Raw genomic sequence first — 50362 nt, forward strand, 5'->3', positions numbered from 1 at the left:
GTTCGTCATCAGCGAAGGCGTCGTCTACATCATCGAAGTGAACCCGCGCGCGAGCCGGACGATTCCGTTCCTGAGCAAAGTGACCGGCATTCCGATGGCGAACTTGGCGATGCAGGGCATTCTTGACATCAAACTGAAGGATCAAGGCTACAAGACCGGCCTGGTTGCACCGAAATCCGGGGTCTACGTGAAGATGCCGGTCTTCAGTTTCAACAAACTGAAGAAAGTCGATACCGTATTGGGGCCTGAGATGAAATCTACAGGCGAGATCATCGGGAAGGATAAGGTCCTTTCCAAAGCCCTTTATAAAGCTTTTCGGGCCGCCAATATCGAGATTCCCGAGTATGGCACGGCGTTGCTGACGATTGCGGACAAGGACAAGCAGGAAATCCTGCCGCTGGCGAAACGCTTGGTTGCGGTCGGCTACCGTCTGCTTGCGACCAAGGGGACTGGGGAAGCTTTACTGGAGGCCAACGTGCCGGTTACGATCCTCCAAAATGGCGAAGCCAAACGGGAGAATATCCTGAAAAACATCCATGATGGGAACATCCAGTTCGTCATCAATACGATGACCGAAGGCAAGACCGACGAGACGGACGGCTACTTCATCCGCCGCGAAGCAGCAGACAACAACTTGCCGTGCCTGACTTCGCTGGATACGGCCGATGCGCTGTTGCAGGCGATGGAAATGATGCATTTCCAACTGCAGGCGGTCGGGACCGAACCAGCCTTTTAAACAAAATAATTTCAGCAAAGAAAAGGCCGTTGCATTATCCTGAGCAGGATTAATGCGGCGGCCTTTTAGATGGATTCTATCGGAAAGTGTTCACCAATGTCCCGATGCCTTCAATCGTGGATTCGATGACATCGCCGGGTTTCAGCCAGACTTGTTCGTCTTCCGGGTAGCCGAGGATGACCCCATCCGGCGTGCCGGTGAAGATGATGTCGCCGGGTTCCAGCGCAAAGTGTTGGGAAATATAGGAGACGATTGTTGGTATGTTGAAGATAAGCAGGCTGGTGTTGCTGTTCTGGCGAACTTCCCCGTTCAGTTTGAGGGAGATAGCCAGATTGGTCGGATCGAGCTCATCGGCAGTCACATAGACAGGACCGAGTGGTGCAAATTTGTCGGGGGACTTTCCCAAGAGCCATTGCGGAGAGCCTTTTTGCCAATCGCGCGCGGATACATCATTACCGATTGTATAGCCCGCCACATGGTCGAGGGCTTCTTCCGGAGAGACACCAGAAGCCCTTTTTCCGATGACTACCACCAGCTCTACTTCGTAATCGACCTTCTCGGTGCCCGCCGGAATCGGAATGGCTTCCTTATGGGCAGCCAAAGCGCTCGTGAATTTGCTGAAGACAAGCGGTTTTTTTGGGGCTTCGCTTTTCGTTTCCGCGACATGGGCCGCATAGTTCTTGCCGATGCAGAGGATTTTGCCGGGACGGGAGAGGACGGGCAGGAACGTGGCCTCATCCAAGGATACGTAGTAGGCTGGATCCGTCAGCGAATCCGCGTGGGCCAGAATGGCGTCCAGTTGGGCAGCCTGCTCCGGATCCTGCAACACATCGTCTATATAGGAAGGAAAAGGAAGCGATAAAGCTGCAGCCGCTTTTGCCGCATTCAGGAAACCGCGCTCTGTTTTGATGCCGATGCGGCTTTGGCCAGCTTCTGAAAAATGAATCAATTGCATTGGGAAAACCTCCTTGATATTTGTTTGGAACTTGCTTATATCCAGTGTAGCAATTATTCCTAAAAAACGATAGATTTTATGCAGTATCCGCAACAATTTTCGTGTTTCGGGAAAGAACACAAAAAAATCCGATCAGAGAGCGGTTACTGTTTTCCGTTTCCCCAAAAAACAGTGGTCATTCCCGTTAGATGTGATAGAATAGGAAACATAAATTTCTAATAGGATTTTCATATTGGCGTAAAATGGTATAATGGAATCGACAAAAAAATACAGAAGCAGGGGCGAAAAAAGATGAGAGCAATCATGACCGTAACAGGTAAAGACCATACCGGAATCGTAGCGAGCGTATCGGTGGAATTGGCGCGTCTGGGCGTAAATATTTTGGATATCTCACAGACCATCATGGATGAGTATTTCACCATGATTTTGATGGTAGAATTGAATGAAGCGAAAAATTCAGTCAGAGAAGTCAAAGATGCGATGAAAAAAGTAGAAGAAGAACAAGGCTTGGTCATCCGTTTACAGGCAGAAGACACATTCCATGCAATGCATCGGATCTAGGGGGACATTTGAATGTTAAGAACAGACAACATCTTGGACACCATTCGCATGTTCGAAGAGGACAATCTGGATATCCGCACCATCACCATGGGGATCTCTTTATTGGACTGCATCGACAGCGATGGCGAAAAAGCTCGTGAAAGAATATACAAAAAAATCACCACCAAAGCGAAGAACCTGGTCAGCGTAGCGCAGGAAATCGAAGATACATACGGCATTCCGATCACGAACAAACGCATTTCGGTCACGCCGATCGCCTTGATTGCCGGTGCAAGTGATGATACGGACTATGTGGCCTACGCAAAAACGTTGGATGCTGCGGCTAAAGAAGTCGGCGTCGACTTCATCGGCGGTTTCTCGGCATTGGTCGAAAAAGGCTACAACAAAGGCGACAAAATTCTGATCGACTCGATCCCTGAAGCTTTGGCCGTTACGGATAAGGTCTGCAGCAGTGTGAACATCGGCTCGACTAAAGCGGGCATCAACATGGATGCCGTCAAATTGATGGGCGAAATCGTCCTTGCTACAGCGGAAAAAACAGCCGACAGAAACGGCTTCGGCTGTGCGAAATTGGTTGTGTTTGCAAACTCCGTAAGCGATAATCCATTCATGGCCGGCGCCTACCATGGTGTCGAAGAAGCGGATTGCGAAATCCACGTCGGTATTTCCGGTCCGGGCGTTGTGAAACGCGCCTTGGAAAAAGTCAAAGGCGAACCGATGGATATCGTTGCCGATACGATCAAAAAAGCGGCTTTCCAGATCACCCGGATGGGGCAACTGGTAGGGAATATCGCCTCCAAAAAATTGGATGTGCCATTCGGTATCGTCGATTTGGCATTGGCTCCGACTCCTGCAGTCGGAGACTCGGTAGGGGAAATCCTGGAAGAGTTCGGCTTGGGCGTGGTCGGTACGCACGGTACCGTCGCTGCCTTGGCTGTTTTGAATGACGCGGTCAAAAAAGGCGGCGTGATGGCCTGCAGTCACGTCGGTGGCTTATCCGGTTCATTCATTCCGGTATCTGAAGACCACCGCATGATCGAAGCGGCTGCCGCCAACCAAATCTCATTGGATATGCTGTTGGCGATGACGGCCATCTGCTCGGTCGGTTTGGATATGATCGCGATTCCTGGAAATACACCTGCGACTACAATCGCGGCTATGATTGCGGATGAAGCGGCCATCGGGGTCCAAAACAACAAAACGACAGCTGTCCGCGTGATTCCGGCAATCGGCTGCGGTGTGGGCGATTTCGTCGAATTCGGCGGCTTGCTTGGACGCGCACCGGTGCAACCGGTACATGAAGAAAGCTCGGCTGATTTCATCAACCGCGGCGGACGCAGCCCGGCACCGATCCATTCATTCAAAAACTAAATGCAAACCAAAAAGTGGAGCTGTCCCGTTGCGGGGCAGCTCCACTTTTTGGTTTATCCGGGCGGACGGGCAGGGATCTCCGGTGAGGGTAGGTTTTACCGGAGTTCGGCCTATTATTGATTTTGCGTTCTCCGGTGAGCACGCCTTCACCGGAGTTCACACCGATAGTTTGCGTTTTTATCCGATGAGCATGATCCTGGCCGGAGCTGGATGCTCGATTCCGCGGCATCCTTCGATTGCGGTCATCCAAATACTGAAGCAATACTGAAGGGCTGTCCCAAGGACACAGCCCTTCAGTATTGTTATGCCGTAATTTTTTTCTCGTAGTATTTGTAACCGATGAAGCAAACCATGAAGCAGAACAGGATGAAAACCGGCACATAAGTCGGATTGGACACGATGCCGCCGATCAGGATGATGGCAGAGCCCATGATCGCGAATACCGGCGTGATCGAGCCGAAGAAAGAGCTGGTGATGACGCCTTCTTTTTTCATGCTGATGACTTTCAGATAAAGAATAACATAAGTCAGGTAACTGAAGACGATCGCGATTTCGCTGACGTCCCCGCCACCCAGAATGCCGGATTTTTGGGTCAGATAGTGCAATACCATCCACACAAAGGAGATTGCAAAGGCAATTTGGGCAGCGACCGGAGAGAGTTGGCTCTTTGGATCGATCCGTTTTACCTTAGCGCTGTTCGGCAGCATATTTTTTTCTGCCAATGCTTGCGGCAAACGCAGGATACCCATGATAACGCCGTTCGTTACGCCCAGGATAGCGATCAATACAAAGGAAAGGATGATGCTGCCGCCGCGCTCGCCCAGCAAGGAAATGCCCACTGTAGTAGTGGCTTCATCCCCAGTTGCCAAGATGTATTCGGAGCCGGCGATGGAGACCAAGCCGCTGAAATAGGCCAAGTAAATGCCCAGAACCACCAATGGTCCGATGGTCAACGCTAATGGCATCGTCCGTTTGGGATTCTTCACTTCATGCGTGATGTTTGTCGCGATGGTCCAGCCATCGTAGGAGAAGGCCATCGGTGCCAGCGCAGCCAGCCAGCCCCAGCCGACGTTCGTGATCGGAACCGCCAATTCAGGAGGAACGATCGGAGCCGGTTGGTTCCAGAAAACCCCAACAATAGCGATGGCGATCAGCGGAATCAGCTTCATGATGGTGGCGAGATTCTGGAAATAGCCGCCCAATTTGAGCGAAAAATAATTCAACAGGAAGAAGAACGCCATATAACCTGTCCCAATCAGTGTTTGTGTTTCCAATGTGTTCGGCAAGCCGAGCAGCATACAGGTGTAAATGCCGGATACCCAACTCACGACGACAGTGATTGTCGGCAAGTAGACGAACAATTGGAACCAGCCGAACGCACTTGCTGCTTTATCGGAGATGAACTCTTCGAAATACGCGACGACGCCGCCGGTCTTTTCAGTCCGGTTTGCCAATTGTGTTAAGGTGATGCTCCCGAAAATGATGCTGAAAGCGCCGATACAGAAAACCAAAATCCCTAGGGCTACGTTTCCTCCCGTCGCTCCCAAAATGTCATCGGCTTTGAAAAAAATCCCTGATCCGACGCAAATGCCGACAATCATGGACACGGCGGTGAATAAGCCGTAATGTTTCTCTTCTTTCATAAATCCTCCCAATAGATGTATTTTTTTTCCAAAAAAAAAGACGGACAGATCTTGATGACAGCTGTGTCCGCCAAAATAATCTGTATAAATCCGTCTGCTATTATACCATCAAAATGGCGTCCGGCCTATCAAACTTGTAACATCAATGCGTTAGAGGTTCTACGTGGACGTCGATTTCGAAAACATTGAATGCCGTACGCAAGCGCTCCTCAACCTGTTCCGTGATTTCATGGCTGCGCAACACTGTCAGGTCGGGATCAAGCAGAATGGTCACATCAACATAGACATTTGCTCCATAGCTGCGCGCAGCCAAAGTCGTTACCTCTTGGACATCCGGGATTTCCAGGATGGCTTCACGATACTCGGCCAAATGATTCGTTTCGAAACCGTCGGAAAGGGAGAATGCACTTTCGCGGAAGATGTCGATTGCGGTCTTGATGATGATGATCCCAACAACCACAGCCATGACCCCATCCAGCCAATATAAGCCAAAGATTGAACCGAAAATGGCGATCGCCGTCGCAAAGCTGGTCAGGGCATCGCTCAGATTATCTTTGGCGGAAGCGGCCAACCCCAGGCTGTTGATGCGGTTTGCGAGTCGGTGGTTGTATACGTAGACACCTGTCATGATGAATCCTGCAATCAGGGCGGTGACACCGGATAGGACATCGGGGGTAGTGAATTCTCCGCCTGTCAGTTTCGAAAAACTTGAGAACAGTACCTGCAGCCCTACCAAAAGCATGATGAAGGAGGTGGAGAGGCTCGCAATCGTCTCCGCTTTCCAATGGCCATAAGGATGATCTTCGTCAGCCGGTCGACGGGCAATCCGCAACCCGATCATGACGGCGACCGTGGAAATCACATCGGTGAAATTGTTCAAGCCATCAGCACTCAAAGCGGCCGAACCGAAGGCATTCCCGATGAAGAGTTTTGCGAAAGAGAGAGTGACATAGGCAACCATGCTGAGCCGTGCGCCTTGTTCCGCCAATCTTAAATCTTTATATCTTTCATTCATGCTTTCCTGCTCCATTTCCTATGAATTCAACCGACCGTCCTGACACACTTTCTGAAATTAAGACAATAGAAGGATTCTACTATATTTCAGTTTGGTTGTCATCCAAAATGAATGAAAAATGCTGTCATCAGCCCGCTGAACAGTGATGGAATCAAGAACGGGAAGGTAAGGCAAAAGGCAAATCGTTGCCTTTTTGGGATGGGCACCCTACAATTGAAGGAAATGTGAAATCGTGAAAATGAGAAGGAGGCTTTTTATGGATCGCCAGAAAGATGCCCTGTATTACACCGGGCTTTTAAAAACGAAAAAAGTATCCCCGGAAGAATTGATAGCGGATGCCTTCAAAAAGATAGAAAAGGAGAATCCCGGCTGCAATGCCGTCGTGCATACGCGCAAGGAAAAAGCGCTGCATGAAGCCAGGACAAGGGATTTTGGGAACACTTTATTCGGTGGTGTGCCGATTCTGATCAAGGACTTGGGCCAGGATCTTGCCGGTGAGCCATCGACATCCGGTTCACGGTTGCTGAGGGATTATATCGCTCCCCGCACCAGCCACTTTGTCGAAGCGATTGAGAAGGCTGGCTTCATCGTCATCGGCCAGACGAGCACACCCGAATTCGGATTCAAGAATATCACGGATGCTGTCATCCATGGTCCGGCCCGAAATCCTTTCAATCGGAACCATTCTCCGGGAGGGTCCAGCGGCGGTGCGGCAGCGGCTGTCGCGTCGGAGATGGTTGCCATCGCCACCGCCAGCGACGGCGGCGGATCGATCCGGATTCCGGCCTCGTTCACAGGCTTGGTCGGGTTGAAACCGACAAGGGGGCGGACACCGGTGGGGCCGGGATCTTATCGCGGCTGGCAGGGAGCGTCGATCAGCTTCGCTTTGACGAAGACGGTAAGGGATACAGCGATGATGCTGGATGCTTTGCAAACGATCCAGGCGGCAGCGCCATTCCAGACGCCTTTGTTTCCGGGGAGCCATTTCGAGGAACTTCAGTCCGGAAAGCAGCGCAAATTCCGGATCGCCTATTCGTTGGATTCGCCGGTGAAATCCGTCGTAAGCGCGGAGGCGAAACGGGCTGTACTGCAAACAGTGGCAGCCTTGGAACAACTGGGTTATGAGGTGGAAGAAAAGAAACCCGATATTGACGGCATCCGTTTGATGGAGGCCTACTATGCAATGAACGGAGCCGAGACGGACGCCATGCTGAGCGGCTTTTCCGCGAAATTGGGACGCCCGTTGACTGCCGATGACATGGAGTTGGTTTCATGGTCGCTCTATCAATACGGCCGGACGATTTCCGGAGGCGACTACTCCTTGGCATTAGGACTCTGGGACCAAGCGGCGGCCACGATGGACCAGTTCCATGAAAACTATGATCTGCTGCTGCAACCTACCACGGCAGACAGTGCTCCCCGCATCGATCATTCTTTCCAAAGCGAAGAACTGAAGGAGCGCATGCGCAGGTCAGATCTGCTGCCCGCTGCGGACCGCAAAGAAATTGTCTGGACCATGTTTGAAGAGAGTCTGGGCGTGACCCCGTTTACGCAGCAAGCGAATTTGACGGGGCAGCCTGCAATCAGTCTGCCGGTACACCGAACGGCATCCGGCTTGCCTTTAGGTGTGCAGTTCACTGCTCCGAAAGGGAAAGAGGAGTGGCTGTTGGACATCACTGCGGTATTGGAGAGGGCGGGTCTGTTCATCTGAGCCCACAAACCAGTCCCGTTGTTCACATTTTTTTTTAATATTTTTTTCATTAACGGCAGCTTTTTTTGTTTTCATGCGAGGAAATCGGCCTGTCAAGGGGAGATGAAATGCCTTTCAAATGTTATTCTGACAAGGGTTTGGTACAATGATAGAAATTCTCACATCCCATGTCAAGGTAGCGTTGACTTGTATGAGAATTCGGAGTATTCTTGTTGTATTAAATCACTCAATTAATTGTCAGAAAAAACGATTAATTGCTGAAAAGAATTACCTTTTTCTCAACAGGCGCTAACTCCTGAAGAAAAAGTACACATCTGTGGTTCACTCAACTCAGAAGCTTCGATGGAGGGGTTGGTTATGAAAGAGAAAGAGCTACGACGTTCGATGGCTGTTTTCACCATCGGAACGGTCATGCAGCTGACGGATCTGACAGCAAGACAGATCCGCTATTACGAAGAACAAGAACTCGTTCATCCTAAGCGGACAGACACCAATCGCCGGATGTTTTCATTGAACGACGTCGATCGTCTGCTGGAAGTCAAAGACTATTTGGCGGAAGGGTTGAACATCACTGCCATCAAGCGGATGTACAGTACGGAAAGATTGAAAAGGCAGCAGGAAGAGGAGCTTGAAAACAAGCACAAAAACCTGACAGACGAAGATGTCCGTCGCATCCTCTACAAAGAAATACTCAACGCAAGTGGATTTAACCCTGGGGATTCAAGCAAACCTTGGGGAAGATTATAAAAAAACAAAAAACAAACAAAGCATAGTCAAGGAGAGGGAATACAAATGCCAAAATTTACTAGAGAAGAAATCATCGCATCAGCAAAGAATGATAACGTCCGTTACCTGCGTTTAATGTTCACTGACATTTTAGGAACAATCAAAAACGTGGAAGTTCCTATCAGCCAGTTGGAAAAAGTATTAGACAACAAAATGATGTTCGACGGTTCTTCCATCGAAGGTTTTGTACGTATTGAAGAAAGTGATATGTACTTGTACCCAGATTTGGATACTTGGTTAGTATTCCCATGGGGCACTGAACAAGGCAAAGTTGCACGTCTGATCTGTGACATCTACCAACCGAACGGCGAACCGTTTGCTGGTGACCCACGCAGCAACTTGAAACGTGCTCTTAAAGATATGAAAGACTTGGGCTTCACTGATTTCAACTTAGGACCTGAACCTGAATTCTTCCTGTTCAAATTGGACGAAAAAGGCCAACCTACAATGAAATTGAACGACCAAGGCGGATACTTCGACTTGGCTCCTACTGACTTGGGCGAAAACTGCCGTCGTGACATTGTTTTGGAATTAGAAGCATTAGGTTTCGAAATCGAAGCAAGCCACCACGAAGTTGCACCAGGACAACACGAAATCGACTGGAAATACGCAAATGCTGTTGAAGCTTGCGACAACATCCAAACGTTCAAACTGATCGTTAAGACTGTAGCCCGCAAACACGGCTTGCATGCAACATTCATGCCTAAACCAGTATTCGGAATCAACGGTTCCGGTATGCACTTCAACATGTCTTTGTTCAACGAAAACGGCAATGCCTTCTTCGACAAAAACGATGACCGTCAATTAAGCGAAACAGCTTACCAATTCATCGCTGGTCTGATCAAACACGCGCGCGGCTTTACTGCTGTCTGCAACCCAATCGTTAACTCTTACAAACGTTTGGTTCCTGGCTATGAAGCACCTGTATACATCGCATGGAGCGGAAGAAACCGTTCACCGCTGATCCGTATCCCAGAATCACGCGGCATGTCCACTCGTGTTGAATTGCGTAGCGTTGACCCAGCTGCTAACCCATACTTGGCATTGGCTACATTATTGGCTGCAGGTCTTGACGGCGTGAAGAACAAATTGGAAGCTCCAGCTCCAATCGACCGCAACATCTACCAAATGTCTGCTGAAGACCGTTACGAAAACGGGATTCTGGACTTGCCTACAACATTACAAGAGGCTCTTGAAGAGTTCTCCAAAGATCAATTGTTGGTTGATGCATTAGGCGATCACATCAGCAACAACTTTGTTGAATCAAAAGAAATCGAAGTAATGTCCTACATCCAACAAGTAACAGAGTGGGAAAGAGAACAATACCTGAATATGTACTAAGAGCGAGATGAATCCCGCTTAGGAATCGAGCACTAAGAGGATAGCCACAACGCGACCCGGTTTTGGTCGCGATGTGGCTATCAGCTTAGGCGGAGATTTCTGGGATTCAGAACGCGTTTGAATAGAGTGTGAGAAAAATCGTTTAGCTCCCCGTACGTTGGAGCACCCCACGAAGTGAACTGCTTTTGTTCACTACGCGGGGTGTGAAACGTTAGTGGGAGCTGATTTTTCGAACACGTTTGAAGCGAGTGCGATGAATCCCGTTTAGGAATCGAGCACGTTTGCAAAAGGAGGCTGCCTCATCACGAGGGAGCCTCCTTTTCCGCATATGTTGAATCAATATGGTTGAAACGCATCGCGGATCCGGCAGGGTCTATGCTTAGCTCGGATCTTTTGCTTGGCTGAAAGGCCATATTGTCGGATAGGCGTCATCCATTCGACAATCTCAATGCGTTTCGGAAGCAAATAGTCGAATGCTCTCAAACATTCGACTATTTTGCCATACTCTGAATTCGGATTGCCGAATGTTTCTTATGTATTAGGCGATTTACACCTTACGTGTCGATCAAAAAAGAAAATCCTGCTGTTGCTGTAAACTTCAGCCGAGAAAACGTATAATGGATGTATGTAAAGTTGTTCAGAGGAGGGGTTACCGTGGAAGCAATCGAAATGGAAGGTTTGACCAAACGCTACCGCAAGAAGGCGGCTTTGGACAATGTCCACCTCACAGTGGAGCAGGGCGAACGGTTCGGATTCATCGGGCCGAACGGAGCCGGGAAGTCGACAACCATCAAGCTATTGTTAGATTTCATCAAGCCGAGCAAGGGAAGCGCCAGAATTTTCGGGTTTGACGTCCAGAAAGACTCCGAGAGCCTGAAGCGCATTGTCGGATATGTCCCGAGCGATGTGCATTACTACAGCAATCTGACGGTCGAGGAAATTCTCTTGATGACGGGGAAATTCCACCAAATCCATAACATAAAAGAGATGATGGCGTACTATGTGGAGCGTTTTGCCTTGGAGCCGAAAAAGAAAATGAAGGACCTTTCCCTGGGGAACCGGAAAAAAGTAGCGATCGTGAACAGCCTGATTTTCAATCCGGAACTTTTGATACTGGATGAGCCGACGAACGGACTGGATCCTTTGATGCAGCACCGCTTGTTTGAAGAATTAAGGTATCACAATAATGAAGGGGCGACCATCTTCATTTCGACGCATAACCTGCCGGAAGTGGAAGCCTTCTGTACGCGCACCGCCTTCATCCGCGAAGGCAAGATCATTTCCGTGGAGGATATGGCAGCCGGTTACCAACCGGGGAAAGTGGTGACGCTGACCGGCCCCGTTCTTGAAACGGAGGATTTCGAGTCGAAAGGTTACCGCGTGCTCTCGCGGACAGACCGGGTTGTTTCGCTGCTTTACAAGGGCAACGTGAAACAGATCCTGGCCGATATGGCGCCGCTGGATTTGGAGGATATTGAAATCCGCAACCAGAATCTGGAGGAAAAATTCATGACGTTATATGGTGGAGGTGGATCCCATGAATAGCATCCGTTTGGAGTGGAAACAGGAACGTAATGGTTTATTCGTATGGCTTTTCTTTATGGTCCTGATCATGGGGCTGATGATGGCCATGTTCCCGGTCATGTCGAATCAGGGGATGGAGGATATCCTGACGACCAAGCTCGATGCGATGCCTCCTGAGATGCTGGAGGCCTTCTCGCTTACGAATGGAGCAAGTTTGCTGCAGGCTGTAGGCTTTTTCGCTTATATTTTTCAGTACCTCTTCTTGGCGGCCTGTATTTTTGCAACGATGAAAGGGGCACAGGCGCTGATCAAGGAAGAAACAAACGGGACGATCGAGTATCTGTATGCCCAGCCGATCAGCCGGAAAGCCATCGTCACGAGTAAATATGTAGCCAATTTGGTGCTGCTGCTGATCTTTTGGATCGTCCTGTACGGTGCCGCTTTGCTCTTCATCTACCTGTTCAAGGAGGATGGAGCCGATTTTGTGGAAATCATAAAGGATGTCACGCTGATGTTCGGAGCGGAGTCGCTGGTGCTGTTGTTTTTTTATTCAATCGGCTTTCTTTTCTCGACGATCATCGCGAGTAGCCGTTCAACAAGTGGGGTTGCCTTGTTGCTGGTGTTCGGGACGTACATGATCGGTCTCGTCTCTAAGATGGTCGAGGATTATGAATTCCTGCGGGTTTTTTCGCCGATCGAATACGCACATCCGGCGGCATTGTTGGAAGAGGGCGTTTCTTGGGAGTACATGGTCATCTGTGTCGTTGGAAGCCTACTGGTATTGGGATTGAGCTATCTGATATACGGCCGGAAAGACTTGCGGATCCAAGTGTAGTATAGAATATTGTTAAAAGCGCGCAGTAAGCTGCACAGGAAAGAAGAGGCTATCTCACAATGAGTCAGCCTCTTCTTTCTTGTGCGTGCGCTAACCGGAGAAGAACTGTGCTCATGCCCTGCCCGGGATCCATCACACTCTTCATAAACGTGTTCTGAATCCCAGAAATCTGTGCCTAAGTTGCTATTACGTCAAGGACAAAAAGCGTCCGTTCTCGTAATAGCCTCTTAGTGCTCAATTTCTAGAGCGGGATCCATCACACTCTCTAACCGAATGTCATGAACAGGACTGCGGCGACGATCAGCGCATAGGATAATTTCTCCAGATTTTTCTTTGTGATCGGGTTCAGGCCTTTATCGTAGCGTGTCTGATACATGATCCAGACGTTGATTGCGATGCTGATGATGCCCAGTATGCTGGCTGCAAGGTATTTATTCACGTTTTTCCTCCTAACGGTCTTTTTATTCTGTTTGGCTGTTCTGCGGATCACAGATCATATCGATGTGCGGGATATCATCTTCCAGATAGATGTCCGATACAGGCCGGAATCCGAAAGAGGCATAAAAAGCCTGCAGATAGGCTTGCGCCTGTGCGTGCACTGGAAGTTCAGGGAAATGCCTCTTTGCATACTCCAACACGATCTGCATCAATTCTTGGCCGTAGCCATTGGTGCGTTCGCCTTGCGGGACCAAAACACGACCGATGCGCACATGATCCGGCTCCGGGATCAGTCGGGCATAGGCCAGCAGCTGATCACCCGACTGCTGCTTCAAAAAGTGTATGCTGACGAGGTCGGTGTCGTCCACCTCTTGATAGGGGCAATTTTGCTCCACAACGAAAACAGCTGTCCGTTCTTTGTAAATCAGGTGCAATTCACTCAGTGACAGTTCTTCAAAAGGTTTGATGATCCACATTTGGTTTCCTCCTCAGCGTTTGGTGGCGTGCCACCCTCACAGTCCATTATAGCAAAGCGCAGGCAAACAAAAAACCGACAAATCGCTCCTTACCAAAAGAAGCCAAGCAGTGCGTCCCATGATGAGACGGCTGCTTGGCTTCTTTAGCTGTTCGGTATTCGGTTTAATAATATTTCAGAGCGGCAGGGCCGGAATCGCTGTTGCTGATGCGGAAGGCATCGGCAATCGGGGAAACGAAGACTTTACCGTCCCCGACATGACCCGTGTACAATGCGCGGCGGGCAGCGCGGATGACTTCTTCGACAGGCACTTCGCTGATGATTGTCTCGATGCGGACTTTCGGCAAGAGATTGCCCTCAGCTTTTGCACCGCGATAGAAGGTTTGTTGCCCTTTTTGCAGACCGTAACCATGCACGGATGTGACCGTCATGCCGGTTACACCGATAGCGTTCAATTCAGCTTTCAAGCGTTCCAGCTTGTCGGGATTTGCGATGATTTCCACTTTATTCATCGTGAATCCTGAATCGGCCAGTTTGAAGGATCCGACTTTCGACAGGTCCACTTCTTGGATGGCAGGGGCTGCTGCCGGCTTGCTGCTGTCTGTTACGTAATCTTCGAATGCCGTCGTTGCGACAAAGTCATGGTAGCTTGAAGTCAAGCCGTGTTCAGCGATGTCCATACCGACAATTTCTTCTTCAGCAGTGGCACGGATACCCATCGTTTTTTGGATGACTTTGAAAACCACGAACATGGAGCCGGCTGTGTAGGCAGCTACGGAAGCAACACCCAAAGTTTGGATACCCAGCAGGTTCAACCCGCCGCCGTACAATAAACCGCCGTCCGTTGCGAAAATACCGACTAAGATTGTTCCTAAGGCACCATTCACACCGTGGACACTGAATGCGCCGACTGGATCGTCAATCTTTATTTTTTGATCGACGAATTCAACCGCAAGTACGATGGCAAAACCGGCGATGAATCCGATGGCAATAGCGCCGAAAGGAGAAACGACAGCGCAACCGGCCGTGATGGCGACAAGGCCTGCCAATGAGCCGTTCAGTGTCATGGAAACGTCAGGTTTACCGTATTTTTTCCAAGTGAACAAGAGTGTGACTAAAGTTGCTGTGACAGCGGAAAGATTGGTATTCAGGAAGATCGTTCCGATCAATGCAAGTGTTTCGTCGCCAGTTGCGGCCACTGTGGAAGCGCCGTTGAATCCGAACCAAGCAAACCAAAGGATGAATACCCCAAGCGCGCCGAGTGTTAAGTTGTGGCCAGGAATGACTTGCGCTTTGCCGTCTTTGTATTTTCCGATACGGGGACCGACGATAGCCGCACCGACTAAGGCAGCGACGCCTCCGACCATGTGCACAGCAGTGGATCCAGCGAAATCAATGAAGCCCATTTGAGCTAACCAACCGCCGCCCCAAATCCAGTGTCCGGAGATAGGATAGATCAGCAGGGAAATGATGAAGGAGTACACGAGATAAGAGCTGAATTTTGTCCGTTCCGCAACAGCTCCGGATACGATAGTAGCTGCAGTTGCCGCGAATACGTTTTGGAACATGAAATGCACGGTTCCGGGAATGGTGGAATCAAGTCCTTCCATAAATAAGGCAGGCGTTCCGATGATGCCGGCGATATCATCACCGAACATGATGCTGTAACCGATAAGGAAGAATCCCAATGATCCAAGCACAAAGTCCATGAGGTTTTTCATGATGATGTTCGCCGCGTTCTTGGCGCGGGTGAATCCCGTCTCGACCATCGCGAAGCCGGCTTGCATAAAGAATACCAATACCGTTCCCAGCAAGGTCCATAATGTATCTACTGATGAAAACATAAATTATTCCTCCTTTTGTTTTAGCATAGTCCTAGTGTATAGAAATAATTTTGTTGGTGCTATATCCTGCTTACGTTCTATGTTATAAAATCTAACAACTCATCTAAATCAACGTTTGCAAGCGTTTAAATGTCAAATTGGTGAGAGTTTTAATGCAAAATCTCATCAAATTGCAGGAATGTTGGATGCTTTTGTATTCTTTTGGTCAATATGATTAAAATAAATCTGACATGAGCGAGTAGCGAATAGGAGGCATGTCAGAATCGCTGACAAGAAATAGGTCACATCAGCCGGAAAGTCTCTTGTAAAATGGATATCTGCAGCAAAAAGCCGTGAGGAAAACATGCAGAACATGTTTTTCTCACGGCTCTATGTATTTTGTTGCTTAATTGCTAAAAGTTGATGATCCAGTCCATTTCTGATAATTCAATCAGCGGCAGCTCGATCGCTTCCTCTTTCAATGCCTTCTCGAACCCTTCTTTGGAAAAAGGGCCTTTTACAGATTCAATTCTTCTATCGATAATAAAATATTCGAATGCTTCATTATGTTCTTTTTCAAGAATGATAAATTCATCGGTCCAATTCAATCTTGTAATGTAGCCCTGGATGCTTCCGGTCGGGTAGCGATAAGATGAAGGCAGATGGAAAAGGTTTTGCCAAGAAGCGCACTGTCTCAAAAATAGGTCTTCTCCGACCGGTATTCTGAATTTAGCAATTCTGGATATTTCAGGCAACATTCTGTTCTTCCACACTATCATTTCACCCCTTTGTTAAGTTCTTATTCTTTTGACATCACTTCGGCATAAAGCCGGATAACAGATCTGAAAATAAAAATGAATCGCTTACATTTCTGATAAGTCATAGTATAACTGCTTTTTTTTACAAAGTACAGCAGATTCTATTGATTTTATGTACTTTATATGTTTTTTAACATTTTTTTAAGTTTAGGGGCATTGTTCGGAAATAGAAAGGGATTACGTGGTTTTTTTTCGTTATTGTTTTTGTTCTGACTGTGGATACGGAAGTCTGCTAAGGAAATAGCATGCAAACCATTTTCAGGTCATTTTCTTATTGACCAGAGGGACAAAATGTGTTTGCTTGCTCTAGGTATATTTCATTTCAAAACACTATATATTGTGGTGGAAATTTGTGTGTGGATGATATATAGTATATACAGTAAATCGAAACAAAGACTACATTAAGTGGAGGCAACCTATCTGAGAAGCGCGTCCTGCAAGGAAAGCTTGCTCATTTTGTAACGACCTCTTACTTTTTATTAGCTTTTTTTGCATGTTCGGTTAATTTTTAACTAAGGAGTGGGAAAAATATGGCTTCATTACCAACGGATTTCTTAAATGAGAGCACGAATCTTCAAGTCGATGACGCGGAAGTAAATATCCAAGTGTTGAAGGCGGATGGACGGGTTGTTCCTTTTCATGCTAAGAAAATATATAAAGCGATCAAGAAAGCGGAGCGCTTCTTGTCTGAACAGAACGAAGGGGCTGCAGATTACGATGTGGATGCTGTCGTGGCCGAGGTCGTGGACAAGCTAATCGCGTCAGAAACGGACAGTGTCTCGACCGATGACATCCATGATCAAGTGGAAGCGACGCTTGCGGAAATGGGGAATCTGCCGTTAGCGGAAGCCTACAATACCTACAAACTGACAAAGAAAGTCAAGAAATTGCAGCAGCAGGACATCGAATTGCGCATCCAAAGCCTGATGAACGCCGATCAGAGCGTCGTCAACGAGAATGCCAACAAAGACAGCCGCGTCTTCAATACGATCCGTGACTTGACGGCAGGTGTGGCTGCGAAAGCGATCGGCTTGAGAATGCTGCCGAAACACGTTTCCAATGCCCATATGAAAGGCGATATCCATTATCATGATTTGGATTACCAGCCGTATTCACCGATGACGAACTGCGTTCTGATCGATTTCCAGAATATGCTCCGTGAAGGTTTCAAAATCGGCAATGCTGAAGTGGACAGCCCGCGTTCGGTCAACACAGCGACTGCCCAAATGGCGCAAATTTTTGCGAATGTCGCTTCCAGCCAATACGGCGGCTGCAGCGCTGACCGTGTCGATGAAGTGTTGGCTCCCTATGCCCGTCTGAACTATGAGAAGCATCTGGAAACAGCCAAAAATTGGGTCGAAGGTGAAGCGAAACAGATCGCTTATGCCGAAGAAAAAACCCGCAAAGACATCTATGATGCTATGCAAAGTCTGGAATACGAAATCAATACACTCTATACATCAAATGGACAGACGCCGTTCACCACGCTCGGTTTCGGCTTGGGCACGGATTGGTTTGCGCGTGAAATCCAAAAAGCCGTCCTGCAAGTGCGCATCAAAGGCTTGGGCAAGGAAAGACGCACAGCGATCTTCCCGAAATTGATCTTCGCTTTGAAAAAAGGCACGAACCTGGAAACGCAAGATCCCAACTATGACATCAAGCAATTGGCGATCACTTGTGCCACGAAACGGATGTACCCGGATGTGCTGATGTACGATAAAATCGTCGAATTGACAGGCAGTTTCAAAACACCGATGGGCTGCCGTTCCTTCCTGCAAGGCTGGAAAGACGAAAACGGAAATGAAGTCAATTCCGGCCGGATGAACCTTGGGGTCGTAACATTGAATATCCCGAGAATCGCCTTGGAATCCGAAGGCAATCCGGAAGCATTCTGGAATATCTTCGAGGAGCGCCTGGCGATCTGTAAGGATGCGCTTGTCTACCGTGTGGAGCGTACGAAGGAAGCAACGCCTACGAACGCACCGATCCTGTACCAGCACGGAGCCTTTGGGAAACGCCTGGGTGAAACAGATAAGGTCGATGAACTATTCAAAAACAAACGCGCGACAGTCTCTCTGGGATACATCGGATTGTATGAAGCGGCTACCGTTTTCTACGGAGCGGATTGGGAAACGAATCCGGAAGCAAAAGCCTTCACTTTGGACATCGTCAAGAAGATGAAGGAAAAGACGGATGCTTGGGGCAACCAATACGGTTATCATTTCAGCGTCTACTCGACTCCGAGCGAGAGCCTGACCGATCGTTTCTGCAGCATGGACACAGAAAAATTCGGCATCATTGCCGACATCACGGATAAAGAGTACTACACAAACAGTTTCCACTATGATGTCCGCAAGAATCCGAATCCTTTCGAGAAAATCGCCTTCGAAATGGAATATCCGCAATATTGCTCAGGCGGCTTTATCCATTATTGCGAATATCCGAACCTGCAGCAAAATCCGAAAGCTTTGGAAACAGTCTGGGACTTCGCTTATGACAAGGTCGGCTACCTGGGAACGAACACGCCGATCGATCACTGTCTGGAGTGCGGTTTCGAAGGGGATTTCAACCCGACCGAACGCGGCTTCCAATGCCCGGAATGCGGCAATACTGATCCGCAGACTTGCGACGTCGTGAAACGCACATGCGGTTATCTCGGCAATCCGCAGATCCGCCCGATGGTGAAAGGTCGCCATAAGGAAATTTCCGCCCGCGTCAAACATCTGCATGCGGATTGCAAGTCAGAACAATAATCAGAACAGTCAGGTGATGTGAAGTGAAGAATCCGCAACCGCAAGAATGGTTGGCAGAGAAGTACAGCAAGGACAAGGTGGCGGACTACAAGCCGTTCAACTTTGTCGATGGGGAAGGCGTCCGCTGCAGCATCTATCTGAGCGGCTGCCTGTTCGCCTGCGAAGGCTGCTACAACAAGATCGTCCAGAATTTTGACTATGGGATCGCCTACACGGACGAGTTGGAGGAACAGATCATGGCCGATTTGCGCCAGCCTTATGTGCAGGGACTGACGCTTTTGGGCGGCGAACCTTTCCTCAACACGAAAGTCGCGCTACAGTTGGCGCGGCGCATCCGCGCGGAGTTCGGTCGTTCGAAGGACATCTGGGGCTGGACCGGCTACTACTGGGAAGAATTAGCTGCAGAATCCGAAGACAAACGGGAACTGCTGCGGTTGATGGACGTGCTCGTCGACGGCCGCTTCGAACTGTCCAAACGGGATCTGACCCTGAAATTCCGCGGCAGCTCCAACCAGACCATCATCGATGTGCAAAAATCGCTGGAAGCCGGGGAAAAAGTACTCTGGGCCAATGCGTACGCTTGAATTTACGAACATACACAAGGCTGTCTCATTGCGAGGCAGCCTTTTCTTGCGTTTGGGGGCCTAGTAGGTAGCTTGATGGAAGGTGAATTCCCGGTGAGACAGCCCTCGCCGGGAAACAGTGCTTCGCAGTCGACTGGATTCCCGGTGAAGTGTCCTTCATCGGGAAACAGCGCCTTGTGGCCGACCGAATTCCCGATGAGGCAGCCCTCACCGGGAATTTTTGTCCCCAAAAAATTTTTTCAGTCCAGGTATATTGACTCAGAAATAATCAAAGATAGAAATAAAACGTTTCCTTTAATGCGATTGGGCAAAACTTGCGTATGTTTATGGTAGTAAATAACTATAATGGAGTGAGCGCTATCGCATACAAGGAACGCACGAAACCAAAGCTTCTCCGCATCTATGAGGTACTGTCCAATCGCATGATCCTAAGTAGTGATGACCATTATTACCACCTTCATCTAGATAAAGGTTTCGATGGGGAATATGGATTAGATGGACTTACCGAACCGTTATCTTCATACTGTTTGGTACTGAATGATTTGCAGTTGGAATTCAGAAAATCTTCTTTTCAAGTCGATACACTTTTGATTTGTACTGACATAATACGACTGTACGAAGTTAAGAACTACGAGGGCGTTCATACATGGGCGGATGATAAATTACTTAAATCGACCGGTGTATATCTCGAAAACCCGTGGGTACAATTGCAGCGGACTAAAGTGAAATTAGAATTGTTGCTTCAGTCCCTGTCGTGTCAAATGAAGGTGGAGGCTTATGTTGTCTATATCAATCCTGAATTCACTTTGTTGGAGGCGAAAGGTGACGGGAATTATCTTTTGCCTAGTCAACTTCCCCTTCATTTTCGGAGTTTGCCAATGAAAGAGACACCATCTTTTGAGCAGCGACGGTTGGCTGAGCGATTGCTGCAGTTGCATAATCCGGATTATCCACCGCACACGAAACCAGTATATTGTTATGAAGACTTACGTAAAGGGATCGGTTGTCCGGCATGCGGGACTGTTGCGGAAGCTTTTCATGGACACTTCATAAAGTGTCAAACATGTGGTGAAAGAATGAATGTCAAAAAAGCAATCAAAAAAAATATTGAGGATTTTCGTCTTTTGTTCCCTGATGAAAAGGTGACTACCAATCGTATGCTGGATTGGTGCGGTTCAGGCGATAAGGACCGCATATATCGGATTCTCAGAGAAAGCTATCAGCCTAAAGGAAATGCGCATGGCCGTTATTATGTCTGAAATTCTGGAGACCGGATCCCAACTTGCTTTCGCGGCCTTCGCCGGGAAACAGCACTCCGCGGCCGACCGAAAACCCGGTGAGGCGGTGCTCGCCGGGAAACAGCACCTCGCGGCCGACCGAAAACCCGGTGAGGCGGCCCTCGCCGGGAAACAGCACCTCGCGGCCGACCGAAAACCCGGTGAGACAGTCCTCGCCGGTAATTTCAGCGCCCCGGGGTATCCGCCAGCGGTTTTATTGATGCGCTTCAGTACCCAAAAGCCTATCAAAAATGCTATACTTGTTTTATTGAAACGTTTTCAAAAAATCCGGACAAGAAAGCTGGTATGACAAGTGAAAAAAATAAACATCGGCAACTCAGGCCTATTGGCATCAGAAATTTCGCTCGGCATCATGCGCATGAACGCGCTGACACATGAAGAGGCGACAGCGGTCATCCGCACGGCAGTAGACAACGGCATCGATTATTTCGATCATGCAGATATTTACGGCAGGGGTACCTCGGAGGAAATTTTCGGAAAAGCCTTCAAGGAGCTCGGCATCGCGAGGGACAGCGTGATGCTGCAGACGAAATGCGGTATCGTACCGGGTGTCATGTTCGATTTCTCCAAAGAGCACATCATCGCATCGGTGGAAGGCAGCCTGAAACGCCTGCAGACCGATTATGTGGATGCTTTGTTGCTGCACCGCCCGGATACGTTGATGGAACCGGAGGCAGTCGCGGAAGCTTTCGATGAACTGCACAAAGCAGGGAAAGTACGCCACTTTGGGGTCAGTAACCAAAACCCGATGCAGATCGAATTGCTGAAGAAGGCTGTCACACAGCCATTATTGATCAACCAACTGCAGCTGAGTTTGACGCATGCGCCGATGATCGATGCCGGTTTCAACGTGAATATGGTGAACACGCCTTCCTTCATGCATGACGGCTCCGTCCTCGAATACAGCCGCATCTCGGATATGACGATCCAGCCGTGGTCGCCGTTCCAGGCCGGCAACGGCAAGAAAGGGTTGTTCTTCGATCATCCCGATTATCCGGAATTGAATGAAAAAATCAACACAATTGCGGAAGACAAGGGCGTATCCCGTGAAGCGATCGCAATCGCGTGGTTGCTGCGCCATCCGGCTAAAATGCAGCCAATCGTCGGCAGCATGAACCCAGAGCGCATTGCGGCCATCTGCAAAGCTTCCGATGTGGAGTTGAGCCGTACCGAGTGGTATGAACTCTACATGGCTGCGGGCAAAAAATTGCCTTAAAGAAAGGCAGCATCAGTTAAAGCGAAAGAAAAAGAACAAGACTCCAATTGGAATCTTGTTCTTTTTTCGGTTTATGGTTCGTACACAATCTTATCAAAATAGAGCAAATCGATTTTTTTTGTATCGGCGAACGTGGCGTTGATTTCCCCGCTGTAGAGCATTTCCCCAGTCTGAAGTTCGAAAACAGCCAGTTTAGAAGCCCGGTCAGGCTCCAGATAATTTTCCGTCAGTATGATGCGGTTGTCGGAAATGAGGATTTGCCAATTCATATCAGTGGTCTGTTCCCAATCAGCAGTATTCTGGAGGCTGATTTTATCGCGTGCTTGATCTTGCATCAGGTCAAGCGGTTGGATTGACCATTCCTGATCCGTGTGCTGCAATTGATAGAAGATGCCGTCCTTAATTGCGTAAGATAGATCATCCACCCATGCTTTAGCAGCCAGTGTTGACCATTCCTTCGTTGTCCAATCATAGCGCTTGAAGGAGAATGAAACAACCGGTGCAACGTATTCTGTAGCATCCCGATCAGCTTCTTCGAGCCGCTCCATGAGGAAGATTGCTTTTTGATCGCCTTGTGTCAACACGGATGTAGTAACACTCTGATAACCCGTGAAATCCGCAGGAACATCGAAAGCAAAATGTTCCTCCTGCATACCGCTGACCGGATCACAAATCAGGATGTCCGTGCCACGATTATTTGAATATTCATCATAACGGCTGTACGAGATAATCACCTTGCCGTCCAGAAAGTCCGTGCGATTGACGTTATAATAGGTCTTTTCTTTTTTTTCCGGATAAGCGAGGAGCGTTTCCGTAACGGTTCCGTCAGCCTTGTCCAGTGTCGCTATCAGGAAGCCGTCATCCTCCGCTGCTGAATAGTAGAGTTTTCCTTCGGTTTCGGCATAATTCCCTTCAAAAGGCTGCTTCCCGCGCATAAACGCTTTATACTCATCGCGCCAAATCTGAACAGCACTTTCTGCGTAATCTTGGAAGAATGCGTCCTGACGTTGCGTTTCGGAATGGCGCAAGCCGGAACGGTCGAAGCTTAGGGTAGTCGTTTCCCATTGCGAGTGTGCTGTTCCGTAATAGAGTAAGCCATCCAAAACTGCTTCATCACCAGAAACTGTCTCAATGCCGATGCGCAAAGGTTCTTCTTTTGCCAACCTCGGCTGTGTGTAGAATCCTCCGAGAACGACAAGCAAAAGGAGACTCAGCAATAAAATCGTTTGTTTTCTCATTTTAGTCCTCCTTCTATACGCTGATGCGTTTTTCAAGCAACCGATAATTAGCCCATGTCCCGGATAGCCAAAGCATAAGGCTCACGGCAATCGTCATCCAGTACTTTTCTTCCGCATATAAACGCGTTGTGATGCCTGTTCTCAGGAAGAGGAGCATTGCGGCAAAGAGGATGATTGCGAGAGTAGCTGCCAAGAATACCCCTTTCCAACGTCCGCTCAAGTGCATCAGGATGAACGTGTACCCTAAAGTGAGCGCTGTATAGCCAATAGTGTAGTAGAGCAGATAATTGGAAAAGAGACTTGGTAAAGCTAGGCCTAATGGAGAAGTGTTAGTCGCTGCCATCTGCAAAGGGATTTCCCGATAGATGTCCGCCGGAATAAGTCCGGAAAAGACTAGCTCCTCAAGATACAAAAGCCCGATTTGCCAAACTTGCAGTCCTGTGATCAGGAGCCAAATGGTCGCGAATTTTGCTGCATACACAGCGAAACGGTTACCCGGCAGACTGAGCAAACGGAAAGAGAAACGGTTTTTTCCAGACCAATCCTGATACCAGATAAAGACGGCATAGAAGAGCAATGCGAAAATGGCTGTCAGGATCGAAAAACCGAAGAATGAGTTGTTTGTTACATCCTCCAACGTAAGATGCCCATAGTCCTGCAGATATTGTTCGGGCATTGCAGCGTAGCCCTGTTGCCGGTAGTTTTCATACCCATCTTTCCAGAAGTTATATTCATGGAAGACCGCATAAGCCTGCAAAGCCGTCACAAAAGCCAACAGGAAGCCATAGAACCGTTTCGCGCGATTCCATTCGAAAATCCATAGTTCCATAAATTTTTTCATGGTTGATACACCTCCCGCATCACATCAATGATTGCCTTTCCTTCGTTTTGGCGGATTTCTTCTGCGTAAAAATCTTTGACCACACGGCCGCTGCGCAGCATGACGATCCGGTCCAACAACATTTCGACTTCATCCATATGATGAGTGGCGATGAGGACGCCCTTGTCCGTCACGAATTTGCTTGTGAAGACTTCCAGGATATCCTCGCGGGCAAAGACATCGATGCCGGAAAACGGCTCATCCATCAAATAGTAATCCGCGTCCAGGGAAAGTCCCAACAAAAAATTCACCTTTGCGCTATTTCCCTTGGAGAGATTTTTCAGTTGCAGATCCGATTCCAGACGGAAAAACGAAAGTAATTCATCCGCTTTGGCGGCATTCCAATTCGGGTAGTAAGTATTCATAAACGTCATCGACTCCGCAATTGTCATCCATCGTGGCATCGTCAGTGAGTCAGGGATATAGGAAATTGTTTCGTACAGTTGCTGCTGGATGTCCTCCCCATCAATCGTGATCGAACCGTTATTGCGCGGAACCAGACCCATAATGCAGTTCATGAGGGTTGTTTTGCCTGTACCGTTCATTCCGGTCAGACAAGTCACTTCATTTTTTTTGATGGTAAAGCTGACATCTTCCAAAATGGTTCGTTTGCCGTATTTTTTTCCCAGATTCTTGATTTCAATCATTCACATGCACCTCCTTCAAGCGCTTTTTGATCAAGTCCAGTACCACGTCATCATCCAGTCCGATTGTCCGTACCGTTTCGATGAACCCTTGCAAGGCCTCGTCCAATAGCTCTTGTCTTAATGTCTGGATCTTCGATTGACTTTCCGTTATTTTGCTGAGAGAATTTCCATCTGTATAAATCAAACCAAGCCCCTCCATTTCCTTATAAGCACGCTGTACCGTATTCGGATTCACTTTTAATTGTGTAGCCAATTCCCGGCGCGACGGTATTTCTTGTCCGGGTTGGAAATCGCCGCTGACGATTTTCTGCTTGTGCATTTCGATAATCTGTTCATAGACCGGACTTCTTTTGTCAAAAATCACTTTTCCCACCTGCCTTTTCCGATCAAGTGTATTAATCTATTAATACACTTGAGGTAAAAAATATATGTACAGGTGTATTATATGGGTAATACACCTGTAAGTCAACCGGTACCCTGAAGACAGGGTGCCGGTTGACTTACTGAGGTAAGGAGGATCAAAACGAAGAATCAGCCGTCTCGGCAGTCGTATCTGCGGCATCGAAGTCAGGCACAGTCTTCAACTTTTTGGCCTGATCGTACAGGTCGAATTCGCCAGTCAGTTCAGTCGTAGCAACGGTTTTTTGATCCGTGCGCGTGACTGTGGAAAGATAGGAGAAGGCTGTCAGATAGAAGGTTTCGGCGTCCAGACGAATTTCGATGTCGTACTCGGTCTGCTCGGAAGGCAGGGTCTGGAACAGATAGTTGATCTCTTTGTTCAACGCATCATCGCTGCCGGAAAAGCTGAGCAGGTACTCGTCCCCTCTCAGTTCGAGGGTGCCGTATGCTTCAATGATTTGGCTCAATTCGATAAACGTCTCCAGCGGATAGATCTGCAGACTGGCCAAGGGAACATCAGGTGTGGCATAAGCGGTCCAATCAGCATCGTCGGTCCTGGTGTAACCCACTTCCGGAGTCACATAGAATTCGGATTTTGTTGTGGGATAGGCGCTGTTTTTGTCTATCCGTTTTCCGTAACCGATCTTTTCTTCCGGGAACAGTGTCGCATCGGCGGTTGCGTACTGTTCGTTCACCGCTGTAGCACCGTTCAGGTCTTCTTTTGTGGTTGTGGTTCTGAAAACGACGAACTGGTGGTAGCTCTCGAGGTCAGCGGAGCGATTGGTGAGGTTTTGCAGGACTTCTTCTCCTGGTAATGCGGCTGCGCAAGCTGAAAACAGAGAAAATGGTAGGAGCAGCAGCGCGAAAAGGATGATTTTTTTCAAAAGTGGTGCCTCCAAATCTATCGTAAAAGTGTGGGATTGTACAGGTCATGGGGAATCTGCCCGATACGCGGGCAATCTTTTCCCATTGTACAAGAGAATCTGCCAAAAGAGAAGGTTTGCTATAGCGGAAAGACCAACCTATAATGGAAACAGTAGCCACAACAGGAGTCAGAGATGGGGGTATTGGCGATGGATGAGGATTTTTTCAAAAACGAGATCTACTATAAGGACCTTTACTACACAACCAAAGGCAAGGAGCAGTGCGCGCCCAACCACAGCTTCGGGCCGACAGTCCGGGAATATTTTCTGATCCACATCATCATGAAGGGTAAAGGCTACTTCGAAATCGGAAACAGCCGCTTCAATCTGAAGGAAGGCCAATTTTTCATCATCTATCCGAACGTGATGACCTATTACCAGGCCGATGAAGAGGATCCTTGGGAATATTATTGGATCGGCATGCGGGGCGAGCATTTGGAGGCTTTGCTGACGGCCATCGGTTTCCAGGTTTCGCATCCGGTGGGGAACGTGAAGAACTTCGGGCAAGTGAAGGAGATGCTGCAGGAAATCATGGCGGCCAACCCATTCGATGTTCTGTCGCGGTTGCGGCTGCAAGGGCAGCTTTATCTTTTTCTGAGTGTGTTGGGGCACGACTTGGACGGCACCGAAATCAAACAGATCGAAAAAATCAACAAAGGTGTTGAATATACGAAAAGGGCGATCGAAATCATCAAAGAACGTTATCAGGACAGCGATTTCTTCATCGGTGACATCAGTAAGGAGTTGGCACTGAATGATTCCTACCTGACTGCCGTTTTTCACAAAACGACGAACCGGACGCCGCATGAATACCTGATCGATTTCCGGATCCAGAAAAGCCGGGAGTATCTGGAGACGACGGACCTCAGCATTGCCGATATTGCAGAAAAAATCGGCTACAAGAACCCGTTGAGTTTCACGCGTATCTTCAAAAGCAAGATGCAGCTGTCTCCAAGGCAATATGCAAAGAAAGTCAAAACCAAATAAGCGTGATAAAGACAGAAAAGCATCGGAAGTTCCCGATGCTTTTCTTATGGAAGTGGACAGCACCCATAATCCCAGAATCTAACATTTTGACTGATATGCAAAACATAATCCTATTTGGAATACGCTTACATGCGCCTATACTTTAAAACAAGCCAGCACACGAAAAAGACAGGAGTGATCTAGCTGGAGGGAAGCCGTATTCAGCATCCAAAAAGGTAGCGGAACGTCTTTGGGCATGCTTTGAGGTTGCGAGTTTTAAAATCAACAAAAATGTATGTTTTTGTATGGATGAATATCTATCAGCTAAGGGTCATATTTGGTATTATTAGCTCATCAAAACAAGTAACCGTTTGCAAAGTGGTTGTTTTTGAATGGTTTAGGTGCAATTTCTCTATGACCCAATAGTTCCTTAGTTTTCGAGCATACAATTTTATAGATAAAAGAAAAGGTGGAGAAGACATGGTAAAGAATTGGAAGAAAGCATCATTGGCTGCAGTATTGTTATCAGGATTGGTTTTAGGCGCTTGCGGAAATGGTTCCGATGGTGGGGATGCTTCAGGTGATGTTACGATCACTTACAGCATTTGGGACAAAATCCAACAACCCGGCATGGAAGCGATAGCGGAAGCTTTCGAAGCGGAGAACCCAGGCATTGACGTAAAAGTCGAAGTGACACCTTGGGATCAATACTGGACCAAACTGGAAGCGGGTGCAAAAGGTGAAAGCATGCCGGATGTCTTCTGGATGCACTCCAACGAAATCGCGAAATATGCAGAGGGTGGCGTCCTGATGGATCTGTCGGAAACCTATGCAAACAGCGAGCTGACTTCTCTGGACAACTTCCCGGCAGAACTGGTTGAACTGTACTCGGCTGATGACGCGCTTTACGGCATCCCGAAAGACTTTGACACGATCGCACTTTGGTACAACAAAACGCTGTTCGACGCAGCGGGCGTTGCCTACCCGGATGAAACTTGGACTTGGGACACAATGCTGGCGGCTGCTCAAACCTTGAATGATCCCGACAACGGCGTCTATGGTATCTTGGCTCCTTTGAACAGACAGGAAGGCTACCACAACTTCATCTTCCAGAACGGCGGCTACGTATTGTCCGATGACAAGACCGAATCCGGCTTCCGCTTGGACGAAACGATCGAAGCTGTGCAATGGTACGCGGATCTGAGCGTGAAACATGGCGTATCACCGACCCAAAGCCAATTTGCTGAAAACACGAACTTATCATTCTTCCAATCAGGACGCGGCGCGATGGGCTTCTTCGGCTCATGGATGACTGGGGAAATGGCCAACAATGAGTATACGGCTGCCAATACCGATGTCGCACCATTACCAAAAGGCAAACAAGCGGCAACACTATTCAATGGTTTGGCGAACTCCGTTGCAGCTTCAACCGAAAATGAAGAAGCGGCTCTGAAATTCGTCGAATTCCTGGGAACAGAAGAAGCGATGCGTCTGCAAGGCGAGAACGGCGCGGCAATCCCAGCTTATAAAGGAACCGAAGAAACCTTCGTAAATGCCTACAGCCAATTCAATATGCAAGTCTATGTAGATCAAATGGAAAATGCCTACATCAAACCTTACTCTAAAGAAACAGCCCGTTGGGAAGATGTCGAAAACACTGCCTTGATGCCAGTATTCGACGGCACAGCGACTGTTAAAGAAGTAACTGCGGATATCGTCGCTGGTGTCGAAGAAGTCTTGGCGAACGAAAAATAAAAAAATAGAAGGCCGCTTGTGGGATGCTCCCATGAGTGGCTTTCAAATATATAGAGGTGAATTATGATGAAATCGGATGTAGCAATCCCTAAAGAAAAAACCGTGCGCACGGTGACACCTGCGCAGCGCAAAAGAAAAACGGCGATATGGGGCTGGTTTTTTATCGCACCGACACTGATCGGGCTTTTGATCCTGAACGTCATCCCCTTGTTCCAGTCGCTGTACATGAGTTTCCAGAGCGTGAGCACGTTCGGCACCTCGACCTTCGTCGGGCTGGACAACTACCTGCAGATGCTGCAGGATCCTGAGTTCTGGCAATCATTGAAAAACACCTTCTTCTATGCTGCTATCCAAGTGCCGATCACGATGGTCCTGTCGCTGTTCTTTGCGGTGTTGATGAACACGAAAATCAAAGCGGTCGGGCTGTACCGGACCATCTTCTTCCTGCCGATGATCGCCGCCCCGGCTGCCGTGGCGATGGTTTGGCGCTGGTTGTTCAATTCGGAATACGGTTTGCTGAATGCGGTGCTGGATAAACTCGGTTATTCCGGAAATATCTTATGGATCACCGACCCGGAAGTGGCGATCTGGTCCATCATCATCGTCGGCATCTGGACGAACGTCGGCTACAACATGATCCTGCTGCTGGCGGGTCTGAAGGAAATACCCAAAGAATACTATGAAGCGGCTGTTGTCGATGGCGCCGGACCGCTGAAACAATTCTTCTCGATCACACTGCCGCTGCTTTCGCCGCAACTGTTCTTCGTTTCCGTGACGAGCGTCATCGGTGCGCTGCAGGTGTTCGATATCATCTTCATGATGTTCGACCGCACGAACCTGGCGCTGAAGAGCACGCAATCGCTGGTGTATATGTTCTTCAATGAATCATTTGTGCTCAACGACAAAGGCTACGGTTCGGCTGTCGCCATCTCGTTGGTGCTGATCATCATGGCGATCACCGGCATCCAGCTGTTGGCGCAGAAAAAATGGGTCACCTACGATTAGGAGTGAAAAAATATGCAGACAAAAATGAATAAAACGACAGCACTGATCCACATCGTACTGATCATCGGGTCTTTGCTGATGATTGTGCCATTCCTGTGGATGGTCCTGACCTCGGGGAAAACGATCAGCGAATCCACACAGATTCCACCGCAAATTTTCCCGGAAGTGTTCCAGATCGAGAACTACAAAGCGGTATGGAATTCCTTGCCGTTCGTCAGTTTTTACATCAACACCGGTTTGATGATCGCCTTCAGGGTATTGACCTCGACGCTCTTCAGCGCGATGGCTGCCTTCGCGGTTGCGAAACTGGATTTTCCCGGAAAGAACCTGTTTTTCGGCATCGTCCTGACGCAGATGATGATCCCTTCGCAGATCTATCTGACACCGCAATATTTGCTGGTCCAGAATTTGGGACTTTTGAATTCGATCTCGGCCCTGGTCATCCCGGGCATCGTCTCCGCTTTCGGGACCTTCCTGCTGCGCCAATTTTTCATAAAATTACCTGACGAACTGATGGAAGCCGCGATAATCGATGGTGCAACGACCTGGCAAGTATTCTACCGCATCTACATGCCGCTGGCGCGTTCCGGTTTGGTGGCTTTGGGCATCTTCACGTCGCTCTTTGCCTTCAAGGATCTGATGTGGCCATTGGTTGTCAACATGTCCCAGGACAAAATGACATTATCGGCTGGATTAGCCAGCCTGCAAGGACAATTCACGACCAATTATCCGCAACTGATGGCCGGTTCGGTCATCGCGATCATCCCGATGGTCATCCTGTACATCCTGTTCCAAAAACAATTCATCGAAGGCATCGCAACCACAGGAGGCAAGTAAGAAAAGCCGAACGTATTTGTTCAGCTAATGACATCGAAAATGAGGTAACCGATAATGAAAATCAAAAACGAAGCAATGCTGATCACCTATCCGGACAGTCTGGGCAACAACCTGAAGGATCTGGAAAAGGTGCTGGACACCCATCTGAAAGGGGTAGTCGGCGGCGTGCATGTCCTGCCGTTCTTCCCATCATCCGGTGACCGCGGCTTTTCGCCGATGGACTACACCAAAGTCGATGAAAGGTTCGGTGGCTGGGAGGACATCAAACGCATCAGCGAAAAGTACTACATGATGTATGAGTTCATGCTCAACCACATTTCCGCCCAATCCCCCTATTATCTGGATTTTCTGGAGAAAAAAGAAGAGTCTCCCTACAAGGACTACTTCATCCGCTACAACGACTATTGGCCGGAAAACCGGCCGACGGAAACGGACATCGATCTGATCTACAAACGCAAACCGAAAGCACCGTTTGTGGACGCCCACTTCAAAGACGGCACGACCGAAAAAGTCTGGTGCACGTTCTCGGAAGAACAGATCGATCTGAACGTGAAGACCGAAGCGACGCGCCAGTTCATCAAAGACACCTTGAGCTTCTTGGCCGATAAAGGGGCTTCGATCATCCGCTTGGACGCGTTCGCCTATGCCATCAAGCAATTGGATACGAACTGCTTCTTCGTGGAACCGGAAATTTGGGAAATGTTGGAATACGCAGTGGAAATTCTGAAGCCATATGGTGTGACGGTCCTTCCCGAAATCCACGAGCATTACACAATCCAACAAAAAATCGCCGACAAAGGCTATCCGGTCTATGATTTCGCTTTGCCGATGCTGGTGCTGCATGCCCTATACAGCGGCAAAGCCGAAAAACTGTTGCATTGGCTGGAGATCTGTCCGCGCAACCAGTTCACGACCTTGGATACGCATGACGGCATCGGTGTCGTCGATGTGAAGGACCTGCTGACCCAAGAAGAAGTGGACTTCGCGGTCGAATCCCTTTACGAAAAAGGCGCCAACCTGAAGCGGATCTACAGTTCGGAAGCCTACAACAACCTGGACATTTATCAGATCAACTGCACGTACTACTCGGCTTTGGGCAACAACGATGCCGCCTACTTGTTGGCGCGGGCGATCCAGTGCTTCACACCGGGCATTCCGCAGATCTACTATGTCGGCTTGCTGGCCGGCGAAAACGATCTTGAGTTGCTGGAGAACAGCAAGGAAGGCCGCAACATCAACCGTCACTACTACAGCCTGGCTGAAATCGGACAGGAAATCGAACGTCCGGTCGTCAAAGACCTTTTCCGTCTGCTGGCTTTCCGCAACACGGCCAAAGCGTTCGACGGCGACCTGGAGATAACGCAACACGACGAAGGCGCCTTCACCTTGACCTGGGCCACTGCCGAAGAATCGGCCAGCCTGACGGTCGATTTGACCAAAAATGCCTTCTCGATCCTGCACCGGACTGCGGCAGGAGAAGAACAAATATTTTAGAAAAATGAAGAGAGCCAAGGAGTGATGACTGTGACGATAACATTCGATGAAAGCAAGAAATATTTTCATTTGCAGAATGAATCAGTGAGCTATGTGATTTCACTGGAAGAAGAAAAATATGTGTCCCATCAGTACTGGGGGAAACGGATCAACAGCTTTTCGCAAGTGGCTGATTATCCGCGCCAAGACAATGCCTTTGCGCCCAATCCGTTCGAGGTGCCTGGCCGTGTGTTTTCGCTGGCGACCTTACCGCAGGAATTTCCGGGCAACGGCAGCGGCGATTTCCGCGAATCAGCATTCGAGTGCCTGTATCCGGATCAAACGACTGTTAGCCTGCTGACTTATAAGAGCCATGAAATCTTGACCGGCAAACAGCCATTGCAAGGCTTGCCGCAGACTTATGAAACAAAGGAAGAGCCGGCGGATACGCTGTTGCTGACGCTGGAAGATACCGTCACAAAAGTTGAAGTTGTTTTGAGCTACACCTTGTTCCGTGACTATCCGGTGCTGACGCGTTCGGCAAGTTTCCGCAACAACGGAGCCGAAGACATCCATCTGAACAAAGCCTTGAGCATGTCCATCGATTTCCCGGATGACGCTTTCGATATGATCCAATTGCCGGGTGCCTGGGGAAGAGAACGCCAAATCGTGCGCACGCCGCTTGTCCGCGGTATCCACACGCTTGACAGCAAGCGCGGCACCACGAGCCATGCCTATCAGCCGTTCGTGGCTTTGGCCGAAAAAACGGCTACGGAAGACCAAGGAGCGGTCTACGGGTTCCATTTCGTCTACAGCGGCGAATTCCGTGCCAATGTCGAAGTTGACACTTACGCGCAGACACGCGTCCAGATGGGTATCAATCCAACCCACTTCCAATGGCATTTGCCTGTTGGAGAGACGTTCCAGACGCCGGAAGTCGTATTGGTATACAGCGAAAACGGGTTGAACGGCCTGTCGCAGACACTGCACCCGTTCTACCAGAAACACCTGATCCGCGGCCAACACCAATTTGCGGAGCGTCCAGTCCTGATCAACAACTGGGAAGGCACCTACTTTGATTTCACAGCCGAAAAGATCGAGGCGATGGCCGATGAGGCGTCCACTTTGGGGATCGAACTGTTCGTGCTGGACGATGGTTGGTTCGGCAAACGTGACGATGATTACTCTTCGCTGGGTGATTGGCATGTCCACACCGCGAAATTGCCGTCCGGTTTGAAGCAGCTCGCGGAGAACATCAAGGCAAAAGGCATGCTCTTCGGACTCTGGTTCGAACCGGAAATGATCTCTGAAGACAGCGAGCTATACCGTGCCCATCCGGATTGGTGCATCCATACGCCGGGCCGGGAAAAATCGCTCAGCCGCAGCCAATACGTGATCGATTTTAGCCGCAAGGAAGTCCGCGACAATATCCTGGCGCAGATGATGCGGATCCTGGATGAAGTGCCGATCGACTACATCAAATGGGACTACAACCGCAACATGACCGAAATCGGCAGCGCGGGTCCGGGCGCCGTGCCGGGGGAAGTGCTGCACAAGTACATGCTGGGTCTTTATGAAGTGATGGAGGCGCTGGTTACGAAATACCCTCAGATCCTCTTCGAAAGCTGCTCAGGCGGCGGCGGACGCTTCGACCCGGGTATCCTTTACTATATGCCGCAGACTTGGACCAGCGACAACACCGATGCAGTGGCGCGACTGGAAATCCAGTACGGCACTAGCCTGATCATGCCGATTTCGAGCATGGGCTCGCACGTCTCAGCTATCCCGAATCATCAAACGCATCGGATGGCTTCAATGAAGATGCGTGGCGATGTGGCGATGGCCGGCAATCTTGGCTACGAACTCGATGTCACGACGCTGTCCGAAGCCGAGAAGCAGGAGATGAAGGAGCAGATCAGCTTCTACAAGGAGCACCGCGGACTGGTCCAATACGGCGTTTTCCACCGCATCCTCAGTCCTTTCGAAACCCAGAACGAAGCCGCTTGGATCTTCGTCAGTCCGGAACAGGACGAGGCGCTCTACTTCTATTACCGCGTCCTCGACCGGGCCAACCTGAAGAAGAAAAAAGTGCTGCTCAAAGGCTTGGATCCCGCCAAATTCTACACCGTCAGCGGGTACGAAGGCACAATCGGCGGCGATGAGCTGATGAACCGTGGACTTTATTTGAAGGATGCCCTGCAAGGGGACTACCAGAGTGTCTGTCTGGTGCTGAAGGAAGCACAAGCTGTGAAACACTGAAGCAAAATAAGAGAGGGGCCATCTCATTACGAGACGTCCCCTCTCTTATTTTGCGTGCGTGGATCGGAGCAGTGCGTGTAATCCAGTAATCCGTCCCCAACTCCGGCGAAGCCTCCGCTCACCGGAGCACACCGGTAACAATCGGGCTCAGCTCCGACGAAGCCGTGCTCATCGGAGAACACAAATCGGAATGCGTCCTGAACTCCGGCGAAGCCTCCGTTCGCCGGAGAAGGACGGTGATTCTGCTTGATTCATTTGATTATGGTTCTGTCACTCCAAATATTCTTTTTCGAACACTTTCGTGCTGCGCACAGTATCGAATTGGCGGACCAAGCCTTCGATCTCTTCGCGGGAATCACGGAATTTAGGCGGCAATGCCAAGCGTTCACCCAATGTCTCGTAAGGCTCTTCATCATCAATGAAGCCGGGGCCGTCCGTCGCAAATTCCAAGAGGATGCCTTGAGCGATATTGGCGTAAAGCGATTCGAAATAGAAGCGATCGACGTAACCGGAAATCGGGAAGCGGTAAGAGCCCATATGCTCGATCCATTCCTCCAACTCTTTGCGGTCCTTGACGCGGAAGGCCATATGATGGACGCTGCCGAAGCCTTGCTGGGCTTGGCCCAGCGAAGTATTGTGCTCCACGATCATGCGGCCGCCGTTGCCGCCTTCTCCCACTTCAAAGAGATGGACAGCACCCTCGGAAGCGACGGCGCGGAAGCCCAATACGGTCTCCAATACTTGCTTGTAGAAATTGAAATCAGCGATGCGGACGAAAATTGGGCCCAAGCCATGGATGCCGTATTCGTTCGGAACAGGCCCTTTTTGCCATGGAATCCCGGGAGCCACGCCGGCATCGGCCTCATCCGAAACCAATTGGTAAAGTTGCTCATCGAAATCCTGGAAGTCGATCACGCGGCGGCCGAACTGTTCATGGATGCCGGAATGCGTGACGTTGTATTTGTCGAAGCGTTTCACCCAATAGTCCAAGGCTTCATCGGAAGGGACGCGCAGGCCAGTCTTGAAGATTTCATTTGTCCCTCTGACGGCTTTCGGGATGCCCGGGAAGTCGAAGAAGGTGATGTCCGTACCGGCACTCCCGCGATCATCAGCAAAGAAAAGGTGATAAGTCTGGATGTCGTCTTGGTTTACGGTTTTTTTGACCAAGCGCATACCCAGGATGTTGGTGAAGAAAGCATAGTTCTTCTCGGCGCTGCTGGTGATGGCGGTGACGTGGTGAATTCCTCTTAATGTGTTCATAGTTCGTTTCCTCATTTCATTGTGTATTCTGTTTCGTATATTCCTAATTCGAGATATATAGCCAAAAAAAGAAATCAGCAATCAGCTAACTTAATGTGAGTATACCGGCGTCCGACCCAAGATGCAAGCATTTCGCTCCGTGAGCAGGAAAAGCACGAAAACGGCCGATCCGGAGGCGTCCGGAAAGGCAATCGGAAAGTAAATATGTATAATAAGGGTATCAAAAAGCATTTTATGGACTACAACAAAAAACGAAACAGGATGAAAGGCAGTGATCAAATGGCAGGAAATGGATTGATGATGCAATATTTTGAATGGTATTTGGACGATGATGGTCAATTATGGAATCGCCTCAAGGAGGATGCAAAGCATCTGAAGGAATTGGGCATCACGGCTGTCTGGACTCCTCCGGCTTATAAAGGCACCGGAACGAATGATGTCGGCTACGGCGTCTACGATCTCTATGATCTGGGCGAATTCGACCAAAAAGGAGCCGTCCGCACCAAATACGGCACCAAAGCAGAGTATTTGGCCGCGATCGAAGCGCTGCACGCGGAAGGCATTTCCGTTTATGCCGATGTCGTCTTGAACCACAAAGCCGGCGCGGACGAGACCGAACGCTTCCTTGCTTATGAAGTCGATCCGGACAACCGGCAAGAGAAACAATCAAGCTCCTACGAAATCGAAGGCTGGACGAAATTCACTTTCCCCGGCCGCGGTGACAAATATTCCGACTTCAAATGGTCCTGGGAACATTTCACCGGGACGGACTTCAATAACGAATCCGGCAAAGAAGCCATCTACATGATCAAAGGCCTCGACAAAGGTTGGGCGGAAAACGAGAGCGTCGACAGCGAATACGGCAATTACGATTACCTGATGTATGCGGATATCGACTACAGCCATCCTGAAGTCGTTGAGGAAATCAAGAAATGGGCAGATTGGTACATTAAGGAGACGGGTGTCGACGGATTCCGCTTGGATGCCGTCAAACACATCAACGACCAGTTCGTGCAGGATTTCGTGGAGACGATCCGCGCGCAGCACGGCGATGATTTTTATGTGGTCGGCGAATATTGGAAGTACAAATATGGCGCGATCAAAGAATATCTGGAAGCAACGGATTTCACCTTCGATCTTTTCGACGTGGCGTTGCATCAGAATTTCCACCTTGCTTCCCAGCAAGGCAAGGATTACGATCTGCGCAATCTTTTCAATCAGACGCTGGTCGCCAAGAATCCGACCCATGCGGTCACTTTCGTCGACAACCATGATTCGCAACCGGCCCAAGCGCTGCAGTCTTACGTCGAGCCGTGGTTCACCCCGTTGGCGTACGGCGTCATCCTGTTGCGCGAACAAGGCTTCCCGTGCCTGTTCTACGGCGATTATTACGGCATCAAAGGCCCGCATCCGGTCGACGGCCAGCAGACTTTCCTGGACAAACTGCTTTATCTGCGCGCCAACCATGCCTACGGCGAACAGCGCGACTACTTCGACCACGGCAACTGCGTCGGCTGGAGCCGGCTGGGCAACGAAGAGCATCCGTACGGCTTGGCTGCGGTACTGTCCAACAGCGAAGAAGGATTCAAAGACATGTATGTCGGTGAGCAGTACGCTGGACAGACTTTCGCGGACTATACAGGCAACCGTGAAGACAAGGTCGAAATCGGTGAAGACGGCACCGGCCGCTTCCCGGTCAATGCCGGTTCGATTTCGGTCTGGGTCAAGGACGCGATCTCCCCAGAGCAAGCCTTTGACGCGGATGCGGTTGAAGAATAACTTTTACCGAACGCGTGTGGTAAAAAACTGCTGAAGAAACAACAATAGTTATACAATGAGGAGGCTGGGATGTTGTCCCAGCCTCCTCATTATCATGTGTCGACAAAACGATTACCGAAAATCCCAACAAACCTGACGGATTGCCCTTGTGTCGGGCATCAGCCCAGGACAGCGTTCCGGAATGTCGAGATCACCCAAACAAACACAACCATTAGAAAAAGGCGAACCGTTAGCGGCTCGCCTTTTTCTGGGGGGGAGGGTAGGTTAGAACTGGAAAGCGTAATTAAGGTGATGCCTCCATCCTCTGGTTAAGGGATGGCGATCACATCTTGAGATTGCTTGTCGAAGAAGTGGGACTTGCTCATGTTGAAGGCCAAATCAATGACTTCGCCTGGCGAATGGAAATCGCGCGCGTCCACACGGGAAATGAATTCTGTTCCGCCGACTTTGCTGTAAAGCATGGTTTCAGCACCCAATAATTCGGATACGACCACTTCTGCTTTGACGCCCCAAGTCGGGTTGGTATCAAGAACGATCTGCTCACTTTGGATATCTTCCGGACGGATGCCGAAGATCAATTCTTTGCCGTTGTAGCCTTTTTCTTCCAGGACTTTGCGTTTTCCGGCAGGCAATGTCAATTTCAGACCTTCTCCGTTCGTGATGACGCCATCTTGCAAAGTGACGTTGAAGAAGTTCATGGCAGGCGAACCGATGAATCCGGCTACGAATACGTTCACTGGCGTATCATAGACTTCTTTCGGGCTGCCGATCTGTTGCACAAAACCGTCCTTCATGATGACGATGCGATCTGCCATTGTCATCGCTTCAGTTTGGTCATGGGTTACGTAGATTGTAGTTGTGTTCAAGCGACGGTGCAATTTTGCGATTTCGGCACGCATGGCCACACGCAATTTTGCATCCAAGTTGGATAACGGCTCATCCATCAGGAAGACTTTTGCATCACGCACGATTGCGCGACCCAAAGCGACACGTTGTCTTTGTCCACCGGATAATGCTGCCGGTTTGCGATCCAAGTATTCCGTCAAGCCCAAGATGTCGGCTGCGTTATCAACGCGTTTCTTGATTTCATCTTTTGCGTACTTTCTCAACTTCAGACCGAAAGCCATGTTGTCGAATACAGTCATGTGCGGATAGAGCGCGTAGTTCTGGAACACCATTGCGATGTCGCGGTCTTTTGGCGCCACGTCGTTCATCACTGTGTCACCGATGATCAATTCGCCTTCGGAAATGTCTTCCAGACCGGCGATCATACGGAGCGTTGTCGACTTTCCGCAGCCGGAAGGACCGACAAAGACGATGAATTCGCGATCTTGGATGTGCAAGTTGAAATCTGTAACCGAATAATTAGCGGCATTGTCATATTTTTTGTGGATGCTGTTCAATTGGATCTCTACCATTTATTTGTACCTGCCTTTTTGGTTTTTTGGGCTTTTCTTTATGTCCTTATTCTATTTGAAAGCGGATTCCACGACCACGGGAAACTGCCCAAAAAAACCGCCATCGTTTTGTGCACTTTGCCGAAGGCGCTTTCCTGGTGCGGAAAGGCTTTAGAAAAATCTCAGGAATTGGTCATAAAAAAGTCTCAATTCCTTGCTATAGTTTGCATAGCGCTCGCTCCGGCAACCTTAACAACAGGCAAGAGCACAACTAAACCGTGAAAAAGCGCCGTTGTTTTGGTAAAATGGTTCTTTGATGCATCAAAGATCGATGCAGTCATATTCGAGAGAAAAGGGAGTTTTGATCCATGAACAAAAGAGGGTTTGAAGTCATCAGCAGTTATGCCGACAAAAACATCCGATTGCCTAAGCGTGCAACGAGACATGCAGCGGGATATGATTTTGAAGCAGCCGAAGAAATCGTGCTGCCGGCTATCTGGAAAACGGTCGTGAAAAGCGCGGGGTTGCAGCTTGGGGAACTGTTCGGGAGCGACAACGATGAGGCGATCGAAAAGAAAGAGCAGCTTTTGCGGCCGCTTTTGGTGCCTACCGGAATCAAAGCCTACATGCAGGAAGATGAATACCTACAATTGACGAATCGTTCCAGCAATCCGCTGAAGAATTTCATCGTGCTGCCGAACGGCGTGGGCATAGTTGATGCCGATTACTACAATAATGAGGGGAATGAAGGCCACATCTACTTCCAGTTTCTGAATTTCGGGTTACGCGACAAAGTCATCCGCAAGGGCGACCGCATCGGCCAGGGCATCTTCCTGCAGTTTTTGAAAGCCGATCAGGATGAACCAGAAGGATCGGAACGCACAGGCGGTTTCGGATCGTCAGGACAGGCTTAAAAAGAAAAGCCGAATCCGTGGGTATTTGCGGATTGTTATACGTAGAGTAGGCTTTTTGTGATAAAATAAGATAAGTTGATTCATACTTGAAGGAGAGATTCATTTGGCAAAGAAAACGGCAGTGAAATACGTTTGTCAGGCTTGCGGATACGAGTCGCCGAAATGGCTGGGACGTTGCCCGAACTGCAACACTTGGAACCAAATGGAGGAAGAACGGGAAGCGACGAAAGCAGTCAAGCAACAGCAACGTTCCAATTTCAGCGGAAACGTTCCTGAAGCGATCGCCATCCAGGACATCAAGACCGAGAATCTGCCGCGCGTCAAGACGCAGATGGAAGAAGTCAACCATGTGCTGGGCGGAGGGATCGTACCAGGTTCGCTGATTCTGATCGGAGGCGACCCGGGAATCGGTAAGTCCACATTATTGCTGCAAGTTTCGGCGCAGATCAACCAAGGCGGACACCGTGTCCTTTACATCTCCGGAGAGGAAAGCGCGAGTCAGATCAAATTGCGGGCGGAACGGCTCGGGGTCAAGGGCACCGATTTCTATATCTACCCAGAAACGGATATCGAGGCGATACGCAATACGATTGAGCGGATCAAGCCCGAATTCGTCATCGTCGACTCGATCCAGACGATGATCCATCCGGACAACACGAGCACGGCCGGCAGCGTCTCGCAAGTGCGCGAGTGCACCGCCGAATTCATGCGGATCGCGAAGAGCAACGATATCGCCATCTTCATCGTCGGCCACGTGACGAAGGAGGGCGCCATCGCCGGACCGCGGATGCTGGAGCATATGGTGGATACGGTGCTGTATTTTGAAGGCGATCGCCATCATGCCTTCCGGATCCTGCGTGCCGTCAAAAACCGGTTCGGATCAACCGACGAAATCGGGGTCTTCGAGATGATCGAAGGCGGCCTGCGCGAAGTGCGCAACCCATCCGAACTATTCCTGGAGGAGCGGCTTGCCGGAGCGTCCGGATCGGCAGTCGTTGCCTCGCTCGAGGGTACGCGCCCGATTCTGGCTGAGATCCAGTGCCTGATTACGCCGACAGTCTTCGGGAATGCCCGCCGGACCGCGAGCGGATTGGATTACAACCGGGTTTCGCTGATCATGGCCGTGCTGGAAAAACGCGCGGGCTTGCTGCTGCAGAACCAGGATGCCTATTTCAAATCGACAGGCGGCGTGAAGCTGGATGAGCCGGCCATCGACTTGGCGGTGGCTGTCAGCATCGCTTCCAGCTATTGGGACAGCGAGACTTCCGCGACCGAGTGTTTCATCGGCGAAATCGGCCTGACCGGTGAAATCCGCAGGGTGAGCCGGATCGAACAGCGCGTCAACGAAGCCCAAAAATTGGGCTTCACGAAAGTCTATTTGCCGAAGAACAACCTGTCCGGCTGGAAGCATCCGGAAGGCATCCAGATCATTCCTGTCGCGACACTGCAAGAAACGCTGCGCAAAGTATTTCCGAATAAAAATTGATGACAAATGGAAAGAGAGGGAAGCCTTTGAAACGGAAAATCATAACGGCCGTTTTCCTCTTGGTGGGCGGAAGCGCTGGTGTTACAGCGATGCCTTACCTGTGGGGATTAGCGGGCATACAGAATAATCTTTTCAACAATGTTTTTGTTAATATTGGAATTGGAGCACTTATATTTTTATTATTATCCTTTCTGTTGATGAAATTCATTTTGGATGTCATCCAGAAAATTGAGAACTACTTCAGCACCTTATCGGTCAGCTTCATGCTGTTCGGTTCAATCGGAACGATCATCGGGCTTGTGTTGGCTTGGCTGATCGGCATCCCGTTGACATCACTGAGGATTCCGGTCATCAACGATGTGTTGCCGGCAATCCTGTCCTTGATTTTGGCTTACTTGGGTTTCCGCGTGGGGACTACCCGCACTGAAGAATTCCGGAAACTGTTCGCAGCGAAACCGAAAAAGCAGGAAGAACCGCAGATGCTTGATCGTAAAGCGGACGATACTTTCCGCAAATACAAAATTTTGGATACGAGCGTCATCATCGACGGCCGCGTCTACGATATCGCCAAGACCGGTTTCATGGAAGGCGTCATCGTCATTCCCAACTTCGTGTTGCGCGAGTTGCAGTACATCGCCGATTCCTCGGACAGCCTGAAGCGCGTCAGAGGCAGACGGGGATTGGACATCCTGAACAAACTCCAAAAAGAAGAAGACATCGTCGTTGAAAGCTACGACGGCGAATTCGAAGAGATTCCCGAAGTCGACAGCAAGCTGATCCGTTTGGCGAAACTGATCGACGGCATCGTCGTCACGAACGACTACAACCTGAACAAAGTCTGCGAGTTCCAGAATGTACCGGTATTGAACATCAATGCCTTGGCCAACGCCGTGAAACCGGTCGTCATACCCGGTGAATACATGGTCGTCACGGTTATAAAAGTCGGAACGGAACGCAATCAAGGGGTGGCTTACCTGGACGACGGCACGATGATCGTCGTTGAAGAGGGACAGCATTACATGAACGAGACGATCGAAGTCGTCGTCACGAGCGCCTTGCAGACAGCAGCAGGCCGCATGATTTTCGCGAAGCCTGCGCATTCACAAAAAGGCATCAAATAAGAAATCCAGCACGAAATAACCAGCTTCACAGAAAAGGGGATACTTCATATGACAAAGAAAATCCGCGTACGTTATGCACCAAGCCCAACCGGTAACCTGCATATCGGAAACGCCCGTACCGCATTGTTCAACTATCTGTTTGCCCGCCATAACGATGGCGAGTTCATCATCCGTATCGAAGACACGGACCAAAAACGCAACCTTGAACATGGCGAAACGAGCCAACTGGAAAACCTGAAATGGTTAGGGATGGACTGGGATGAAGGTCCGGACAAACCGGGCAAAGTCGGCCCATACCGTCAATCCGAAAGACAGCATATCTACGATCCTTTGATCGACCAGTTGTTGCTTGCGAACCAAGCCTATAAATGCTACTGCACCGAGGAAGAACTGGAGACGGAACGCGAACATCAACGTGCCCGTGGCGAAATGCCGCATTATGCAGGGAAATGCGCGCACTTGACGGCTTCCCAGCAAGCTGAAAAAGAAGCACAAGGCATCACGCCGGTCATCCGTTTCCGTGTGCCGATCGAAAATACCTATACATTTGACGACATCGTTAAAGGACCGATCACGTTCGAAGCCAGCAGCGTCGGCGGAGATTACATCATCCGCAAACGCGATGGCTTCCCTACCTACAACTTCGCGGTTGCCGTGGATGACCACATGATGGGCATCACTCACGTCCTGCGCGGGGATGATCATATCGCCAATACACCGAAACAAATGATGATCTATGAAGCCTTCGAGTGGAAGACGCCTGTTTTCGGCCACATGACTCTGATCATCAACAGCGAAACCGGCAAAAAACTGAGCAAACGCGATGAAACGATCCTACAGTTCATCGAACAATACAAAGACTTGGGCTACTTGCCGGAAGCAATGTTCAACTTCATCACGCTGTTGGGTTGGTCACCGGTAGGAGAAGACGAAATCTTCTCGAAAGACGAGCTGATCAAGATGTTCGATCCGGAACGTTTGAGCAAATCACCTGCCGCCTTCGACCAGAAGAAACTGGAATGGATCAACAACCAATACATGAAGAGCGCCGATTTGGACACAATTGTGGCATTAGCCGCACCCCACTTGGTTGCTGCCGGCAAATTGCCGGAAAACCCTAGCGAGGACGACAAAGCTTACGCGAAAAAATTGATCGGCCTTTACCACGAGCAAATGAGCTATGCCGCTGAAATCGTTGCCCTTTCCGAACTGTTCTTCGCGGATGAACTCAATCTGGATGCAGAAGCGCAGGAAATCCTGGCTGCCGAAACGGCGCCGATTGTGCTTGCCGCTTTCAAAGAGCAATTGGTTGCCATTGAGCCGTTCGCAGAAGCTGAAATCCTGGGCGCCATCAAGGCAGTCCAAAAAGAAACCAAAATCAAAGGCAAGAACCTGTTCATGGCCATCCGCGTCGCCGTAAGCGGCCAAATGCACGGACCTGAAATCGGCAAGACCATCGAAGTGCTGGGCAGAGAAAAGAGCTTGGCTCACCTGAACAGCGTATTGGAAAAAATGTAAAACAGAGAAAAAAGGATAGCAAAAATGAGCTGATTCTATATAATGGATGGATAATCCAAAAAGGAGCATGAGATGACTTGAATAGAATACGCGAAACGATTCAAACCATAAAAGATCATGATCCGGCCGCAAGGAGTACGTTGGAAATCATTCTGACGTACCCGGGGCTACATGCCATCGTTGTATATGATATCGCTCATTTTTTTTATAAGCGTAATTGGTATACCTTCAGCCGGGTTATCTCGCATCTCGGGCGTTTCTTGACCGGTATCGAAATCCATCCGGGGGCAACGATCGGGCATCGTCTGTTCATTGACCATGGTATGGGGATCGTCATCGGGGAAACCGCCGAAGTCGGCGATGATGTCATGATTTACCATGGCGTGACGCTGGGCGGCACCGGGAAAGATACCGGCAAACGCCATCCCACGATCGGGAATAATGTGCTGTTGTCTGCCCATGTGCAAGTATTGGGGCCGATCAAAATCGGCGACAATGCCAAAATCGGGGCATCGGCTGTGGTCGTCAGCGAAATTCCGCCTGATGTCACAGCTGTCGGTATCCCGGCAAAAATCGTCCGTTACCATAAACGGAATGAGGAAAAAATGACCGAATGATTAGCAAACGAAAAAGGGCGTCAGCCCTTTTTTCGAAGCTGGAAAGGAGTGCGCAATGTTAAAAATCTACAATACCCTGACGCGCGAAAAAGAAGAGTTCCAACCGATCCAAAAGAATAAGGTGGGCATGTACGTCTGTGGTCCGACCGTCTACAACTACATCCATATCGGCAATGCCCGCAGCACAGTGGCTTTCGATACCGTCCGCCGCTACTTGGAATACCGCGGCTATGACGTGAATTTCGTCTCCAACTTCACCGACGTGGACGACAAGATCATCCGTGCCGCCAAAGAGTTGGGCATTTCCGCGAAAGAAGTCGCCGAAAAGTTCATCGCGGCCTTCTATGAAGATACCGCGGCTCTGCACGTCGAAAAAGCGACGCTGAATCCGCGCGTGATGGAAAATATCCCGGACATCATCGCCTTCATCGGCGATCTGATCGATAAAGGCTATGCCTATGAAGCTGACGGCGACGTCTATTACCGTACCGGTAAGTTCAAGGACTACGGCAAATTGAGCGATCAATCGATCAAGGACCTGATCGTCGGCGCCAGCGAACGCCTGGATGCGGAAGAGAACGTGAAAAAGGAAGATCAGCTTGATTTCGCACTTTGGAAAGCAGCGAAGCCGGATGAAGTCTCCTGGGAATCACCTTGGGGCTCGGGACGCCCGGGCTGGCACATCGAATGCTCGGTGATGGCGACCAAATACTTGGGCGACACCATCGATATCCACGGTGGCGGCCATGACCTGACTTTCCCGCATCACGAAAACGAAATCGCTCAGAGCGAAGCCAAAACCGGCAAAACCTTCGCGAACTACTGGATGCACAACGGCTTCGTCACAATCGGTGAAACAGCCGAGAAGATGAGCAAGTCGCTCGGGAACTTCGTGACGGTGCATGATATCCTGAAGGAAGTCGATCCGCAGGTGCTGCGTTTCTTCCTCGGAACTGCGCATTACCGCCGTCCGGTAAAATACAGCGAAAAAGCCATCGAAGAAGCCAAAATCAATCTGGAGAAAGTAAAAATCGCCTATCAGAATGCCCACTACCGCCTCCAAGATGCCGTCGCGGCACTGCCCGATGAGGCCGAGCAATTGGCTTTGTTCCAGAATCTGCAGGCACAGTTTGTTGCCGAAATGGATGACGATTTCCAAGCGGATAACGCCATGTCTATCGTTTACCAGTTCGCCAAGGAATTGAACATCTACGCGGAAGGCGAAGCCGTTTCTGAAGCAGTCATCACTGCAGCATTGGCTTTGTACAAGGCAATGGTCGGCGTCTTCGGCGTCATACTCGGTGAAGAAGCACTGCTGGATGACGACATCCAGACTTTGATTGATGAACGGACACAAGCCCGAACAGACAAAAATTTCGCCCGCAGTGATGAAATCCGCGATTACCTGAAGGATCAGGGCATCATTCTGGATGACACCGCCCAAGGCACCAGATGGAGAAGAGCATAGTGACAGAACAGAATTGGAGCTTATTGAACGGTCTTGCCTTGGCCTATGTCGGCGATGCCGCTTATGAGACTTATATCAGAACGCATTTACTAGAAAAAGGACACACCAAACCCAACCAGCTTCACCGGCGCGCGACTTTTTTCGTTTCGGCCAAGGCCCAAGCGAAACTGATGCATGTGATGCTTGAAAAAGAAGGCTTCCTGAGCGAAGCAGAAATGGATATGTACCGTCGCGGCCGCAACAGCAAGAGCCATACGATCGCCAAAAATGCGGACGTAACGACCTACCGCATCGCGACCGGCTTCGAGTCGCTGATGGGCTATCTGCATCTTTCCGGGCAAAAAGTTCGGCTTGAAGAATTGATCCGTTGGTGTATCCAAGAAGTCGAGGAAAACAATTATGAAAAATAAACCGAACCGCGCGTTCAAGGACAGCCGCAATGCACCGAAAAAGGGCAGACCGGAACCAAAACCAAGACGACGCGATGACGCAGAAAAAGAAACACCCGAAAACGAAGACTTCGTGATGGGACGCCACCCGGTATTGGAATTGCTGCGCTCCGATCGCGATGTCAACAAACTGTTCATCCAGGATGGACTGGGCGGAGAAAAATTGGGCGACATCATCAAGCTCGCGAAGGACCGCAAGATCCAGATCCAAGCGGTACCGAAAAGCAAGCTCGACACGTTGTCCGATAACGCCGTCCACCAGGGCGTCATCGCCGCTACGGCAGCTTTCCAGTATGCCGTACTCGATGATCTGTTCGAAGCGGCTGCCGCCAAGAACGAAGATCCTTTCTTCATCATCCTGGATGGTGTCGAGGATCCGCATAACCTGGGGTCCGTGCTGCGTACCGCAGATGCTTGCGGTGCCCATGGAGTCATCATTCCCAAGCGCCGCGCAGTCGGTTTGACGGCGACCGTCGCCAAAGCATCGACAGGCGCCATCGAGCACGTACCGGTCGTGCGCGTCACGAACTTGCACCGCACCATCGAAGAACTGAAGGAACGCGGTGTCTGGATCTACGCCACCGACATGTCCGGGCAGGATTACCGCCAGTGGGACACAACGTTGCCGTTGGCGATGATCATCGGCAACGAAGGCAAAGGCATTTCCCGCCTGTTGAAGGAATCCGCTGATGGCCTGTTGACCATCCCGATGGTCGGCCATGTGCAGAGCTTGAATGCCGGCGTTGCAGCCGGACTGATGATGTACGAAGTTTTCCGCAAACGCCACGTTTGATCCGATTCGTAGCATCTGCGTACCAGAAAAAGCGAGGTGAAGATCCTGTTGAAGAAAGAAATCCTGATAGTGGACGGCTACAATATGATCGGCGCCTGGCCGGAACTGGTGAAGCTGAAGAACCAGGACCTCATCGAAGAGGCCAGGGATCAACTGCTGCAGGCGCTGTCCGATTATCAAAATTATGAAGGCAACGAAGTCTGGTGCGTTTTTGATGCCCAGTTCGTTCCCGGCATCACGAAAGAGTATTCTAAATACCGGGTGAAGGTCATCTTTACCGCACAAGGGGAGACCGCCGACACCTACATCGAAGGCGTCGTCAAAAAACTGCGCAACGTGCTGACCGAAGTCTATGTCGCCACCAGCGACTTGGCCGAACAGCAGCTCGTCTTTTCGAAAGGCGCCCAGCGCATCTCCGCCATGGAACTCTACAAGGACATCAAACGCTCCAAAAAAGCCTTGGAGACCGAAAGCCGCCGCTTCCGCGACCAACGCCAGCGCGGCACCTGGTCAGATGACCAACTGGAGGTCCTGCGCGAGATCTATAAGGATATGTTGGAGTGAAGCTAGGTTCATCATGAATACACAAAGAAGAGGTCGTCTCGTTTATTTGCGGGGCGGCCTCTTTATTTGGAATTGCATCGACAAGAGCGGACCCAAAATTTGCCTGCAACTCCGGCGAAGAGGCCACTCACAGGAGTTTGCACTCCAAAATAAACCTTACCTTCTATGAAGGGAACATCGCCGGAGTTGTCCGGAAATATATGAACTAAACTCCGGCGACGCCTCCGTTCACCGGAGAAGAAGCGTGCAGATTTGGATCTGAACATATCCGAAGATCTCCCTTCATCAAAAGCGTGCTTCGGTATAAAATCCGAACAAAAAGTTATTCATCTATGATTTTTGGTTCGAATTTTAATTCGATTTACAATTTATCATGAATTTTATCGAGTTTTTTTTATTAAAAACCGAAAAAAGCCTCGACAATAAAAATATCCAATGGTATCATTTTTGAAAACACTGGATATTTCAGAGAAGGCGGGAAAACATGAAAGAATTGTACGACGGCAAAACAAAAACAGTCTTGTTGGATGAAGCGAATAAGGAAGTCTACTTATTGTTTAAAGATAGCGCAACCGGCCAAGATGGCGTCTTCGATCCAGGCTCCAATACAGTTGGCGGCAGTGTTGCCGGTAAAGGAAAAGTTGGCTTGACTGTTTCCAAATACTTTTTTGAATTGATGGAAAAAAATGGTATTCCTACGCACTACTTGGATGCGGATATCGAAAAAGGTGTCATGAAAGTTCGCCAACTGACTGTCCCGAATCTGGAATTTGTTTTACGCTATTTCACTGCTGGCAGTATGTGCCGCCGTTTTACCTTGCCTGAAGGGTTGCCTTTTGATCCGCCCTATTTGGAAGTGACGTTGAAAGACGATGAACAAGGCGACCCATTGATTACGGATCGCTTGTGCCAAATGAAAGGTATTTTGCAACCTGGGCAATACAATGAAGCGCTCGATATCTTAACGAAAGTCGGCGCAGTTCTTAGAGATGCTTTAGCCGAAATGAACTTGACCTTAATCGATTTCAAAATTGAAATTGGTTATGACAATGACGGAAAAATGTACGTCGTGGATGAAATCACCCCCGATATTTGGCGCGTCAAAGATGAAGCAGGCAATATTCCCAACCAAATTGACTGTGCGCAATTGATTTTAGAAAAAATTCAATAAGAAAAAGGTGAGATCCCAGTACGGGACCTCACCTTTTTTACTCACCAACAAAGATGACCCAGCGTCCTCTAGTGGCGATAGTCGATCCGAGTTCAAGGGTATTTCCTCATCGAAACCACTTGGATCAGGATGAGCGCTAGACTGGTCAGCAAGGTGACGAAGACGATGCTTTGGATGCCGGTGAGGTTGATGACGACGGCGGCCAGGCTGGCGCCGAACGCACCGCCCAATTGGATCAAGGAACCGTTGATGCTGAGCATAAAACTGGATTTGTTATCGGTCACTTGGGCGATGCCGGTGTTGAGCTGCAGGCCGGTGAACCAGGCACTCATCAGCCATATGATAATGAAGAGCACGCTTAACCATTTCGACGGTTGGACAACAAGGATCAATAGCATCGCTGCCGTTTGGAGCACCGCCCCGAGCATCATTGACTTGGCGTATCCGATGGCATCCGATACATGGCCGCCGAGCAGGTTGCCCGTGAAACTGGCAAGGCCAAGCGCAACCAGTATCAGGCTCATCAGCGGCTCGATGGAAGGGAAAAGCAACAGCAAGTACGGTGTCGCATAGGTGTAGAAGGCGTTGTATCCCATGAACATCATCAACGTATAGGCAAGCAGCAGCAACGTTTTCCCGTCCTTAAAGAACTGCAGCTCGTTTTTCAGATCCAGTTTTGTGGCCTCGTGATCCGCTTTCGGCAAATACTTCAGGAAATAAACGAGAGACAACAGCATCATGGCATTCAGTATCCAAAAAATGCTGCGCCAATCCAGGACTGCGGACAAGGCGCGCGTCAACGGGATGCCGATGACAAGCGCCAAGGAACTCCCCATGATATAGAAAGCCAAGGAACGCCCTTGCCGATCCTTGGGCGAGAGCGCCAAAATCGTTGAAATGGCCAGCACACCATAACTGTTGGCGGAAATCCCCATCAGCAGCCGGACGATGAGCAGTTGCACAAAATTTTGGGCATAGATGAGCGCGAAGGTCGTCAAAATAGTCGCAAACAGCATCAGCTTCAGCATCTTGCTGCGTTCGACCTTCCGGAACAGGATCAAAGTGATCGGCACTCCGAACGCCGCCCCATAAGAATACATCGTGTTCAACAGACCGGACTGGGCCACCGAGATGCCCAGCGAAACAGCCACTTTGTCCAGAATGCCGCTGAAGACAAAAGCCGTCATCGCCAGCACAAAGCTCATCGCACTGAAGACCAGTAACATCGTGTTTGGTTTTTTCATTTTAGTCTCCTTCGAAAAGTGGTTTTTGATTGCGGTTACATAAAGCCGGCCCGGATTATCCGACCTGCTTTTCCGCATATAAAACCAGTATACAGGTTAAACTGGACTTCAAGTCAAGGAGATTCGTGAAGATTTCTGTTACGGCAACAGGAAGGTAGGGGATTCCTCTTTTTGCAATGCTGACTGCTCCCCATGGATAAATCCAGGGGGTTCCAATGGCTGTTGGGACGTCACGGACCGTACTGGCGATATTTCCAAAAAAGTGGAGATGTCGTTTTTCTATTTCCGTTCTATTCCCAAAAGCCCTTAGACTTTC

At 49.6% G+C, this 50362-nt stretch carries 46 protein-coding genes; 30 read left to right on the forward strand and 16 right to left on the reverse strand.

The features are described from left to right. A partial coding sequence (locus ACTCCX_RS06770; protein ID WP_463275293.1) for an ATP-binding protein occupies positions 1 to 736 on the forward strand: 736 nt, incomplete at its 5' end. A gap of 76 nt (positions 737 to 812) precedes the next feature. Here the strand turns inward: ACTCCX_RS06770 and ACTCCX_RS06775 are convergent. Next, the gene (locus ACTCCX_RS06775; RefSeq protein WP_463275294.1) at positions 813 to 1691 is read right to left on the reverse strand and encodes a fumarylacetoacetate hydrolase family protein; all 879 of its coding nucleotides are present in this window, start codon (positions 1689 to 1691) and stop codon (positions 813 to 815) included. A 291-nt stretch (positions 1692 to 1982) separates the two neighbouring features. On the opposite strand from ACTCCX_RS06775, the gene ACTCCX_RS06780 reads away from it, so the two are divergent. Together ACTCCX_RS06780 and ACTCCX_RS06785 are read left to right on the forward strand one after the other, a co-directional pair. Beyond that, complete coding sequence (locus tag ACTCCX_RS06780; RefSeq protein WP_463275295.1) at positions 1983 to 2252, forward strand: ACT domain-containing protein; 270 nt, start codon at positions 1983 to 1985, stop codon at positions 2250 to 2252. 12 nt (positions 2253 to 2264) lie between these two features. Further along, the gene (locus ACTCCX_RS06785) at positions 2265 to 3623 is read left to right on the forward strand and encodes a DUF711 family protein (RefSeq protein ID WP_463275296.1); all 1359 of its coding nucleotides are present in this window, start codon (positions 2265 to 2267) and stop codon (positions 3621 to 3623) included. 302 nt (positions 3624 to 3925) lie between these two features. Here ACTCCX_RS06785 and ACTCCX_RS06790 read toward each other — a convergent pair whose 3' ends face one another. Beyond that, a complete protein-coding gene (locus ACTCCX_RS06790; RefSeq protein WP_463275297.1) occupies positions 3926 to 5266 on the reverse strand; it encodes an APC family permease in 1341 nt (446 codons plus the stop codon). Positions 5267 to 5408: 142 nt separating this feature from the next. Continuing rightward, positions 5409 to 6281, reverse strand: coding sequence for a cation diffusion facilitator family transporter (locus ACTCCX_RS06795; RefSeq protein WP_463275298.1), 873 nt, complete (start codon positions 6279 to 6281; stop codon positions 5409 to 5411). Between the two features lie 256 nt (positions 6282 to 6537). Between ACTCCX_RS06795 and ACTCCX_RS06800 the strand changes: the two genes are divergently transcribed. The 5 genes from ACTCCX_RS06800 to ACTCCX_RS06820 all read left to right on the forward strand — a co-directional run bounded on the left by ACTCCX_RS06800 (position 6538) and on the right by ACTCCX_RS06820 (position 12478). Then, positions 6538 to 7992 carry an amidase gene (locus ACTCCX_RS06800; RefSeq protein WP_463275299.1) on the forward strand — a complete coding sequence of 485 codons (1455 nt, stop codon included), beginning with the start codon at positions 6538 to 6540 and terminating at the stop codon, positions 7990 to 7992. 357 nt (positions 7993 to 8349) lie between these two features. Then, positions 8350 to 8739: a MerR family transcriptional regulator gene (locus ACTCCX_RS06805; protein WP_463275300.1), complete on the forward strand. Its 390-nt coding sequence runs from the start codon at positions 8350 to 8352 to the stop codon at positions 8737 to 8739. Positions 8740 to 8784: 45 nt separating this feature from the next. Then, the gene (glnA, locus tag ACTCCX_RS06810) at positions 8785 to 10119 is read left to right on the forward strand and encodes a type I glutamate--ammonia ligase (RefSeq protein ID WP_463275301.1); all 1335 of its coding nucleotides are present in this window, start codon (positions 8785 to 8787) and stop codon (positions 10117 to 10119) included. Between the two features lie 654 nt (positions 10120 to 10773). Beyond that, a complete protein-coding gene (locus ACTCCX_RS06815) occupies positions 10774 to 11664 on the forward strand; it encodes an ABC transporter ATP-binding protein (RefSeq protein WP_463275302.1) in 891 nt (296 codons plus the stop codon). Further along, positions 11657 to 12478 (forward strand): ABC transporter permease subunit, encoded by an 822-nt coding sequence (locus ACTCCX_RS06820; protein WP_463275303.1) that lies wholly within the window; start codon positions 11657 to 11659, stop codon positions 12476 to 12478. The genes ACTCCX_RS06815 and ACTCCX_RS06820 overlap by 8 nt, the downstream gene beginning before the upstream one ends. Positions 12479 to 12743: 265 nt before the next feature. Here the strand turns inward: ACTCCX_RS06820 and ACTCCX_RS06825 are convergent, their stop codons facing one another. From ACTCCX_RS06825 to ACTCCX_RS06840, 4 genes are all read right to left on the reverse strand, one after another. After that, positions 12744 to 12917: a hypothetical protein gene (locus tag ACTCCX_RS06825; protein WP_463275304.1), complete on the reverse strand. Its 174-nt coding sequence runs from the start codon at positions 12915 to 12917 to the stop codon at positions 12744 to 12746. A gap of 22 nt (positions 12918 to 12939) precedes the next feature. Further along, the gene (locus ACTCCX_RS06830; protein ID WP_463275305.1) at positions 12940 to 13392 is read right to left on the reverse strand and encodes a GNAT family N-acetyltransferase; all 453 of its coding nucleotides are present in this window, start codon (positions 13390 to 13392) and stop codon (positions 12940 to 12942) included. A 163-nt stretch (positions 13393 to 13555) separates the two neighbouring features. Beyond that, entirely contained in the window at positions 13556 to 15235 is a 1680-nt protein-coding gene (locus tag ACTCCX_RS06835; RefSeq protein ID WP_463275306.1) for an ammonium transporter, read from the reverse strand. A 392-nt stretch (positions 15236 to 15627) separates the two neighbouring features. Continuing rightward, positions 15628 to 15987 (reverse strand): hypothetical protein, encoded by a 360-nt coding sequence (locus ACTCCX_RS06840; RefSeq protein WP_320163874.1) that lies wholly within the window; start codon positions 15985 to 15987, stop codon positions 15628 to 15630. 575 nt (positions 15988 to 16562) lie between these two features. Between ACTCCX_RS06840 and nrdD the strand changes: the two genes are divergently transcribed. The 5 genes from nrdD to ACTCCX_RS06865 all read left to right on the forward strand — a co-directional run bounded on the left by nrdD (position 16563) and on the right by ACTCCX_RS06865 (position 21883). After that, positions 16563 to 18785 carry an anaerobic ribonucleoside-triphosphate reductase gene (gene nrdD / locus ACTCCX_RS06845; RefSeq protein ID WP_463275307.1) on the forward strand — a complete coding sequence of 741 codons (2223 nt, stop codon included), beginning with the start codon at positions 16563 to 16565 and terminating at the stop codon, positions 18783 to 18785. Positions 18786 to 18808: 23 nt separating this feature from the next. Continuing rightward, on the forward strand, positions 18809 to 19369 hold the full coding sequence (nrdG, locus tag ACTCCX_RS06850) for an anaerobic ribonucleoside-triphosphate reductase activating protein (RefSeq protein ID WP_463275308.1): 561 nt from the start codon (positions 18809 to 18811) through the stop codon (positions 19367 to 19369). Between the two features lie 422 nt (positions 19370 to 19791). Continuing rightward, positions 19792 to 20628 (forward strand): nuclease-related domain-containing protein, encoded by an 837-nt coding sequence (locus ACTCCX_RS06855; protein ID WP_463275309.1) that lies wholly within the window; start codon positions 19792 to 19794, stop codon positions 20626 to 20628. Continuing rightward, on the forward strand, positions 20609 to 20956 hold the full coding sequence (locus tag ACTCCX_RS06860; protein WP_463275310.1) for a hypothetical protein: 348 nt from the start codon (positions 20609 to 20611) through the stop codon (positions 20954 to 20956). The genes ACTCCX_RS06855 and ACTCCX_RS06860 overlap by 20 nt, the downstream gene beginning before the upstream one ends. 3 nt (positions 20957 to 20959) lie before the next feature. Further along, positions 20960 to 21883 (forward strand): aldo/keto reductase, encoded by a 924-nt coding sequence (locus tag ACTCCX_RS06865; protein ID WP_463275311.1) that lies wholly within the window; start codon positions 20960 to 20962, stop codon positions 21881 to 21883. A gap of 71 nt (positions 21884 to 21954) precedes the next feature. Here the strand turns inward: ACTCCX_RS06865 and ACTCCX_RS06870 are convergent, their stop codons facing one another. From ACTCCX_RS06870 to ACTCCX_RS06890, 5 genes are all read right to left on the reverse strand, one after another. Next, entirely contained in the window at positions 21955 to 23121 is a 1167-nt protein-coding gene (locus tag ACTCCX_RS06870) for a hypothetical protein (protein ID WP_463275312.1), read from the reverse strand. A 13-nt stretch (positions 23122 to 23134) separates the two neighbouring features. Then, the gene (locus ACTCCX_RS06875; protein WP_463275313.1) at positions 23135 to 23962 is read right to left on the reverse strand and encodes a hypothetical protein; all 828 of its coding nucleotides are present in this window, start codon (positions 23960 to 23962) and stop codon (positions 23135 to 23137) included. Next, positions 23959 to 24648 (reverse strand): ABC transporter ATP-binding protein, encoded by a 690-nt coding sequence (locus tag ACTCCX_RS06880; protein ID WP_463275314.1) that lies wholly within the window; start codon positions 24646 to 24648, stop codon positions 23959 to 23961. Before ACTCCX_RS06880 ends, ACTCCX_RS06875 begins: the two co-directional genes overlap by 4 nt. Next, positions 24641 to 25012, reverse strand: coding sequence for a GntR family transcriptional regulator (locus ACTCCX_RS06885; protein ID WP_463275315.1), 372 nt, complete (start codon positions 25010 to 25012; stop codon positions 24641 to 24643). The genes ACTCCX_RS06880 and ACTCCX_RS06885 overlap by 8 nt, the downstream gene beginning before the upstream one ends. Positions 25013 to 25166: 154 nt before the next feature. After that, positions 25167 to 25931, reverse strand: coding sequence for a DUF6612 family protein (locus ACTCCX_RS06890; RefSeq protein ID WP_463275316.1), 765 nt, complete (start codon positions 25929 to 25931; stop codon positions 25167 to 25169). Positions 25932 to 26120: 189 nt separating this feature from the next. Between ACTCCX_RS06890 and ACTCCX_RS06895 the strand changes: the two genes are divergently transcribed. The 6 genes from ACTCCX_RS06895 to ACTCCX_RS06920 all read left to right on the forward strand — a co-directional run bounded on the left by ACTCCX_RS06895 (position 26121) and on the right by ACTCCX_RS06920 (position 34265). Further along, positions 26121 to 26957 (forward strand): AraC family transcriptional regulator, encoded by an 837-nt coding sequence (locus tag ACTCCX_RS06895; protein ID WP_463275317.1) that lies wholly within the window; start codon positions 26121 to 26123, stop codon positions 26955 to 26957. A gap of 459 nt (positions 26958 to 27416) precedes the next feature. Continuing rightward, on the forward strand, positions 27417 to 28691 hold the full coding sequence (locus ACTCCX_RS06900) for an ABC transporter substrate-binding protein (protein ID WP_463275318.1): 1275 nt from the start codon (positions 27417 to 27419) through the stop codon (positions 28689 to 28691). Between the two features lie 66 nt (positions 28692 to 28757). Further along, positions 28758 to 29696 (forward strand): carbohydrate ABC transporter permease, encoded by a 939-nt coding sequence (locus ACTCCX_RS06905; protein ID WP_463275334.1) that lies wholly within the window; start codon positions 28758 to 28760, stop codon positions 29694 to 29696. A gap of 12 nt (positions 29697 to 29708) precedes the next feature. Next, on the forward strand, positions 29709 to 30533 hold the full coding sequence (locus ACTCCX_RS06910; protein WP_463275319.1) for a carbohydrate ABC transporter permease: 825 nt from the start codon (positions 29709 to 29711) through the stop codon (positions 30531 to 30533). A gap of 54 nt (positions 30534 to 30587) precedes the next feature. Next, positions 30588 to 32027: a sucrose phosphorylase gene (gene gtfA, locus ACTCCX_RS06915; RefSeq protein ID WP_463275320.1), complete on the forward strand. Its 1440-nt coding sequence runs from the start codon at positions 30588 to 30590 to the stop codon at positions 32025 to 32027. Positions 32028 to 32057: 30 nt separating this feature from the next. After that, on the forward strand, positions 32058 to 34265 hold the full coding sequence (locus ACTCCX_RS06920; protein WP_463275321.1) for an alpha-galactosidase: 2208 nt from the start codon (positions 32058 to 32060) through the stop codon (positions 34263 to 34265). 270 nt (positions 34266 to 34535) lie between these two features. Here ACTCCX_RS06920 and ACTCCX_RS06925 read toward each other — a convergent pair whose 3' ends face one another. Next, positions 34536 to 35525 carry a VOC family protein gene (locus ACTCCX_RS06925; RefSeq protein WP_463275322.1) on the reverse strand — a complete coding sequence of 330 codons (990 nt, stop codon included), beginning with the start codon at positions 35523 to 35525 and terminating at the stop codon, positions 34536 to 34538. A 234-nt stretch (positions 35526 to 35759) separates the two neighbouring features. Between ACTCCX_RS06925 and ACTCCX_RS06930 the strand changes: the two genes are divergently transcribed. Beyond that, complete coding sequence (locus ACTCCX_RS06930) at positions 35760 to 37304, forward strand: alpha-amylase (protein ID WP_463275323.1); 1545 nt, start codon at positions 35760 to 35762, stop codon at positions 37302 to 37304. Positions 37305 to 37612: 308 nt separating this feature from the next. Here the strand turns inward: ACTCCX_RS06930 and ACTCCX_RS06935 are convergent, their stop codons facing one another. Next, positions 37613 to 38722: an ABC transporter ATP-binding protein gene (locus ACTCCX_RS06935; RefSeq protein ID WP_463275324.1), complete on the reverse strand. Its 1110-nt coding sequence runs from the start codon at positions 38720 to 38722 to the stop codon at positions 37613 to 37615. 347 nt (positions 38723 to 39069) lie between these two features. Here ACTCCX_RS06935 and ACTCCX_RS06940 point away from each other — a divergent pair, with 347 nt between their 5' ends. The 10 genes from ACTCCX_RS06940 to ACTCCX_RS06985 all read left to right on the forward strand — a co-directional run bounded on the left by ACTCCX_RS06940 (position 39070) and on the right by ACTCCX_RS06985 (position 48802). Beyond that, positions 39070 to 39615, forward strand: a complete 546-nt coding sequence (locus tag ACTCCX_RS06940) for a dCTP deaminase/dUTPase family protein (RefSeq protein ID WP_463275325.1) — start codon at positions 39070 to 39072, stop codon at positions 39613 to 39615. Positions 39616 to 39718: 103 nt separating this feature from the next. Next, positions 39719 to 41101, forward strand: coding sequence for a DNA repair protein RadA (radA, locus tag ACTCCX_RS06945; protein WP_463275326.1), 1383 nt, complete (start codon positions 39719 to 39721; stop codon positions 41099 to 41101). 26 nt (positions 41102 to 41127) lie between these two features. After that, the gene (locus ACTCCX_RS06950; protein ID WP_463275327.1) at positions 41128 to 42222 is read left to right on the forward strand and encodes a PIN domain-containing protein; all 1095 of its coding nucleotides are present in this window, start codon (positions 41128 to 41130) and stop codon (positions 42220 to 42222) included. Positions 42223 to 42270: 48 nt separating this feature from the next. Further along, complete coding sequence (gltX, locus tag ACTCCX_RS06955) at positions 42271 to 43740, forward strand: glutamate--tRNA ligase (RefSeq protein ID WP_463275328.1); 1470 nt, start codon at positions 42271 to 42273, stop codon at positions 43738 to 43740. A gap of 77 nt (positions 43741 to 43817) precedes the next feature. Then, positions 43818 to 44357 carry a serine O-acetyltransferase EpsC gene (gene epsC, locus ACTCCX_RS06960; protein WP_463275329.1) on the forward strand — a complete coding sequence of 180 codons (540 nt, stop codon included), beginning with the start codon at positions 43818 to 43820 and terminating at the stop codon, positions 44355 to 44357. Between the two features lie 55 nt (positions 44358 to 44412). After that, positions 44413 to 45825, forward strand: a complete 1413-nt coding sequence (cysS, locus tag ACTCCX_RS06965) for a cysteine--tRNA ligase (RefSeq protein ID WP_463275330.1) — start codon at positions 44413 to 44415, stop codon at positions 45823 to 45825. Then, the gene (locus ACTCCX_RS06970) at positions 45810 to 46235 is read left to right on the forward strand and encodes a Mini-ribonuclease 3 (RefSeq protein ID WP_068561422.1); all 426 of its coding nucleotides are present in this window, start codon (positions 45810 to 45812) and stop codon (positions 46233 to 46235) included. Before cysS ends, ACTCCX_RS06970 begins: the two co-directional genes overlap by 16 nt. A gap of 115 nt (positions 46236 to 46350) precedes the next feature. Continuing rightward, positions 46351 to 47067, forward strand: a complete 717-nt coding sequence (gene rlmB, locus ACTCCX_RS06975; protein WP_068561493.1) for a 23S rRNA (guanosine(2251)-2'-O)-methyltransferase RlmB — start codon at positions 46351 to 46353, stop codon at positions 47065 to 47067. A 48-nt stretch (positions 47068 to 47115) separates the two neighbouring features. Continuing rightward, a complete protein-coding gene (locus ACTCCX_RS06980; protein ID WP_276646458.1) occupies positions 47116 to 47631 on the forward strand; it encodes an NYN domain-containing protein in 516 nt (171 codons plus the stop codon). Positions 47632 to 48115: 484 nt separating this feature from the next. Beyond that, entirely contained in the window at positions 48116 to 48802 is a 687-nt protein-coding gene (locus ACTCCX_RS06985; protein ID WP_463275331.1) for a phosphoribosylaminoimidazolesuccinocarboxamide synthase, read from the forward strand. Between the two features lie 92 nt (positions 48803 to 48894). Here ACTCCX_RS06985 and ACTCCX_RS06990 read toward each other — a convergent pair whose 3' ends face one another. Together ACTCCX_RS06990 and ACTCCX_RS06995 are read right to left on the reverse strand one after the other, a co-directional pair. After that, entirely contained in the window at positions 48895 to 50046 is a 1152-nt protein-coding gene (locus ACTCCX_RS06990; protein ID WP_463275332.1) for an MFS transporter, read from the reverse strand. Positions 50047 to 50101: 55 nt separating this feature from the next. Next, positions 50102 to 50362, reverse strand: a 261-nt coding sequence (locus tag ACTCCX_RS06995) for a hypothetical protein (RefSeq protein ID WP_463275333.1), incomplete at its 5' end; no start/stop codon positions are given.

Source organism: Trichococcus sp. (assembly GCF_055118575.1).

Excerpts from the sequence above, each read along its gene's own strand:
- ACTCCX_RS06775 (WP_463275294.1), bottom strand. The coding sequence starts at position 1,691 with ATGCAATTGATTCATTTTTCAGAAGCTGGCCAAAGCCGCATCGGCATC.
- nrdD (WP_463275307.1), top strand. The coding sequence starts at position 16,563 with ATGGCTTCATTACCAACGGATTTCTTAAATGAGAGCACGAATCTTCAA.
- ACTCCX_RS06860 (WP_463275310.1), top strand. The coding sequence starts at position 20,609 with ATGGCCGTTATTATGTCTGAAATTCTGGAGACCGGATCCCAACTTGCT.
- ACTCCX_RS06880 (WP_463275314.1), bottom strand. The coding sequence starts at position 24,648 with ATGATTGAAATCAAGAATCTGGGAAAAAAATACGGCAAACGAACCATT.
- ACTCCX_RS06855 (WP_463275309.1), top strand. The coding sequence starts at position 19,792 with ATGATCCTAAGTAGTGATGACCATTATTACCACCTTCATCTAGATAAA.
- ACTCCX_RS06780 (WP_463275295.1), top strand. The coding sequence starts at position 1,983 with ATGAGAGCAATCATGACCGTAACAGGTAAAGACCATACCGGAATCGTA.
- ACTCCX_RS06875 (WP_463275313.1), bottom strand. The coding sequence starts at position 23,962 with ATGAAAAAATTTATGGAACTATGGATTTTCGAATGGAATCGCGCGAAA.
- ACTCCX_RS06820 (WP_463275303.1), top strand. The coding sequence starts at position 11,657 with ATGAATAGCATCCGTTTGGAGTGGAAACAGGAACGTAATGGTTTATTC.
- ACTCCX_RS06970 (WP_068561422.1), top strand. The coding sequence starts at position 45,810 with ATGGAGAAGAGCATAGTGACAGAACAGAATTGGAGCTTATTGAACGGT.
- ACTCCX_RS06930 (WP_463275323.1), top strand. The coding sequence starts at position 35,760 with ATGGACTACAACAAAAAACGAAACAGGATGAAAGGCAGTGATCAAATG.
- cysS (WP_463275330.1), top strand. The coding sequence starts at position 44,413 with ATGTTAAAAATCTACAATACCCTGACGCGCGAAAAAGAAGAGTTCCAA.
- ACTCCX_RS06835 (WP_463275306.1), bottom strand. The coding sequence starts at position 15,235 with ATGTTTTCATCAGTAGATACATTATGGACCTTGCTGGGAACGGTATTG.
- ACTCCX_RS06790 (WP_463275297.1), bottom strand. The coding sequence starts at position 5,266 with ATGAAAGAAGAGAAACATTACGGCTTATTCACCGCCGTGTCCATGATT.
- ACTCCX_RS06985 (WP_463275331.1), top strand. The coding sequence starts at position 48,116 with ATGAAAGAATTGTACGACGGCAAAACAAAAACAGTCTTGTTGGATGAA.
- gtfA (WP_463275320.1), top strand. The coding sequence starts at position 30,588 with ATGAAAATCAAAAACGAAGCAATGCTGATCACCTATCCGGACAGTCTG.
- ACTCCX_RS06895 (WP_463275317.1), top strand. The coding sequence starts at position 26,121 with ATGGATGAGGATTTTTTCAAAAACGAGATCTACTATAAGGACCTTTAC.
- ACTCCX_RS06785 (WP_463275296.1), top strand. The coding sequence starts at position 2,265 with ATGTTAAGAACAGACAACATCTTGGACACCATTCGCATGTTCGAAGAG.
- gltX (WP_463275328.1), top strand. The coding sequence starts at position 42,271 with ATGACAAAGAAAATCCGCGTACGTTATGCACCAAGCCCAACCGGTAAC.
- ACTCCX_RS06910 (WP_463275319.1), top strand. The coding sequence starts at position 29,709 with ATGCAGACAAAAATGAATAAAACGACAGCACTGATCCACATCGTACTG.
- ACTCCX_RS06925 (WP_463275322.1), bottom strand. The coding sequence starts at position 35,525 with ATGAACACATTAAGAGGAATTCACCACGTCACCGCCATCACCAGCAGC.
- ACTCCX_RS06940 (WP_463275325.1), top strand. The coding sequence starts at position 39,070 with ATGAACAAAAGAGGGTTTGAAGTCATCAGCAGTTATGCCGACAAAAAC.
- ACTCCX_RS06990 (WP_463275332.1), bottom strand. The coding sequence starts at position 50,046 with ATGAAAAAACCAAACACGATGTTACTGGTCTTCAGTGCGATGAGCTTT.
- rlmB (WP_068561493.1), top strand. The coding sequence starts at position 46,351 with ATGGGACGCCACCCGGTATTGGAATTGCTGCGCTCCGATCGCGATGTC.
- ACTCCX_RS06905 (WP_463275334.1), top strand. The coding sequence starts at position 28,758 with ATGAAATCGGATGTAGCAATCCCTAAAGAAAAAACCGTGCGCACGGTG.
- ACTCCX_RS06870 (WP_463275312.1), bottom strand. The coding sequence starts at position 23,121 with ATGAGAAAACAAACGATTTTATTGCTGAGTCTCCTTTTGCTTGTCGTT.
- ACTCCX_RS06795 (WP_463275298.1), bottom strand. The coding sequence starts at position 6,281 with ATGAATGAAAGATATAAAGATTTAAGATTGGCGGAACAAGGCGCACGG.
- ACTCCX_RS06935 (WP_463275324.1), bottom strand. The coding sequence starts at position 38,722 with ATGGTAGAGATCCAATTGAACAGCATCCACAAAAAATATGACAATGCC.
- ACTCCX_RS06800 (WP_463275299.1), top strand. The coding sequence starts at position 6,538 with ATGGATCGCCAGAAAGATGCCCTGTATTACACCGGGCTTTTAAAAACG.
- ACTCCX_RS06805 (WP_463275300.1), top strand. The coding sequence starts at position 8,350 with ATGAAAGAGAAAGAGCTACGACGTTCGATGGCTGTTTTCACCATCGGA.
- ACTCCX_RS06900 (WP_463275318.1), top strand. The coding sequence starts at position 27,417 with ATGGTAAAGAATTGGAAGAAAGCATCATTGGCTGCAGTATTGTTATCA.
- glnA (WP_463275301.1), top strand. The coding sequence starts at position 8,785 with ATGCCAAAATTTACTAGAGAAGAAATCATCGCATCAGCAAAGAATGAT.
- ACTCCX_RS06830 (WP_463275305.1), bottom strand. The coding sequence starts at position 13,392 with ATGTGGATCATCAAACCTTTTGAAGAACTGTCACTGAGTGAATTGCAC.